The organism is Deltaproteobacteria bacterium (assembly GCA_019309045.1).
In the GTDB taxonomy this organism is placed as follows: Bacteria; Desulfobacterota; Syntrophobacteria; order BM002; family BM002; genus JAFDGZ01.
This window is the reverse complement of the sequence record JAFDGZ010000042.1, coordinates 1-44,008: the sequence shown is the minus strand read 5'-3', so window position 1 is coordinate 44,008 and position 44,008 is coordinate 1. Positions and strand designations below refer to the sequence as shown.

Here is a 44,008-nt window from a genome sequence, read left to right as displayed (position 1 = left end):
AAGCCGTGGCCGAAACCTGTGCGCCTGCGCCCGTCAATTCTCTATGTCTTTTTCGTCAGCTGGTCATTGATCTGTTGCACGATGTGGCTCAGATCTTTTCTCACCTCTTCGATATACTCCAGGTTGCCTGAGATGGCATAGGTGTACACCGGCTCGTACCACTGAAGCCTGGAGTGCTTCTTTATATACGGCTTCAGGGCTGTGAATTTGTCGCTCAGTTCCAGGTGGAGTTTGTTCCTCTCCTTGAGGGTGTCCAGGTTCTGATTGTCAGCGTGTTCTTTGTACAGGTGGTACAGCTGCCGCAGGCGGCTGACCACATCCGCATCGGTCATCTCCGTTTCTCCTTGCACATCTATATTTTGCCCATCAGGCACCGGTTCACGCTGATGTGTCCCAGTGCTTACTGCTCACTGCCTGGTGCCTAGTAGTTCAACGGGCCTCGTAACCCTACACGTCAGAGGGGCTACGGCTACGAAGCCCGTTTCCGCTACGGTTCTAGGCTACGTGTCCAAAAAATGAGTCCCACTGCTTACTGCCTGGTGCCCAGTAATTTACCGTGTCTCCTAACTCTGGCCCTGGCCGATAATCGTAGCAGCGGCATGTTGCCGCGAAACTGAACGGGGCACAGCAACGAAGGAAAAGCCGAAAGCCGTGGCCGAGAGCCGAAACGGGCCTCGTATCCCTGGCCCTGGCCAATCCCCTGTCACGCCTACTCCCTGTTGCCCGGTGATTCACCGCCCTCGCTGGTTAGAAACAGGACGGTCCCATGGTGGAGGCATCTTTCCGGCTCTGCCGCTCATCCGTGTCCTTGGGCGGCACGCCTCTGTGCTGCACAATAGTGATGGTGCTGCCCTGGATGGAGAGTTCGACCCACTTGTAGCGGCTGCTTATAACCGGCTGATTCATTGGCAGCCGCTTGCGGGTGAAGAACAGAGCCCTGGCTGGCGACCAGCGGCTCGGGTAGTATCTGGTCCAGTCGAATTCGAATTTGCCTGAAAAAATTATCTCCTGCACAATAAGGTGCCGCGGCGGCGAAGCAATGGCCCGCTTGAGTCTTCTTTCAATTTCCTTCTTCCGCGCCGGACTCAGGTCTTCAACGATCACCTGTGTGGGATACTCGTCCCCCGAGGGAGACTGACCGAAATTACGCTTCACATTGGCAAGGCCTTTGAGAATCTTGCGGGCGTCCCAGAAATCAAGGTCAGTGTAGATGTGGTAGAAGCCCTTGCTATATGACTCTAAATTATAGATAATTCGAGCCATAAGGTTTTCGCCCTCGTGCTTTCCAGGCAAGCAGTCCCAGCTGGCGCCTTCAGTTCTCTTCGTTTTTCTTCTTTTCTTCCTCTTCCCTGCCCTTGCCGAATTCTTTTGCCATCTCGGCCATCTCTCGCAGCTTGTCGTCGACTTTGCGAAAGACCGTACCTTCAGGATAGGTGCCGTCTTCCTGGCGGACTCCTGCCTCCACACCGGTGAGAATCTCGATGCCTTCCTCAATGGTTGAGATCGGGTAAATATGGAACTGACCCTTCTCCACCGCCTCCACAACTTCTTGCTTGAGCATAAGATTCTTGACGTTCTTTTCAGGGATCAGCACCCCCTGGGCACCGGTGAGTCCTTTGTGCTTGCAGATTTCGAAAAACCCTTCAATCTTCCTGGTAACTCCACCGATGGGCTGGATCTCACCCTTCTGGCTCACCGAGCCGGTAACGGCAATCCCCTGAAAAATGGGCACTCCAGATATGGCAGAGAGCAGCACGTAGAGTTCAGTGCTGGAAGCACTGTCGCCATCAATCATGCCGTAGCTCTGCTCGAAACAGAGACTCGCCGACAGGCTCAGCGGCTTGTCCTGGGCAAACTTCTCCCGAAGGAAAGAGGTGAGGATCATGACGCCTTTGGTGTGAATATTGCCGCTCAGTTTCGCCTCCCGGTCGATATCCACTATCCCTTCCTTGCCCAGGGCGATCGTGGCCGTAATGCGGCTCGGTTTGCCGAACACGTGGTCGCCTGTTTGCAGAATGGACAGGCCATTTACCTGGCCTACCTTGTAGCCGTCAGTCTCCACCCAGAAAATATCTTTCTTGACCAGCTCCTGCACCTTCTCTTCATACAGATTGGCCCGGTATATCTTGTTGTCGATGGCTGTCTGCACGTGGCTGCGGTTTATGAACTCGGCGCCATCGAGTCCAGCATAATAATTGGCCTCTTTGAGCAGGTCGCTGACATCGCCCAGTTTCAGAGTGAGCTTCTCCCTGTCACCGGTGAGTTCCATGCTGTGCTCGAGCACTCTGGCCACTCCATCGCTGGTGACATGGCGGAGCTTCTGCTCACCGCAGAACTTGGACATGACGCAGGCACACTGCTTCAACATATCAGCGGTGTGATCAACTTCAGTGTCCAGGTGGGCCTTCACCTTGAACATCTTCGGAAAACGATCGTCATAGGTGTAAAGCAGCTGGTATAGATAGGCGTCGCCGGTCAGCACCAGCTTTACTTTGAGCGGGATTGGCGTCGGCTTCAAGGTGCGGGTGCTGAATATGCCATACAGTTCACCGAGGTCTTCAATCTTTATTTCACCGTCTTTTACGGCTCTCTTGAGAGCTTCCCAGGAAATCCAGTACTTGAGCAGGTCCAGGGCTTTCATCACCAGGTAGCCGCCGTTGGCCTTGTGCAGCGCCCCGGGCTTTATCATGGTAAAATCGGTGAACAGAGCCCCAAAATAGGCCTGCCGCTCAATGCTGCCGAAAAGATTGGGATAGCTGGGATTGGACTCGATGATTACCGGCGCCCCCCTGGTTTCCGAGTTGTCGATCAATACATTGACATCGTACTTGCGCATGGTAACTTCCTTGGGGGGCTGTGGAAACGGAGCTGGCTGCTGCTGTTGCTGCTCGGGCTTTTTCTTGAAGTCGTCGATATTTTCAAGAATATCTTCCTGCACCTCCTTGAGATATTCGAGCACATCCTTTTCTTCTTTGAACTGTTCTTCCAGAGTCTCCATGAGATGGCCCACCACGTACATGGCGATTTCTGCATCCAGCTTGCTGTGCTTCTCGCGAAAGGCAGCCTCCGCCTTGCGAATCTCCTTGATGGCCTCGCTCATCTCCTTCTGTAGTTGATCGCTCTTTTCCCGCAGACTCTTTTTCTCCTCGTCGGGCAGCTGGCTGAGATCTTCCTGAGACATTGGCTGGCCGTCTTCCCTGGCTGGAACGATCACCATTCCCACCTGGGAAAACTGCAGAATGAAACCCTCTTCTTTCGCCTTGGCAGCCAGTTCGTCGATGAGTTCCCGCCGTTTCTTTTCAAATGCCTGGTGCACCTCGGCCTCTTTGGCCCGGTAATCATCGCTGTCGAACACTTCGGGAATTTTTGCCTGGAGAGTATGGACAAATTGCTCCATACTCTTCTTCAATTCCTTGCCCCGCCCAGCAGACAGACTGAGTGCTTTGGGACTGTCCGGTTCCTTGAAGTTGTACACATAACACCAGTCCGGAGGCGTGGGTTCGTCTTTGGCTGTCTTTTCCAGAAAGGTGCGGGCCAGATAGGTGAGGCCGGTCTTGGGCTCGCCAGCCACAAAAACATTGTAATCAATGTCTTTCATACCCATGCCGAACTTGATGGCCTGAATTGCTCTGTCTTGCGCCACCACACCTTCTTCAGGAGGACAGAGGCTATCTGTGGTTTCGAAACCGAGTTCCTTGGGGTCGATGCGGGCTGCAAGTTCAGCTACTGGCACTTCCCTGTACTTCTTCGCCATAATGCTCTCTCCTTACCACCTTTACAGAGGTTCTTCTCCGCACGATTTTTCGTAGCCGCAGACCAGGGCAGCTCGTGCTCGCGTCATTATCACTGTTTTTCCATAGACAGCAAAAACGGCTGGGCCTGACAAAATAATCTCTTTTCGGCTTCGCCAGGCTTCTGTACCATCCGTCTCCCAGCCACAGTCATCTACATTTTAACCCATTACTTCCAGCACAACCCTCTTTTTCTGGCTGGCGCCAGCGGCATTGACTATGGTGCGTATGGCATTGATTGTCCGGCCATCTTTGCCGATAACCTTGCCTATATCGTCTTTGGCCACCGCCAGTTCTATAATTATGGTGTTGCGTCCGCTTCTTTCGGCTATGAGGATCTGCTCTGGATGATCCACCAGCGCCTTGACAATGTATTCCACCAACGCTTTCATTCCTATCCCCCCGTCCACTTTCTGCAGCTCTCTCCATCACGATCCAGCGGCTGTGACATCTGTGGTCCAGATCTGCCCTGAACCCACTTCTGTTTTGTGGAACCTCAGGTCCCAGAGTCTCTATGCTGGACCTGTAAGCTCCCATGGCCAGAGTTCTCTCAGACTTTGCAGGCTGAGCCAGAGGTTCTCCTCTGCGTGTGGTTCCAGGGTTATGACCGGCCGCCTGTTGTTGTTGCCAAGGTACTGAAAAAGTTCATGGAAAGGTGCACTGCCGTCTCCTATGGCCTGGTGAGAATCACAGCGGCCATCATTGTCGTGAAGATGAACATGGCCGAGGTAGTCTCCCAGACAATCCAACCATTCCGCCAGGGGAGCTCTGGCAAAGACATGCTGGTGTCCAATATCGAAACAAAAACCAAAATAGTCTGAAGATATCTTTTCCAAAACCGCCAGAATCATCTCCGGAGTCTCCTCATAAGTGTTTTCCAGCTGAATGGGGACTCGAAGTTTTTCGGCTCTTGCCACCAGGGGCTCCCAGGTAGTGATGCTGTTTTCCAGCCAGCGGCTGCGGTGTTCGTGATATCGACGGTCATCGTAGCCGGCATGGAAGACGATCGCCTTTGGCTCGAAAATGGGAGCCAGGTCCAGGAGACGATGGAACCGGCGGCGGCTTACCTGCCTGACCTCTTCATCCAGGCCACCGGGCGCCAGATCCATGAAGGGGCCGTGCACCGTGGTTGTCAGCCCATGCCGGGCCAGCAGGTCCGCCACAAATTGCAAACGTTTGTGGTCCACCTCATCAAGGACTGCTGCGCTGAAGCCAATCTCTGGATTGACTCGGTGGTAGAGGAAGACATCCAGGTATTTTTCAACCAGGAGATCAAAAGGAGCATTCACCTGCACCAGCTGAAGTAAGCCGTTGTCTGAAGGATTCTGCTCACTCACCCACCACATCCCTGCTTGATCGTCGGCTCGCCTTTTCCCGGGAAAGCCATGACCTTGCGCAACTTTCCCTGAGAACACAGAGCAGACTGCTCCCTGCGTAATCCTGGCAGTGTCCGGCCTTGGGCTTCCAGCATTCTAGCGAATGGTTATTGCGAAATCCAGCAAAAACACTTCGGGTTTTCGGTTATTGGTTATGGTTATTTTTTTGGCGCAGGGCGCAGGGCGCAGGGCGCAGGGCACAGGGCAGGCGGCTGCGCCGCCTTATCAAGTTATTTATTTGGCGTTATTTTTTTGGCGCAGGGCGCAGGGCGCAGGGCGCAGGGCAGGCGGCTGCGCCGCCTTATCAAGTTATTTTTTTGGCGCAGGGCGCAGGGCGCAGGGCACAGGGCAGGCGGCTGCGCCGCCTTATCAAGTTATTTATTTGGCGCGGGGAGTTTAGGCTGGGAGGCTGTGAGGCTTTCGCCTTTGGCTGGGGCAATATTACTACTTGCTGGTAGATATCACGGCAACAGGTCCGTAGGCGCAGGCTTCAGACTGCGTTGGCCGGTCCGCCCATCGATTCATGGGGCATAATTGGCGGCAAGATGTAATGTATTGATCGCCACATACGCAACCTGAAGGTTGCGGCTACCGAATGTACAGTGACGGGAGTGCACCTTTATTTTGCCATTCACCCCTGCTGCTGACCGCCTTCTCATCAGTTGACAAAAGTAGCTAGGTCTTCAAATTGAGCTCATCGAAAAGGTCGTCTGCATAGTCCATAATGTGCTGCCGTTGCCTCTGGCTGGCGTACTGAATGCAGCTGCACCGCAGCCGCTGCCGCGTGCGCACCAGCAACTCAAAGCTGATAGAGTTTCTATGCAGATTGATGGCAAAATAGAATGGTTGGCAACTGCTGTGTTCCCGCTGAACCGCCTCGTAGAGCAGCTCAGGAATTGGCACCCAATAAATGCCCGGGAGATCTCCCTGCTCCGCATGATGGTCCAGGTGATTCTCGAGAGCATGAAAGTCACTTTCGCGCAACTGATCGATCACGTACTGTTTCATTGCAAATTACTCCAACAACGCAATGGTGCTGCCCTCACGGCTTACCGGTGAATCCTCAGCCATCTCAATGTCGGCGAGGGAAAAGGGGAAAGGCTGCACCAGCGGCCAGTACTACAATGACGCCATAGCGCAATTGCTTGCCGAAATAGATAACAACACAGGGCAACGCAGGCTAAAGCCTGCGGCTACCAATTCGTTGCCGTGTCTGCAATCCCCTGTCACGCCTGGTTGACGATATTGTTTATCAGGTGTACTTTCATTTTGCCATCAACCGATAACCGATAACTGCTTAGCCAAACACCTCGCGGGCCGTCGTGCCCAGCTGGCCGAGATTCCTCACCACGGTGATGCCTGCCGCTTCCATGGCATCGATCTTGGCCTGGGCTGTGCCGCTGGAGCCGCTGATGATGGCGCCCGCATGCCCCATGCGACGACCGGGCGGCGCTGTCAGACCTGCCACGAAGCCGACAACCGGCTTGCTCACCTCCCGGGTAATGAACTCTGCGGCATCCTCCTCTGCAGAACCGCCAATCTCGCCAACCATCACCATGCCGCTGGTATCGGGATCTGCTTCCATCAGTTTGAGGGCATCAATAAAAGAGGTGCCAATAATGGGATCGCCGCCAATACCCAGGCAAGTGCTCTGGCCCACATTGTTCTTGGTGAGCTGATCAACCACCTCGTAGGTGAGGGTGCCGCTGCGAGAAATCACGCCTATGGAGCCCTGCTTGTGGATCGGCCCGGGCATGATGCCCACCTTGCACTTGCCTGGGGAAATAATCCCGGGGCAGTTCGGCCCTATTAGACAAGAACCTGCTTCTTTGACAAAGTGATAGGCCTTCATCATGTCCAGAACAGGTATCCCTTCAGTAATGGCAACAATCAACGGTACGCCGGCAGCCGCCGCCTCCATAATGGCGTCGGCTGCAAAGGCAGGTGGTACAAAGATCATACTGGCATTGGCGCCCGTCTCCCGGCAAGCCTGCTCTACCGTATTGAACACGGGAATGTCATCCATGAGCTGGCCCCCCTTGCCTGGAGTAACCCCGGCCACCACTCTGGTGCCGTAGGCCACGCACTGGCGGGTGTGAAACTGCCCTTCCCTGCCGGTAATTCCCTGGACGAGCAAGCGCGTCTGTTCATCAACAAGTATACTCATAGTGAACCTCTCGATCTCTCCATATATCCTTGCCTGCGGGATGCAGTTGCCCGCGAGCCCAACTTGCAGTGGCGGCTGAACAACCGGGCCAGCCGCGAGTTGAACACTAGGCCCGGGCTATCTCGGCCACCTTGGCAGCTGCCTGCCAGACGTCCTCGGCAACATTCAAGTCCAGGCCGGACTCTTCGAGGATTTTCCGGCCTTCATCCACGTTTGTGCCCTCCATGCGGATCACCACTGGCACTGTGATACCCACCTTTTTCGCCGCTTCCACCACCCCGCTGGCCAGTACGTCACAGCGCAGTATGCCTCCAAATATGTTGATGAGCACTCCTTTGACATTCTTGTCGCTCAGGATGATGCGAAAGCCGTTTTCCACCATTTCTGCGCTGGCTCCGCCGCCCACATCGAGGAAGTTGGCCGGCTCGGCCCCGGCAAGCTTGATGATATCCATGGTGGCCATGGCCAGACCAGCGCCATTCACCATGTTGCCTATGTTGCCGTCCAGCCTGATGTAATTGAGATTGTACCTGGATGCCTCCACCTCCTGCGGATCCTCTTCATCCAGATCCCTGTAGGCGACAATATCCTGATGACGATACAGGCCGTTGTCATCGAAGTTCATTTTGGCATCGAGAGCAATGAGCTTGTCGTCACTGGTGATCACCAGCGGATTTATTTCCACCAGGGAACAGTCGTACTGCACAAATAGATCGAAAAGCCTGCTGACCATGGGTATGAATTGCTTCACCAGAGCCGGCTGCAGATTCAGGCCATAAGCGAGCGTCCTGGCCTGAAAGGACTGCAGACCACGGTCCGGCTTCACCTGCTGCTTGATGATCTTCTCCGGGGCTGCTGCCGCCACCTCTTCGATCTCCATACCGCCAGCCTCACTGGCCATGATCACCAGAGTAGCGCTGCTCCTGTCCGGCACAATGCCGAGGTAGAGCTCTTTGGCAATATCCAGCCCCTCCTCCACCAGCACCTTGCGCACCAGTTTGCCCTCAGGGCCGGTCTGATGGGTAACCAGGGTCATGCCCAGAATCTGGCCAGCTGCCTTCTCCACCTCGTCCAGGGAGTGAGCCAGCTGCACACCGCCGCCTTTACCCCTGCCGCCTGCATGAATCTGAGCCTTGATCACCACCGGCAGCGTACCGAGATCCTCGGCAATTGCTCTCGCTGCCGCCGCATCCGTGGCCAGGCGGCCCCTGGGTATGGGGATCTGGAACTTGTCGAACAATTCCTTAGCCTGATACTCGTGAATTTTCATCGTTGAGATCTCCTAATCGCCAGCGCCCAGTAAAAATTTCCTTTATGACTCTGAGGCAACCCTGGAGCCATTCTCTGAGTTTCGCCCGTCAAGTCAAGCCCTTTTATCACAAAATTCAGAAATGGCCAATGACTGCGGTTGTCGGTTATCAGTTATCAGTTATCAGTTGTCGGTTATCAGTTATCGGTTATCGGTTGCTGGTAAAATAAACCCTGGTCAAGAAAAGCGTTGACAGGTCATGGTTTAGAAAGGAGGAGGGTCTAGAGGTACTTCTGGACAAATCCCGGAGGACCCCCCATCTGTCCTGAGCCTGTCGGAGGACGCTCAACCTGCCCTGAGCTTGTCGAAGGGTGCCCCACCTGTCCTGAGCTTGTCGAAGGGTGCTCGACGTCTTTATAGTAATAGACATAATTTCTTCTTTTGTTATGATTAAAATAAAGAGCCTTGCTGAGCAGACGTGTCTTTCTGGAGGTCCACAATGGAGTTTGAAGCGTTTTTCGAAAGATGCCAGAGTGAACCCACTGTAAGTGATTTTGAATCTTACCTCTCATTCTGCATCTTCGAGAGAAGAGACACCGCTGCCCCCACCAGAGACGAATGCAGCCTGGAAATGTACAGCTACATCCGCGATCAGGCCTTCGAAGGTCGAGATGAGCAGGCCGCCCGGCTGCTCTATGAGCTCTCTGGTGCAAAGCACTGGCAAGAGGGCGAATGGGAAGGGGCCTTGCGCTGACCGTATCTCACCCTACGACGTGGGGGGTCTGGAGCTTCCAGCTGCTATGGTCAACCTGGACTACATGTACTGTGAACACTGCCGCACCGTGGTGAAAGTGAAAAGGAAAGCGCGCCAGTATGTACTCGAGGATGGCAGGACTTTTGAAAAAGTAGAACTCATTTGCTCCCGGTGTGATGCCAGGGTGCTGGTCTATATACCGCCCCGGTTGGCCAGGACAGCAAAGTGAAAAGACCCGGCCGCACATCCCTCCTGGCCGGGTCTTCCACTATTGTTTTTGTTTGCTCTGGCAACAGGCCCTCAAGTCAGGTTCCCAGAAAACTTCTGGTCAGGGTGTCCCAGGAAAGGTCGGGCACCCTGCCCACCACGTCTTCAATGGGACCGCCGTCAGCGTAGGTCACCCCCACTTCACTCACCAGTTCAATCAACTTGACGTGCTCCTCTTTGATCCATTCAGTGCTCTCACGACCGAAGAGAAGGTCTTTCAAATTTTTCTTCATTTCTGTGGGATCCAGAACTGCCAGCCAGCCGTCGTTGTAAGGCTCTTCCTTGACCACTTCAGGCTGCTTGGTGATCTGGTAGTTCACTGCCGTGACAACTCCGGAAAGAGGCGCCAGTACTGAGGCAATCTTGCCCTCTCTCTTGAAGCCCAGGCCCGCCTCGCTGAATTTCAATTCTTCACCGGTAAGAGGCAGATCCAGTGCATCCACGGGACCAAATACCTTCATGCTGAAATCATCGAGTCCGATGCGTATACGCCCGCCCTGCTCGATACGTGCCCAGGTATGACCCAGATGGAAAAAATGTCCTTCCGGCAGCCCATAGCCCTCCACCTGGGGAACCTGTTCCAGGTAATAGGGGATCTGCAGCTCCCAGCCGTCTTCCAGCATCTGGTCGAACTGGCACTGGTGGCATTCGTAGTCATAGGGGCAGAGTCGAAAAGGTGCCCGACCAGAGAGCGTGTGCCTGCATTTCCGATGCGTACCCGTGCGTTTTTTCATGGTTTCCTGCCAGGGTATGATGTGAGCCTTCTTGCCCCGAGGCTCCAGCCCCTGCAGGCGAGCGGCCACGTTTTTGTTGGCAGTCTCGCGCATGGCCCTGTCGAAGGCACAGGTATGACAGTTGAAATGATTGTTGCAAAGTTTGAAGTCTATGACCCCCGCCTCCATCCAGATGCACTTGCCGTCGCCGTTGGGCACTGCCTTGAATCTGGCAGCCTTTCCTTTTTCTTTCATGATCTCCTGCTCCTTTCACTCTATTCTGATGTCTGTGGCAAAACATGGATAATTGTGTTCACTCAGTGTGCCCATAAGCAAAGCAATGGCCATGCCACATGGAGGAGGCAACTATAACTAGCTGATATTATTTAATTTGTTTTGCCACGACTGCAAGAAGGGTGCAGCAGGAATGTGGTAATACGCCACACGTCAGAGATCTGTGTCATGATAACTAGCGGGAATATATGATATTTTTATATTGTCGAAATATACCACATAGTGTGGTATATTTCGACATATCCTGCCGGCCCCGCTAGGCGCCCAGAAAAATGTCGGTGGCCAGGTGCCACAGCAGGAGATCGCGGCAAGAAGGGCAGAAATAGGGAAACTTTCTGTCGGCACAATCTACGCCCACAGAATAGCTCATAACGCAGTCCGGGTCCGGGCAGTGTCGCAGACCAAAGGTGTGGCCGAGTTCATGGATGGCTTCTTTTTCCAGCCGATCCAGCAGCGGAGGACAGCCTGGCCGGGGATTGCTCTCGGGGTTGGGGTGCAGCCGAAAGGTGGAAACCACCGCACACCTGCCGTGGAACTGCGCCTCACCAAAGACATATGAGAAGATGGGGCTGAAGAGGTCAATATCGGTTACCCCGAGAATCTTCAGGGCATACGCTGGAGCTATCTGAGGCAGCTTGCGTATTATGAGCTGAGAATTATACTGTTTTCGCTTGGCGTCAAGGGCATACACTGGCCTGCCCTGATTGGCAGTCAGTTCCACTGGCAGGCCGAATTGTTCTCTCATGGCCTCGGCAAGGCTCCGCAGGTAATCAGCACGCACCGCTCCCATGGGTACCAAAGAGATGATTCTCCCTCTCGTGCTGTTTCGCTTCATTGCGGTTTGCTGGACTGACGCTGCAGGCCGAACTTCTTGATCTTCTTGTGCAGAGTAGTCCTGTCTATATTGAGAAGGCGTGCTGTCTGAGATATGTTCCAGTTCTGGCGCTCCAGCATTTTCTGAATGTGGGCCTTTTCCACCTCTTCTAGAGTTTGCGGTCCATCGGGCAGGGGCTGCTCCATGACGCAAAAGGGAAGGTGCTCCACTTTCACCTCGGGCCCCTCGTCAATGACAACCGCACGTTCTATGACGTTTTCCAGCTCCCTCACATTGCCGGGCCAGTCGTAGTCCATCATCAACTCCAGGGCTCTGGGCTCGATGCGGTCGAATCTCTTGCCCACCTCCACGTTGTATTTGTTCATGAAGTGGGCGGCCAGCAGGGCGATGTCCTCTTTGCGCTCCCGCAGCGGCGGCAGGTGGATGCTGACCACGTTCAAACGGTAGTAGAGGTCGCTGCGAAAGGTGCCTTTTTTTACCTCGGCAGCGAGATCACTGTTGGTGGCGGCAATGAGGCGCACGTCCACTTCTACCAGGTCGGTTCCTCCGAGCCGCCGAAAGCTCTTCTCTTGCAGCACGCGGAGGAGTTTTACCTGCGTTTTTATTGAAATATCCCCAATCTCATCCAGAAACAGAGTCCCTGAAGAGGCCAGTTCGAAGCGCCCCTTTTTGGTGCGCTCCGCCCCTGTGAAGGCCCCCTTCTCGTAGCCAAAAAGCTCGCTTTCCAGAAGAGTGTCCGGCAGAGCACTGCAGCTGACCGCCACAAAGGGACTGTAGCGCCGCGAACTGTGTGTATGGATGGCCCGGGCCACCAGCTCCTTGCCCGTGCCCGTCTCCCCGGTGATCAGCACATTGGCGTTGGTGTCGGCCACACTGCTGATGGTCTCGAAAACTCGTTGCATGGCAGCGCTCTTGCCGATGATGTCGCCGAATTCATACTGCTCACTCAAACGCTTTCTCAGGAGGATGTTCTCTGTGACCACCTGTTGATGGGCCACGATCTTGTCGAGCATCAACGACAGTTCTTCCACGTCCAGAGGTTTGACGATGTAGTCGTAGGCTCCATCCTTCATGGCCTGCACTGAAGTGCTCACAGAGGCATAGGCGGTCATCATGATGACCAGGGTCTGCGGCGAAATTTTCTTGATTTCCCGCAGCACCTCCACACCGTCCATGCCCGGCATCTTGAGATCCAGGAGAACCACGTCCCAGTTCTCTTGTTTTACAGCCTCGAGAGCGGCTGGCCCGTCCTCCACAGCCCTGGCTTCATAATTCTCCTCCCGGAGCCAGTTGCTCAGTGACAGGCAGACCATCGGCTCATCGTCCACTATCAACACTCGAGCTTTCTCCTTCATATTCTCTCCCGCAAAACCAAGAGTCCCACCACCTTGCCTGCATGCTTCTTTTCCATAAATTGACTATTCTCCTTCATTATGCAGGTTCCCGGCTGGCTGCCGCGGCAGCTGAATGCGAAAATGAGTCCCCTTGCCCAGCTGGCTGTCCACCGAGATCCGCCCACCGTGCTGCTGGATGATGCCATAGGCCACTGACAGCCCGAGACCCACGCCGCTGGTCTCATTCTTGGTGGTGTGAAATGGTTCAAAAATTCGCTGCAGATCTTCCTTGGAGATGCCCACACCCGTGTCGCTTATGTCCACCACCAGCAAACCCTCGCCCTTGTCGTAGCTGGCAGCAACGCTGAGAAGACCCCCATCGGGCATTGCCTCGATGGCATTCCAGACAATGTTGAGCAGGGCCTGCTGCAGTCGAGCTCCGTCGCAGACGATTGGCCGCAGATTGGCTGCAAATGAAGTAGTTATTTCGATTCCGGTGAGCTCGCTCCGGTGGCGGATAATCTCCAGGGTCTTCTTGAGGATCACCCCGAGGTCGTTTTCTCTGATCTCGATCCTTCCCTGACGGGCAAAATCGAGCAGACCCTTGGCTATATCAGCACAGCGGCTGGTCTCTGCATCCAGGTGGGAAATGTACTGGCGCAGCTCAGCCAGCCGTTCACTTGGAAAGGGCTCCTGCTCCATTATCTTGCGAATCAATTTACTGAAAGTAAGCGCACTGGTGAGCGGGTTGTTGATCTCGTGGGCAATCTCTGCTGCCAGCCTGCCAATGGAAGCAAGACGCTGCGACTGCAGCAGCATCTGCTGCACAGTGCGTCTTTCGGTAATATCCCGCATAAAACCTATGGTCGCCATGCGGCCCTCACACAAGGACAGGGCTGCGCTGTAGATGACAGGGACAACAGAGCCGTCCTTACGCCGGAGTTCGAACTCGTACACCTGGTTCAGGGTCTCCCCGGCCTGCCGGCGGCGATAGCGCTCCAGGGCCTCGTGCCGCATCTTCCCCTGGAACAGCTCCGCAAACCCCATGTTCAGCAGCTCTTCAGGACTGTAGCCGGTAATGTTGCAGAATGCCTCATTCACGAAACGAAAGCGGGCCTCCACCCCCAGGTGGTCCTGCAGCAGGCAGATGCCCAGCTCAGCCTTGTTGGCCGCATCCTCCAGGGCCTGCTGCCGCACGGCAAACTCTTTGACCTCGTTCTGCAGCCTTCTCGTATGCGTCACTTCTTTCATGCGGCCCACTTTGCCTATGGTGCCGTCGCGCATCCTTATAGGAAAGCTTCTCACCTGAAAAATCCGCTCCACCCCAGGCAAATGGTACTCCTGCACGCCGCACTGCTCCTCCTGAATGGTTGACATCACCGTCCAGGGGCATGGCGTCTGGCGCCCGAACAGTGCCTGGTGGCAGACTTCGCCCACATGGTCCCCCACCAGCTCGATGAGCGCCTCGTTCATGAACAGAATGCGGTAGTCCTCTCTGACGATGTAAATGCCGTCCTCGAGAACATTGGCTACCCGGGTGAAGAGCTCGGTCTCGGACTCCAGGGCCCGCTCCGTCTGCTTTTCCCTGGTGATGTCATTCAAGACTCCCTGAACCGCCAGGAAGTCACCCTGGTCGTCACAGACAATGTAGCCGCGAATGGCCACCCATCTGGTCTGGCCGCTGCGAGTGACAATTGGATACCTTGCTTCGTAATACTTGTCTGATTTGAGCGCTCTTTTCACGGCATCCTGCGCCTGCTCCCGGTATTCTGGCTGGACAATATGCAGCCACTTCACCTTCCTGTCGAGAAAATCTTCCAGGGGCCAGCCGGTGAGCTCTTCTATCTTGCGGTCGAAGAACTCCACGGACCAGTCCCGGTAGCCGCGGAAGTAGATGAGATCTCTGGTGGCGAACTGGAAATCTCGCCTGGCAGCGGTTTCGGCGAGAATCCGCTCCAGCTCCTCCACCCTGCGTTCCAGTTCAGCATAAGTGGGTTTGCCCATGAACCGCCCTCACATTGCTTGCAGATCATACCGTCAGGAGCAAGTTAACAAAGAATAGTACGTCTTTGCTATATCCTTTTATGTCAAGTATGCGTATCTCTGCTATTTTCAATTGACTTTAATATGTTCGTCAACTAAATTAGATTTTTTGTTCAGCGGTACTACGTTAATATTTTCACATTTTTCTTGACATTTCAGTGGGTACGGTCTACAAATGGCACGTTTACTATAGCACGTCATCCCCTCTTGTACTACTGCTCTGGCAAGGGGGGAACATGATGGTCAAGATCTGTGGCATGGCCGCACGAAGCTCGAGTACCTCTCACAACCAATCCATCAAGTTCAATGCAGGAGAAACCATGAAATCCGAAAAAGCAGACCAGACTGGCGTTGGCTCGGTTCTGGTTGTCGGGGGCGGCATTGCCGGCATGCAGGCCGCCTTGGATCTGGCCAACTCAGGCTTTTTCGTCCACCTGGTAGAGAAGAGTCCGGCAATTGGCGGGGGCATGGCTCAGCTCGACAAGACCTTCCCGACCAATGAATGCGCCATGTGAATTATCTCGCCTAAACTGGTCGAGGTCGGCCGGCATCTCAACATCAACCTGCTAACCTGTGCCGAACTTGAAAGTGTCACTGGCGAACAGGGGCACTTTCAGGTGACCCTCAACAAGAAACCCCGCTTCATCGACCTGGACAAATGCACGGCCTGCGGCGATTGTCTCGAGGTCTGTCCGGTGACCCTGCCCAGCGAGTTCGAAGAGGGACTGGGCGTTCGCAAGGCCACCTACAAGCCCTATGCCCAGGCAATCCCCAGCGGCTATGTCATCGACAAGAGGGACCGTTCCCCTTGCACCAATGCCTGTCCCAACAGTGTAAATGCCCACGGCTACACAGCACTCATTGCCCAGGGCAAATACCGCGAGGCCATGGAGGTCATCCTCCGCACCCTGCCCTTTCCAGGGGTGCTGGGACGCATTTGCCCCCATCCCTGCGAGACCGCCTGCCGGCGGGGACAGGTGGACGAACCCATAGCCATCTGCGCCCTGAAGCGGTTCGTGGCTGATCAGGTAGACATTGAGAGCCTGCCGCTGCCGGAGATAGAAAAACGGCATGAGCAGGTGGCCATCATAGGCTCTGGTCCTGCTGGCCTGACAGCCGCCTACTTCCTGGCCCTGGAGGGCTACCAGGTCACCGTGTTCGAGGCCCTCTCTGTTGCCGGCGGCATGCTGCGGGTGGGCATTCCTGACTACAGACTGCCTCCAGAGGTCCTGGACAGGGAGATCAGGGCCATCACCCGCCTGGGGGTGGAGATCAAATATAACAGCGCCCTCGGCCGCGACTTCACCATCGAGGAGCTGTTCCAACAGGGCTACAGGGCAGTGTATGTCGCCATCGGAGCGCACCGCAGCCTGCGGCTCAACATCCCCGGGGAAGACGCCGAGGGCGTGGTCCCGGGCGTCGACTTCCTCAGAGAAGCCAATCTTGCAGAACGACAGAAGGTCGAGGGAAGAGTGGTGGTCATAGGCGGCGGCGATGTGGCCATCGATGCAGCCCGCTCAGCGCTCAGACTCGGAGCCGACAGGGTGACAATTCTCTACCGCCGCACCCGGGCGGAAATGCCAGCCAGAGAAAACGAACTCCAGGATGCCCTGGAAGAGGGCGTGGAGATTCAGTACCTGGCGGCGCCCCAGCAAATCCTGACCAAAGACGACAGGGTAGTGGGCATCCAGTGCATCAAGATGGAGCTCGGCGCTCCGGACACCTCCGGCCGCAGGAGGCCGGTGCCCGTGCCGGGCAGCGAATTCGTGGTGGAAGCCGAAATGGTGGTGCCAGCCATCGGCCAGACACCCGCCTCTGAGACCCTCGCCAGGGCAGGCATCAAAGTGAGCCGCTGGGGGACCATCGAGGCCGACGAGGTCACCTTTGCCACCAACATGGAGGGGGTCTTTGCCGGCGGCGACGCCCAGAGCGGCCCCTGGGTGGCCATTGGCGCGGTTGCAGCCGGCAAAGAGGCCGCCATATCCATCGGCCGCTACCTCAGGGGCGAAGACATGCGCGCCGGCCGGGAACCCCTGGAGCTTCCCCAGGAGGATTTTCTCCCCATCCCCGAGGACCTGGAAAAGTGTTCGCGCCCTGCCATGCAGACCATACCGCTCGCCGAAAGAAAAGAAGGCTTTCGGGAAGTGGAACTGGGCCTCACCGAGGAACAGGCGCAGGCCGAAGCAGCTCGCTGTCTCAACTGCATGGCCTGCTGCGAGTGTCTCGAGTGCGTCAAGGCATGCAAGGCCGGCGCTGTAGACCACAGCATGCTGCCGGAGACCATCACCCTCGAGGTGGGCTCCATCATTGCGGCCCCCGGCTTCAAGGCCTTCGACCCCACCCTTTATGAAGACTACTCCTATGCCAACCACCCCAATGTGGTGACCAGCATGGAGTTCGAGAGAATATTGAGCGCCGGTGGTCCATTCGGCGGTCATCTCATAAGGCCCTCCGACCACAGAGAGCCCAAAAAAATAGCCTGGCTCCAGTGTGTGGGCTCCCGCGACATCAACCACTGCGACAACAGCTACTGCTCCGGAGTCTGCTGCATGTACGCCATTAAGGAGGCGGTAATTGCCAGGGAGCATGCCAGAGAGGAATTGGACACCGCCATCTTTTTCATGGACATGCGCACCTACGGCAAAGAATTCGAGCAGTACTACACCAGGGCCGAGGAAAGCGGCGTTCGCTTCGTGCGCTCGCGCATCCACTCCATTGAGCCGATTGCTGCCACAGGCAACCTGCAGCTCAGCTACGTGAGCGACGCCGGGGAGATCGTCACCGAAGAGTTCGACATGGTAGTTCTCTCGGTAGGGTTGGAGACGCCGCCCGATGTCCAGCAGCTTGGCGAAAAACTTGGCATCGATCTCAACCAGCACCGTTTTGCCACCACTTCGAGCTTCGAACCGGTGGCCACTTCCCGGCCTGGAGTATATGCCTGCGGCGTGTTCCAGGGACCCAAGGATATTCCCCAGTCGGTCATGGAAGCCTCGGCAGCGGCCGGCGCCGCCGCCTGCAAGCTGGCTGCCGCCCGGCATACTCTGGTGAGGGAAAAGTCTTTTCCCGAGGAACGGGATGTGGCGGCAGAACCGCCGCGCATCGGGGTGTTCGTCTGCAATTGCGGCGTGAATATCGGCGGGGTGGTGCGCGTTCCCGAGGTAGCCGAATACGCCAGGACGCTGCCGCACGTGGTCTATGTGCAGGAAAATCTCTTCTCCTGTTCCCAGGATGCCCAGGAACAGCTGGTGCGGGTAATCGCCGAGCAGAATCTCAACCGGGTAGTGGTGGCTGCCTGCTCGCCCCGCACTCATGAGCCGCTTTTCCAGGAAACTCTGAGAAACAGCGGCCTCAACAAGTATCTTTTTGAACAGGCCAACATTCGCGATCAATGCTCCTGGGTGCATTCGGATGAACCGGATGCGGCCACCCTCAAGGCCAAGGACCTGGTGCGCATGGCAGTGGCCCGGGCAGCTCTTATCGAGCCGCTGCCCATGCCGTCGGTGCCGGTAATTCCTGCGGCTCTGGTGGTGGGCGGCGGAGTGGCAGGCATGGTCGCGGCCATTACCCTGGCGCAGCAGGGCTTCAAGGCCTATCTGGTGGAGAAGGAAGCCCGCCTGGGCGGCCACGCCCTCCAGGTGAAGAAGACCTGGCGCAATGAAGACGTGGCCGCCTATGTGGCTGCTCTCACCGAGGAAGTGCAGGGGAACCCCAACGTCGAGGTTCTCCTCGACACTGAAGTCAAAGAAGCTACCGGCTTTGTGGGCAATTTCAGCACCAGGGTGATCTCCTCCACGGACGGCGAGCGGCAGCTGGAGCACGGCGCTGTCATTCTGGCAACCGGGGCTCACTCCTTCAAGCCGCAGGAGTACCTTTACGGCAAAAACGAGCGGGTGTTCAGCTGGCACGAACTTGACGAGGCCTGGGACAGCGATCTGGTCACCGGGGCCAGCAGCGCCGTCTTCATCCAGTGCGTCGGCTCCAGAGAACCAGAGCGCCCTCACTGCAGCAGAATCTGCTGCACCTTTTCTGTGCAGAAGGCCGTTGATCTCAAAAAGCGCAACCCGGAGATGGACGTCTTCATCCTCTACCGCGACATCCGCACCTACGGCGAGCGGGAGGACCTCTACAGCGAAGCCAGAGCACTGGGCGTCCTGTTCGTGCGCTACGATCTGGAGCACAAGCCGGTAGTGGAAGAGGAAACCGACGGCAGCCTGAAAGTCACCGTGGTCGATCACGTGCTGCAGCGGCCCGTCACTTTGAAGCCTGATTTCATCACCCTGGCCACAGCCATAGAAAGCCGCGGCCTGGAAGAGCTGGCCCAACTGTTCAAGGTGCCGCTCAGCCAGGACAACTTCTTCCAGGAAGTTCACATGAAGCTCCGGCCCGTAGATTTTGCCAGCGACGGCGTGTTTGTCTGCGGCCTGGCCCACTATCCCAAACCACTCGACGAGAGCATCGCCCAGGCCCAGGCGGCCGCGGCCCGGGCAGCCACAGTCCTCTCCCAGAAGGGCATTGAAGTGGAGGGAGTGGTCTCTGCTGTGGACCAGAGCCTCTGCCGCGGCTGCGGCAAATGTGTGGAGGCATGCCCCTACGGCGCGCCGCAGCTGGTGGAGGTGGCGGAGGGAGTCCTGGTATCGCAGATTCAGGAGGCGCTCTGCAAGGGGTGCGGCGCCTGTGCTGTTGCCTGCCCCACTGGCGCGGCCAACATCAGGCATTTCACCGACATGGAAGTGCTGACCATGGTGGAAGCGGCTCTCTGCGACTGAGAGGCAATCTATGGCACCTGGATGCCCTGGCCAGAACCGCGGACCCGAGGAAATAAAGGACAGATGAGCATGAGCACTGAATTCGAACCAAAAATCATTGCCTTCTGCTGCAACTGGTGCGCCTATGCCGGCGCAGACCTGGCAGGCGTCAGCCGGCTGCAGTACCCGCCCAATATTCGCCTGATCAGGGTGATGTGCTCCGGCCGGGTATCGCCGGACTTCATCCTCAAGGCCTTTCAACTGGGGGCGGACGGCGTGCTGGTGAGCGGCTGACACATCGGCGACTGCCATTACCAGGATGGTAATGAAAAAGCGCAGCGCATGGTGGAAATGACCCGCAGCCTGTTGCAGCTCATGGGAATCGACAACGAGCGGCTGGCGCTCGAATGGGTCTCTTCAGCCGAGGGAGGCCGCTTTGCTGAAATAGTCACCTCTTTTACCAGGAAAATCAAAGAGCTGGGGAAATCACCCCTTGGAGTCGCCGCATGAAGATAGAAGATGCAGCCCAGCTGACTCAGAGCTACTTTTGCCTCGACTGTGGAGTGTGCACCGGCAGCTGTCCGGTTTCCAGAGTACTGCCTTCCTTTTCACCTCGGCTTATTGTGGAAAAAGCCTTGCTGGGGCTCGGAGAAGAACTGCTCAGGGACCGGGATCTCTGGTCGTGTCTGACCTGCAGCCGCTGCTTCGAACGGTGCCCATCCAGCATCAACTTTCCGGAATTCATGCGCTTGCTGCGTGAAGAGGCCCTGCAGCGGGGCACCACCCCCATGCTTTCCCATCACGGCATGCTGCAGACCATCATGGAACTGCAGACCCAGGGGATCAAGGAAAACAAGACCCAGTGGGCCAGCGAGGCCGGCCAGATTGCCGACCGCGGCGACACCTTCTTTTTTGTGGGCTGCATGCCATACTTCCAGGTCATCTTCGCCGATATCGGCGTGGACAGTCTCAGTGTGAGCAGCAGCATCATCAAGATCCTCAATGCCGGCGGCATCACCCCGGTAGTGAGCAACGACGAACATTGCTGCGGCCACGACATGCTCTGGAACGGCAACGTTGACGTCTTCAAGAAGCTGGCGGCCCACAACCTGGAGGTCATTCGGGCCTCGGGAGCCAGGCGGGTGGTGTTCAACTGTCCGGAGGGCTACTACACCTTCAAGCATCACTATCAGGAGTTTTTCGGGGATCTTGGCTTCGAAGTGGTGCACTTCTACGAGCTGGTCTCCCAGATGCTTGCCGAGGAGCGCTTGCAACTGCGGGAGAACGGTGCTGCCAGCATCACCTTCCACGATCCCTGCAGGCTGGGCCGCATGGCCAAAATTTATGATGCTCCCCGGGAAATCCTCAGCAAACTCCCCGGCTGCCACTTTGTGGAAATGGAAAGAAACAGGGAAAATGCCGTATGCTGCGGCACCAGCGGCTGGGCCAATTGCGGCACCGGCTCCAAGAGAATCCAGGCTGAACGGCTCCAGGAAGCTGCAGCCACCGGCGCCCGCACCCTGGTGACTGCCTGCCCCAAGTGCCAGATTCACCTGAACTGCGCCCTGGGCAACCTGGATATGGATCTGGAAATCAAGGACCTCACCATCTTGCTGGCTGAGGCGGTTGGCTAGGTCTAAGTTGTGAAGTTGTGAAATTACAAAATAAAAAATGTAACTCCATGGGAGCGGCACCATGTGGCCGTGCCGTCGTCGGGGTAAGCCGCTCCCCCAAACAGTTTCACTGAGATCGTCTTTATCACCTGGTAATTTGTTTATTTTATAATTTTAAAACTTTACAACTTCAAGATTTTGTAACTCTGAAATTTTGGAATTTTACCACTCCTACAAACTGTGAGGTGAAGCGTGAGCAAGGACGTCATGGTCATTGGCGGCGGCATTGCCGGCATTCAGGCCTCCCTGGACCTGGCAGACATGGGAATACAGGTCCACCTGGTAGAGCGGCTGCCCTGCATCGGCGGCAAGATGGCCCAGCTGGACAAGACCTTCCCCACCAACGACTGCGCCATCTGAATTCTGTCGCCCAAGTTGCTCGATGCCGGTCGGCATCAAAAGATCAATCTTCTCGCCTACAGCGAAGTGGAGCAGGTGGCTGGCGAAGCTGGCGATTTTCAGGTGAAGGTGCGCAAGAAAGCGCGCTATGTCAATGAAGACCTCTGCACTGGCTGCGGCGCCTGCGCCGAAAAGTGCCCCACTTCCGTCACGGACGACTACAACGCCGGGCTCGGTGAACGCAAGGCTATTTACAAGTACTTTCCCCAGGGAATCCCCTCCACCTTTTGCATCGACGCTGAAAATTGTCGTCAGCTCGGCCAGGGAAAGAAGTGTGGCATCTGCGCCAAGACCTGCCAGGCCGAGGCCATAGACTTCGAGCAGAAAGATCAGCTCCTGGATATTGAAGTGGGGGCCATCGTGCTGGCCAGCGGCTATGAGGTCTTTGATCCCTCGGTCATTCCAGAGTACGGCTACCAGCATATCGCCAACGTGGTAACTGCCATGGAATTCGAGCGTCTCCTCAGTGCCAGCGGTCCTACGGCGGGCCACCTGGATAGGCCCTCTGAGCTGGCTCTGCGGGCTGAGATTGCCGCCCTGGAAAAAAGCCTCAAGAAGCTCAGCCGGCAGGTGCAGAGACTGGAAGAAAAGCACGGCAAGTCCACGGCCGAGTTTCTGGAAACCTGGAAGGAGGAAGCCGCTGCAGAAGAGCCCGAGCTGAAGCGCTGGGCCGAACTGGCCCGCAAGGTTAACGCCAGCCAGCAGCAGCTGGACTCCCTGAAGAAGATCGACGCAGCAAGCACCACTGCCAAGAAGCTCGCCTTCATCCAGTGTGTGGGCTCCCGAGATTTCAGGTTCAACCGCTTCTGCTCCTCTTACTGCTGCATGCACTCGGTCAAGGAGGCCATGATCGCCTACGAGCACGACAACGAGGTGAGCTCCTCTATTTTCTGCATGGACCTCCGCGCCGTGGGCAGGGGCTTCGAGGAGTACAAACTGCGCGGCGGTCAATCAGCGAACATCCAGTACATCCGCGGCCGGGTAGCCGAGATCACCGAGGACAAAGATCACAATCCCATAGTGTGGTACGAGTCTACCACCAGCAGACAGGTACAGCAGGAAACCTTTGACATGGTGATCCTGGCCACCGCCTGTATACCTGCTGCCGGCACCCAGAAATTGGCGGAAATGATGGGTCTTGAGCTCAACGAACACGGCTTCTTCAAGACCGACCCCCTCATACCCCTGGACACCAGCAGGCCGGGAATCTTTGTCTGCGGCTGCGCCCAGGGGCCCATGGACATTCCAGAATCGGTGGCTCAGGCTAGCAGCGCTGCTGCCCGGGCCGCAGAAATTGTGGCTGCTGTGCCAAGAGCAGCTGCCGGCGGAGCAAAATAAGGAAAATAGAAGCTGAGAAGCCTTCGGCTTCCGGCTACGTTAAAACTTCGCCGTGACAAGACGCCGGGGTTATCGGTTATTGGTTAATGGTTGATGGAAAGCAGGGAGCAGGGGAAATGGGTGGAAGGCTTATGGCGCGAAGCGCTGTCGTCTTTTAGCTTTCTAGCCTCCTAGCCTTCCAGCTTCCTAGCAGTATAGGGTTATCAGGGTGGAAGGCACAAGGAGTAGTTACGGGTTGAAGGTTAAGTTTTTTGAATTTTAAAACTTTTGAATTTGTTAATTAGAACTCCACAATGAGGTGTGAAATTGACGGAAGAGATTCGCATCGGCGTCTTTGTCTGCGACTGCGGCAGCAACATAGCCGGCTATCTCGATTGCCCGAGTCTTGCCGAGTATGCCAAGACGCTGCCCCACGTGGTCTTTGTCAAGGAAAATCTCTATACCTGCTCTGAAGCAGGCATCAACGAGATCAAAGAGGCCATCAAGAAAGAAAACCTCAATCGGGTGGTGGTGGCCTCCTGCACTCCCAGAACTCATGAACCACTGTTCCGCGAGTCCTGCGCCGAAGCCGGCTTGAATCCCTATCTCTTTGAAATGGTGAACATCCGCGACCAGTGCTCCTGGGTGCACATGCGGGAGCGCGACACAGGCACAGCCAAGGCCCGTGATCTCATCCGCATGGGAGTTGCCAAGGCTGTCCTTCTGGAGCCGCAGGAGCCCATTCAATCTGAAATGGATCCCAGGGCCATGGTCATAGGAGGGGGCGTCAGCGGCATGACTGCCGCCCTGACTCTGGCCAACAGGGGCTACGAGGTAATTCTGGTAGAGAAGCAGGCCCAGCTGGGAGGCCTCCTGCTGGAGCTCCACGAACTCGCTCCTTCCGGGGCAGACGCCCAGACCCTGGCCGCATCTCTGGCCGACAAAGTCAAGGCGCACCACAACATCCGGTTGTTCACCTCGGCCACCCTCACTGAGGTGGCCGGCTACATTGGCCACTACCAGGTGACTGTTGCTGTCAATGGTGTCCAGGAGGAATTCAGCGCCGGGGTGATCATTGTGGCCACCGGGGCCCAGGTTTTCAAGCCTGAGGGCATGTACGGCTACGATGGCAAGACCGTCATCACCCAGCTGGAGCTGGAGAAACTTCTGCGGCGCCAGCAGCTGGACTTCAACGATGTGGTGATGATCCAGTGCGTCGGCGCCCGCTCCGAAGAGCGCCGCTACTGTTCCCGCATCTGCTGCATGACCGCCATCAAGAACAGCATCGCCATCAAGGAGCGCAATCCCGAAGCGCGGGTGCACGTGCTCTACCGGGACATTCAGGCGTACGGCACAGAGAACGAGGTCCTCTTTCAACGCTCCAGGGAGCTGGGCGTACGCTATATAAAATACGATCCTGAAAAGCCGCCGCAGGTAGAAGACGGCAAGGTCCGGGTCTACCACCACCTTCTGGGTCGTGAGCTCGAGCTGCCGCAACAGCTGGTGGTGCTCTCCACGCCGTTGATAGCCGGAGAGGACAACGAGGCCATCTCCAAGCTGCTGCGCGTCACCCTTGATGAAAACCAGTTTTTCCTCGAGGGGCACGTGAAGCTCAAGCCCCTGGATTTTGCCACAGACGGCGTCTATCTCTGCGGCAACGCCCACTATCCAGCCACCGTTCGCGAGGCCGTGTCCCAGGCCCTCGGAGCAGCCTCGCGGGCCTCCATCCCTCTGGCCAAGGGAGTGATGACCGTGGAGCCCATAGTGTCGGTGCTGGCAGATGAAGACGCCTGCCGCGGCTGCGGCCTCTGCGTTGCTCTCTGTCCGTACGGCGCCCTGGAGATCGTCCACACGGAAAAGGGCCGCAAGGTGCAGCCCATTCCCGTGGCCTGCAAGGGATGTGGTGTGTGCGCCGCAACATGCTATCAGCATGCGCTGTCCATCAATTCTTTTACCGACCAGCAGGTGGAGGAACAGATAAAGGCATTTTTAACCGGCTAGAGAGATCTGCCTGATGTGGGAAGAGCATCAGGCAAGCAGATGATCATCCAGGACACATCTACATTGTCCAGAGTGAGGAGGTGACCTCTTGGCGGATTTTACACCCAGAATACTGGTGTTCTGTTGCACCTGGTGAGGCTACTCCGCGGCTGATCTCGCTGGAGTTTCCAGGATACAATACACCACGGACATACGCATCATTCGGCTCATGTGCACCGGCCGCGTGGACCCCACCATGATCGCCAAGGCCTTTGTCTACGGGGCAGATGGGGTCATGGTCGTCGGCTGTTATTTTGGCGACTGCCATTACATCATCGGCAACGTCCAGGGAAAGATCAAGGTGGGCCTTGCCGCCAGGGTGCTCGACTACGTGGGGCTCAACCCTGGACGGGTGGCTTTCGAGCAATGTTCTTCTGCAGAAAGCGAACGCTTTGTGGAGCTCGTCAGCACTTTTGACCAGGGCATCCGTGAGCTCGGGCCCCTGGGAAGCGGCGATAGACTTGCAGCCGGTGCTCTCCAGGAGAAGCTGGAAGCGGCACGGGCTGCCCTGGCCGGAGAGAAGCTCCGCTGGGTGGTGGGCAAGTTTGTGGAGTTCACCACCACCGGCAACAAGTATGGCGAGCTTTTTACCGAACACGAAATGTGGCGTACTCTGGACACCATCATTATGGATGAGGTAGCCACTCATCAGATACTGGCCCAATTGGGCCAGAGAGCTGCCTCGGTAAAGCAGCTCGCCTCCTGGCTGCAATTGCCCGCTCATCGTGTACTCAGGTATGTGCTTGCCCTGCAGCGTCGGGGATTCGTGCAGCTGGCCGGGGTGGAAGGCAGCTCCCCTCTGTACGAGCTGGCAGAACAGGCAGCCGACGCAGCCTGAGGCCGGCCAGAACCTGCCAGGAGCGGGGCCACAATGGCCCGGCCGCAGGAGTCTGCAGCCCGAGGGGAGCCGGGGCGCCTGCCGACAACATTTCTCTGGATGAATGCCAGGGCATTGTCCCGGCTCAGGCCGCAGGAAGGTGCCAGCGGATGCCATCAGCAATAAGTTTTGAAGTCTGCCCACATTCTGGACTCGTCACCATCTGGTGGAGGAAGAAGTCGTGTCTAAGAAACGAGTGATAATTTTCGGAGGTGATCCAGCCGGCGTGGCCGCCGCCCTGTCGCAAGCGGAAGCCGGCAACCAGGTAATCCTGGTGGAAGCAGCGCCAAGCTTCGGCGGCAGGAGACTGCCGCAAACGCGCATCATCAACGGTGAGTCGGGGTTTTCTGCCGTGGACTGGGAAGCTGTCAGGAAGCACCCCAACATCCGGCTGCTCACCAATGCAGAACTTCTCAAGGCCAAGGCTGCCGACGGCAGCTTCCACTTCCGCCTCAGGCAGCGCACGCCCAGGGTGGACCCTGAGAAGTGCAACGACTGCAAGGCCTGCATTCGGGTGTGCCCCATACACATGTACGATGACTTCAATGAGGGGCTGGGTTTTCGCACTGCCATCGATTTTTTCAATCCCAGTGTGGGAGTCTACAATATTTTCAAGGAGGACATGCCCATCTGCCAGGCCACCTGTCCTGCCAATCTGGACATCCGCTCCTATGTAGGTTTGATTGCCGACGGTAAATACGCAGAATCTCTTGCTAAAATAAGGGAAAGACTGCCCTTCGCTCTCTCCATTGGCCGGGTATGCCCGCATCCCTGTGAAGGAGCCTGCAACCGTGGTCACGTGGATGAGCCCATAGCCATCTGCGCTCTGAAGCGCTTTGTGGCCGACTGGGAAATGCACCACGACATCGACCCCCCCGTGGAAGTCCCCGAGCAGTTTCACGATGAAAAGGTGGCCATAATAGGCGCCGGTCCAGCAGGCCTCACCTGCGGCTATTTCCTGGCCAAGGCCGGCTATCGCTCGGTCTGCTTCGAAGCCATGCCCGAGCCCGGCGGCATGTTCCGCTATGGCATTCCAGAGTATCGACTGCCCACGCCAACCCTGATGCGGGAGATCAACTGGATTCTCGAGCACGGCGTGGAGCTGCGCTGCAATACCCGCATTGGCAAGGATGTCACCTTCGAGGAGCTCCAGAGAGACTATGCCGCCATATTCATTGGCGTGGGCGCCTGGAGCGGCATGAAACTCCGCATTCCCGGTGAGGATCTCGAGGGAGTGGTAGACGGCGTCAAGTTTCTCAAGGACGCCAACATGGGCAAGAAGATCGATGCCCGCGGCAAGGTCATCATCATCGGCGGCGGCAACGTGGCCATGGATGCTGCCAGAGTGAGCTGGCGCGAGGGCTTCGACGAGGTCCACGTCCTCTATCGCCGCACCAAGAAGGAAATGCCGGCCAGCCCCTGGGAGATCGATGCTGCCGAGGAGGAGGGCATCAAGTTTCAATACCTGGTGGCGCCTGTGGAGGTGATTGGCGACAACGGCCGCATGAAGGCCCTCAAGTGTTTGCGCATGCAGCTGGGAGAACCAGATGCCAGCGGCAGACGCCGCCCTGTTCCCATAGAAGGCTCCGAATTCGTCATCGAGGCCGAAACTCTCATACCGGCAATCGGCCAGCGGCCTGACGTTGCCTTTGTGCCCGATGACAGCGGCCTGGAGATTACCCGCTGGAACACTCTGGATGCCGATCCCGAGACCTTCATGACCAATGTGCCGGGAGTTTTTACAGCCGGCGACGTTCAGACCGGCCCGGGCATTGCCATTGCCGCCTGCGCCGGCGGTCGCAAGGCAGCTGCGGGCATTGCCCGCTATATCGAAGCCAAGCGCAGGGCAGCCGCCTGACAGAGCACTCTGGCAAGTTGTCTTTCGCCCTGTGCTCTGCAGACGCTCTGTCTCATGAGAACTTTGCTGATTTGAAAAAGGTGCTGGTATGTACGAGAAAAAGGGCCGTTACATTGTAGAGTTTCCAGACATTCCCTCCGAGCGGCAGCACCAGATCGAAATCGATGTGGAAGAGCGGCGCCGCAATTACAACGAAGTGGAACTGGGATTCGACGAGGAAAGAGCGCTCAAAGAGGCCAGGAGGTGCCTGAGCTGCCGGCGCTGCCTGGGCTGCGCCCTCTGCTGGGCCGAATGCAAGCCCGAGGCCATCGATTTCGCCATGGAGGATGACATAGTCGAGGTGGAGGCAGACATGCTGATCGTCTCATCCGGAGTTGAGCGGGCTCAGGAGCGCATTGACGACAAGTTCCAACTTGGCAGCAATTTGAACGTGATCACCGATCTGCAAATGGAGCGCATGCTGGACGAAGACGGCCCCAGCAAAGGTCTTGTCATCCGACCGTACGACGGTGAGGTTCCAGCGCGCATTGGTTTTGTCCAGAGCTACGAGGCCGCAGCCTCAGGCGTGCACAGGGCTGCCCTGTGCCTGGCTGTCAACGAGGCAATTCTGCTGCGAGGCAAGCTGCCGGAAGCCGAGATCTCCATCATTGCCGGAGAGCTCACCGGCTTCCAGCAGGAGTATGCCGCCGACCTGGAAAAGCTTGCCGACATAACCTTCCAGGAAGCCGCGGTTGTCTCTGTGGATGCCGGCGAAAAAGCCGAGGTAGAGGTAACCCTGGCCACAGCACAGGGGGAAGAATGCCGCAGCTTCGATCTGCTCGTCCTGCTCACGCAGCCGCAGCTCTCGGCCGAGGTGAAAAAGCTCACCTCTGCTGTGGGGCTCGAAGTTGACTATGCCAATTTCTTTGCTGACGGCGACGGCGCCGCGCTGCTCGCTACGGAAAAAGACCAGGTGCAGCTGGCGGCGCAGAGATGAGGGCTCCTGGCTTCGCCTGTGGCTACGCCTGGGGTTGTCAGTTATCAGTTATCAGTTATCAGGCGGATTCGTAATCATGAATGCTTCCGCTTGATTCTGGCGATTAAATGGCGCACAACAAACACATTCGGACGTTTGAAGACCTAGAGTGCTGGAAATGTTGCAGAGAGGTGCGACTTTTCGTGGCAAAAGAGGTTGTGGCGATCCTGCCCAGAGAAGAACGGTTTCGATTGGGAGATCAGCTAATAAAGGCAGCTCGATCTTCCACTGCCAACATCGCCGAAGGTTATGGCAGATTTCATTACATGGATAATGCGAAATTCTGTAGTAACGCTAGAGGGTCCTGTTGGGAAGTCCTGGACCATCTGATTACTGCCTATGATGAAGGTTTGATCTCAGCTGAAATCCTATCCAGGGGCCGTGATCTGGTTCATCAAGCAATCAAACATCTCAATGGGTATATGAAGTACCTGCAAAGAGCAGCAAATAAACATCCGTCTGTCCAAGAAGAACTATCCAAATACTTGACATCAACTCAAGATCCTGACAACCGATAACCAATAACTGATAACCCGATAACTGATAACCGACAACTGATAACTGATAACTGATAACTGATAACCGATAACCGATAACTGATAACCGACAACCGCTTCACATATTTTCTAACAGCACCCGATCTTCTTCGCCGGTTTCCTCCAGGTAGACATTTACCACCTGCTCCAGGGTTGTTGGCACTGTGACTCCCACGAAGTCAGCGCATATGGGCAGTTCCCGGTGGCCGCGGTCTACCAGCACCGCCAGGATGATGCGCTGCGGCCGGCCGAAATCAATAAGGGCAGCCATGGCAGAGCGCACGGTCCTGCCGGTAAAGAGCACATCATCCACCAGCACCACGATTCTGTCGTCTATAGAGAAGGGCAGTTCAGTGGTGCGAACTATGGGCTGGGTGCTTATCCTGGTCCAGTCGTCTCGATAGAGGCCAATGTCCAGAATACCCACGGGAATTTGCCGAGCAAATTTCTGCTCGATCTTTTCCTGAATCCTTCTGGCCAGATGAACCCCGCCAGTCCGAATACCCACAAGCACCAGATTATCCTTGTCGTCAATCGCCTGGTAAATGTCTGCCGCCATCTTTTCCAGGGTGCTGTCCATTTCTTCTGCGGAAAGGATCTGCCGCCCCTTCTGTTCTGCTGCCATCGGGATGAAGCCTCCTCACCATGGCCGGCGCCTGTCCAGGGCAAACTTCAGCAGGGGCCGCATCCCCCCCTCGTCTGTTTCCCCAAACCACCGTGCTCGCTGCTGCTAGGACCTCTGCTTCAGAAAAGAGAAACTGCCAGTCTCCCGGCAGTTCCAGCTTCAATTGTTTTGCCTGCCAATATAACGAAAGAATTTTTCGCTGTCAATGTAATAGAGGGCGTTGGGCATTGGGCATTGGGCGTTGGGCATTGGGCGTTGGGCATCCTTCGACGGGCTCAGGACTGGTGGGGTAGGGAACGGCGCTGCGCGCTTGCATCTTGCCTGATAACCGATAACCGATAACTGATAACTGATAACTAACTCCCCTTCTTGACTTTAGCCACTGGATTCACCAATAATGGAGAATAAAAAGTAGTGAAATTTTGCTCACAGATGCTGGTCAAGTAGCTGAAACATGGACATCAACACTGACCCTATGCTTCAGGAACTGGAAGAAAGGCTGGGCTATCGCTTCAATAATAGACAGCTGCTCTTCAACGCCCTGCTCCATCGCTCGTATGTCAATGAAAACCCTCATTTGAAGCTGCAAGACAACGAACGGTTGGAATTTCTCGGCGACGCTGCTCTGGATCTGGCTTTGAGTCATCTGCTGCTGGAAAGATTTCCTGACTATGACGAGGGAGAGCTTTCCCGGCTGCGGGCCGGGCTGGTGAACGAGAAGCACCTGGCCAGCATAGCCAGGGAGCTCGGCATGGGCGAGGCTTTGCATCTTGGCAAGGGAGAAGATCGAAGCGGCGGCCGGACAAAACCCTCGCTATTGTCCGACAGCCTCGAGGCTGTTCTGGCAGCTATCTATCTGGACGGCGGCCTGGAGGCCGTCATGAAGGTGGTGGAGCAGTTGTTCGCTCCATTTCTCACCGACAAAGAGGATCTGCCGATTGTTCTCGATAGAGACTACAAGACCCGTTTGCAGGAGATCGTCCAGGCTCGCGACAAGACCGTGCCCCGGTACAGACTCGAAGCAGAGGAAGGCCCGGAACACAACAAGTGGTTTCGCATGAGCGTCTGGGTGCGCGACCGTCTGCTGGCCTTCGGCTCCGGTCCCACCAAGAAAGCCGCCCAACAAAAGGCCGCTGGCAGAGCCCTGCGTGTCCTGGAAGAACAGGAAGATTCTGAAAAGACGGGCTAGCCTGAGGCGGGTTATCAGTTGTCAGTTGCCAGTTATCAGTTATCAGTTATCAGTTATCAGTTACCAGTTGTCAGTTGTCAGTTATCAGTTATCAGTTGTCAGTTGTCAGGAACAAGGCGGCAGGAGTTGTTCTCCCCTGCGATGGGACAGGCTAGCCGCGATCCGATAAAATGGCCCAGGGCCGCTGGTTGCGGGGCGCGCGAGTTGCGAGATGCGGGAACTTCGGGTTGCGAGGAATCAAGGGCTTGACAGAGTTTGGCGCCACCTTCGCCGAATGCCCTGCGCCGTGCGCCTTGCGCCTGCTTTTTCCTGATAACCGAGTATCCCAACATGAAACCTCTGATCATCCCCATCTTCATCCCCCACCAGGGGTGCCCGCATCGTTGCATTTACTGCGATCAAACTGCGGTGAGTGGTACTGCTCGGCAGTCGTGGACTGCCACGAGCCTGCAGCAGCACGTGGAGCAGCATCTCCAGTACAGCCGCCGCTCCCCGGTGCAGATAGCCTTCTACGGCGGCTCTTTTACAGTGCTCTCCGAGAAGAAGCAGCGCTTTTACCTGGAGGCGGTGCAAGGATTCATTGCCAGAGGCCGGGTGCAGTCTCTGCGGCTTTCCACCAGGCCGGATGCTGTCAGCAGCCACAACCTGAATTTCCTGCAAGAGATGAATGTCAGCACCATAGAACTGGGAGCCCAGTCATTCAGCGACAGTGTGCTGGCTCGCTGTGAGCGCGGCCACTCCAGCTCGCAGACCAGGGAAGCTGCAAACCGCATCCGCGGCCGCGGCTTTTACCTCGGGCTCCAGCTGATGCCCGGGCTTCCTGGAGACAGTGAGCGACAATTTCTCCGCACTGTTGACGCGGCTATTTCCCTGGAGCCGGATTTTGTCCGGCTGTATCCCACCGTGGTGCTTGCCGGCACCAGATTGGCGCACCTCTACCGCTCGGGCCATTACCGCCCTCTCACTGTGAACGAGGCGGTGCACTGGTGCAAGCAGGCCCTGCTCCGCTTCACCAGGGCCTCCATCCCGGTGATCAGGACCGGACTCCAGGCAGTGCTTTCCCTGGAGCAGCAGGGAAGGATTGTGGCCGGCCCCTACCACCCTGCCTTCGGCCAGCTGGTAAAGAGCGCTCTCTGGTACGACCGTCTGGAGCAGCCCCTGGAAGAAGCGCGTCGCCTGGGATCCCGGCTGGTCATTCACGCTGCTGCCCACCAGGTTTCAGACATTCGTGGGCACAGAAACACCAACACCAACCGCTGGCAGGCAAAACTGGGCCTAGACTCCCTGAGAGTCGTGGGATCCACAGACCTGCAGGAGGGGGAATGGAGGATTACCGCAGAGGTGTGAGGATTAGTTGGTTATCGGTTATCAGTTATCAGTTATCAGTTATCCGGTCTCAAAAAACACTCGGTAGGAGTAGGAGTGGCTCTGTAGCCACGACCAGATAGATCAGAGCTTTTCCCCTTTGATGGCTTGCAAGCCATGAAGCAAAAACATGACAGCGCTTCGCGCTATCTTTTACCCTGCGCCCAATGCCCAACGCCGTGCGCCCTGTCCGCTGCGCCCAATGCCCTTCCTTCATTCGCTTTTCTTCGCCCGGGCGCGAATCTCGTCCAATTTTTGTCCAAGAAGGCGCAGGTGATCTCCCATCTGTCTGGCGCTTTGGTAACGTTTGTCCAATTTCTTCTCGAGGGCCTTGTCCAGAATAGTTACTGCAGCCTTGAAAATCTTGGGATTATAGGTAGTTGGTGGTTCGTGTGGCACGGTGGTAATCTGGTACATGATGGCGGCCAGGTTCTCGCCGCCAAAGGGCAGCTCTCCAGTGAGCAATTGATAGAACACCACGCCCAGAGAGAAGATGTCGGAGCGGCCATCCACCTTCATTCCAGAAATCTGCTCGGGGGACATGTAATAGGGCGTCCCCTTGATCACGCCAGTGCGGGTCTTGGAAGTGGCGGTCGCCCGGGCAATGCCGAAGTCCGTAACTTTCACCAGGCCGTCATTGAGGATCATGATATTGGCCGGCTTCACATCCCGGTGGACTATGCCCCGCCCATGGGCGTATTCCAGGGCGTCACACACCTGGCTCACCACGTCGATCGCCCTCCTTATGGGCAACAGATTGTCCTTGTGGGCATATCTCTCGAGGCTGACGCCTTCCAGGTACTCCATGGCCAGATAGGAGAGGTCCAGGTCCTCGCCCACGTCGTAAATGGTGACGATGTTGGGATGCGACAGTTTGGCAACCACCTCCGCCTCCCGGTAGAACTGCTCCTTGATTTTCTCAACCTGGTCCTCGTCAAAATCATCGGTAAACCGAATGGTCTTGATGGCTGTCAGCCGGTCCAGCTTCGGATCGTGCCCCTTGTAGACGATGCCCATGGCACCCCTGCCCAGTTCCTCGATGATTTCATAGCGCCCCAGGGAAGGCTTCGTCTGCGTTGCCTCCTGCATCACCACTGTCTCGTCAGCACCAAAGTCAGGAACCGGCGGATAGGAGCTCTCCTCTGCCAGGCTTACTTCCCCGGCAGGCTCCTCGATTGCCGGTTCAGGCTGCACATCGTTGCCGCTGTCCATTGCGGTGGGCTGCGGCATGGACACAGGTTCAACCATGCCGCTGCTGGTCGGCTTGCTGACGAAGAAGCGCAGACCCCCAAAGGCGAGCACGCTGATTGCCACCAGCCTGAATAGAATCTTGAAGCTGAACTTGACGTCTGGACTGAGGGGCAGCAGGTTGCTCAGGAAGTAGTCCACATAGTCAGAGAGGAACAGAAAGGCGACAAAGACCATTATGAGCTTTATTGCCGCACCAATCTTGCCGCCGACATACTCTTTTTTCGCCCTGTTGTAAATGATCAGGGTAATCACGTAGAGTATCAGGATAAATGCCTGTGCGATCCAGTAGCTCTTGTTAGCTTCCATGGCATCTCCATCCCAGCAAATAATTTTTGTTTGCCATCCTGGACATCCTCCCCTCTTCGCCCCTCTCCATTCTGTAAGACTGCATCAGAGGCCTGCCTCTGATGCCGCATCACCTTCTCCTATCTACCCTCCGAATTGTCCGGCGCTCCCGGAGAGAAAGGCGGCAAAATGTTCATGCAGCTGGCTGCGCTGGCTGCCTGCAGCTTCCACTGCCTGCCGCATGCGGGAGATAGTGAGCCTCGATGCCTTTGCTCCCAGAAGCTGCTTTTCCTGCTTGAGCAGTCCCAGGAGGAGCTGCTGCAAACCGCCAACAAGCTCCGCAGTAGTCAGCTTCAATCTGCCCGCCTTCAAGAGCTCTTGCAGACGCGCCAGTGAGGTCTCCCAGCCGTCATCACTGTGGATGGCCGCAAAAACATTGCTCCCTGACCTGAGCTGGCCGGCCATGCCGTAGAAAAGATCACGAGCCTTGGAACCAAGTTCCTGTTCCAGGCTTGCCATTACCACCTGAAACATCTGCGCATAAAAGGGAATGACCGCCTTGAGATCAACCTTGTCCAATCCTGCGGACGTCCCTGCTCCCGGGGCTGCGGCAACCGGTCTGGGCCCCCCGGCAGCGGTGAACTTCCTCTCTCCCTGGACTCGAGATTCACTCTCGTAGGCGTCCAGAAAACGCCTCACAGGATCGGCCAGCACCTGCAAATTAGCTGGGACTGTATCCAGAAAACTGCGAAGTTTCTGGCCTGTGATGCCGGCGGCCTTGGAGCCGAGCAGCCGGTGCTCTTCTTTGAACAGCGAGGCCACCAGTTGATTGAAAAGCTTGATCAGGTCCGTCTTGCTGAGTGTATCCATCTTTTCATGGAAGCAGGAGCGGATCTCCTCTATGGCTTCTGCAAAACCCTGCTCTGGACGCACCGAAGAGAAATGAGAATAATAGCTGCAGCTTTCCAGGCTCTTCTTGAATGAAGCCGCCGCCGCCCTGGTGCCGAGCACTTCAGTGAGGTCATCCATGATAGTCTGCAGCACCCTGGCATAGAGAGAAAAAATTGCACTGTCCGCCAAGGGCACGGAACTCTCTCTTTCACCAGCTGCACCCTTGCGCACAATTGCTCCCAGCATGAACAGGTTGGCAATAGCCCGGTACACTGCCAGCTTGGAGTGGCCAGTTTCCTTGATGATCTGCGACACGGTCCTCTTGCCGTCAATGAGAAGCAAGACGCGCAGCGCCCCGCCAGAGTAAATGGACTTGGAGCTCAGGGCCCCCGGCCTTATCTGGAAGACCACGCTGTCATTGGGTATGATTTTACGGTAGTGCTCCCATTTCTCCGCCTCTGCCACCAGTCGACTGGGGTCGAGTTCTAAACGCAGATCTTCTTCCAGTCCATTGAGGCCGTCAGTGTAGGTGAACTCTGCCTCGTCCCAGTTGAGGATCTTGTTGACCATATCCTTGAACTGCTCTAGAAGAAGCTGCACCAGGTTCTCGCGGGAAATGTAGCCGCGCTCTACCAGTACCGTACCCATGCGCTTGTCCATAGTTCTGGAAACAGCCAGGGCATTGTCGAGCTGCTCATCTGTTATGAGGTTGTGTGTCTTGAGAAGTTCGCCGAGGCGGATCTTCTCGGCCCGCTTGCCAGTATAGTAAACAAAGACGATCTTGCCGTCTCGGAAATAGATCTGCGAACGGTTGCTGTCCTTGACGACCGTGAGCACGCCATTTTTCTTCTCCCCGTGGATCAATCTTATGATCGCACCTAGAGAGAATGTTTTTGCGTCACCGTGCAGAGCCATTTACAATCTTTCAATCTCCCTCGTAATAGAACTGCAGCCGCGCAGAACCAACTTCAATAACGTCGAATTCCTTGAGCCGGTAGCTCCCTTCCAGCTGAGCCCCGTTGACTCTTACTTTGGCCCGTCCCCCCATGGGCGTCAGGTGATAGCCGGATGGGCGCTTGCTGATGGTCGCTGCCACTCGGGGGGTAAAGAGTCCGCCCACCTGAATATCTGCCTCCCTGCCCTTGCCCAGCTTCACCAGCTTTTTCTTGAGGGCAATCTCATCCGCCCCGCCTGCCAGATAACTCAGAAGTCCCAACTTTTCACCAGGAGCCCCCACATAGGTCACTTCTGTGTGCTCCTCTTCCTCTGCCGGCTCCTGCTTCTGCTGAGGCTGCGCTTTTGCCTGGTCCGGGGGCACCTCCATGAACATGGTCGCTTCCACCAGGTTATCCCCCTGGCCGTCATCGGTGGGTTCCAGGTTGAACACCAGGGTGTGTTTGCCGATCAGTATGCGGTCGCCGTCCTTCAACTTCACACTGGTAATCCGCTCCCCGTTGACATAAGTGCCATTCTTGCTCTGCAGGTCCGTTATTATTATGTCGCTTCCTGCCTGGTCGATGCGAGCATGGTGGGCTGAAACGAGCAGGTTTTCCAAGACTATGTCATTGCTCGGTTCGCGACCAATAGTCTTGCTCCCACCCTCCAGGGGAAATTCTTTCAGCACCAGGTCCTTGAATTTCAGGGTTACATGAGCCATGGTTCTCCCCTCGATTACCAATGTGTCTTCATACTCGTGTCAGCTCCGCTACCGAGACCGGAGCAATTTCTTGAGAAATCCCTTTTCTTCTTCCTGCAGCAAAATCACCACAGCTGTGATGTTGTCCACGCCGCCGCGGTCGTTGGCCTCCGCTATCAATTTCTCACACAACTCGTCGAGCTCCCCGCCGTTCTGCAGAATCTCCAGCATCTCTTCATCGGACAGCATGTCTGTGAGGCCGTCGCTGCACATGAGAATGAGATCGCCAGGCAGGGGCTGCACTTCGTAAACCTCGGGCTCCACTGTCTCCTGGATGCCAACAGCGCGAACCAGAATGTGTTTCATGGGAATGGAGGACATACTCGGATCCCATTTTGGATTTTTGCGCAATTGTTCGGCAAGCAGGGTGTGGTCATGAGTGAGCTGTTCAATGCTGTTCTTGCGGACGAGGTAAATGCGGCTGTCGCCCACATTGGCCGTCACCAGGGTGCCTCCGTCCAGGTAGACCACCGCAGCGGTCGAGCCCATGCCCTTGTAGGCCCCCTGGTCCTGCGACAGCTGAAACACCACGCGGTTTGCCAGTTCGATGCTGTGATTGACTGCGGCTGCAGCCGGGGACATTTCCACAGTCTTTACCTCGTGCGCCTCCGGTGAGCTGTGAAAAGCCTCCATGTAATCTTTGATGCTGCTGACCACGGTCTCGCTGGCGACCTCCCCGGCGCGGTGTCCACCCATGCCGTCGGCCACAATGTAAAGACCCAGCTTGTCATTCAGGTAGAAAGAGTCCTCGTTGTTCTTTCTCTTTCTTCCCACATCGGAAAATCCTGCAGAGACTGGTTTCATAGGTAACTCGGGTCTCAAAAAATCGTTCTTGTTGAGGCGTGGCCATGTTTGCCAGATTCTACTTTATCTTTTCCACTGCTTGAAAATTCAAGTAGAGGCCGTAGGCATCGTCCACCACCTTGTCCAACATATCCATTGTGAACGGCAAGTATGGAGTAATCGCCTCCCGGATGCACTCCATCAGCAGATCGTAGTCCTGGGTGTTCGGCACCAGGCGGCGCGTGTCCAGATAGATATGCTGCAGCCGGTCACGTATTTCATTTATCAACTCTCTGGTAATTACCGGATATTCTTCCAACTCTTTCATTGCCAGTTCATCCCCTGATCCACCGCCCTCACATGGGGCATGCTCATTGGGGAGATTGTATACAAATCGGCCTAAAACTCAAGGTCTATGCAAACCTGGATATTTGCGCAGCATTGCTCCAGGGATAATTGCCAGAATATCCTGGCTCGGCTGCTCCCAATGCAGCACTGTGCAACCAATTCACACATCCGTTGCAGAGTCATCTGCTTCGATAGCCTCGGTCACCCAGGGCTTGAGATTCCCTCGCGAGTCGTAGAAATCGGTGAACCGTTGCACCACCTTCCTGGCCTTCTCCAGGGCCTGGTGTCGCAGACCTGTGTTGATGCCTATTCTGAGGTATTCTCTGGGGGTGATGAACGGTGCCAGCACATTATAGCCATAGCGGTCGCACCCCATGTGGACGCACTTGGCATGGAAAGTATGGTTAGTGCCGTACTCGGTTCCCGTCAAGCTGGTATAGGACTTGAACACCTCACAATTATTGCAGCCTCTGGTCTTGATAAAATAGGGAATCTCTTTTCCACTCAAAGCTTGCCCTTTTTCTTTTTCATTCCCACAGGAGGTCCTACCCCCATTGCTAACCCAGTTATCGGTTATCAGGGCAAGGCACAGCGTTCCGCACTATCTTTGCCGGACGCCTTGCGCCCTCCCTTCCGTATTGCTAGAATCGAGCCTTGCAGAAGAAGAGACCACATCTGGAGCCAATTATGCCGGAAACATCCTTCAAATCAGGGTTCATAGCCATTATCGGCGCTCCCAATGTGGGGAAGTCTACTCTGCTGAACCTCCTTGTGGGCGAAAAAATCGCCATTATTTCCCCAAAGCCGCAAACTACCCGCACCAGGATCCTTGGTGTGAGAACTACGGACCACTACCAGATGGTCTTCCTTGACACTCCGGGCATTCATCAAGCCAGGGGGCAACTGAACCTGGCCATGGTGCGCACTGCAGTGGCAACTCTCGAGACTGTAGACCTGATCCTCTTTCTGGTAGAGGCACACAAGCCGCGCGACAGGGAAAACAACACCGTGCTCGAGGTGCTGCAGCGGGTAAAGACCCCCGTGTTTCTCGCCGTCAACAAGATTGACTTGACAGGAGAGGCTTCCCTGCCAGAGATAGTTGAAAACTGGAGCAGCCGCTATCCATTTGCTCAGAAAGCGTGCATCTCGGCTCTCTATCAGAGCGGCATCCAGGAGCTGCTCGACAAAATCGCTGCCATGCTGCCTCCTGGTCCGCCTTACTATGATGAAGACACCCTCACGGACATTCCAGAACGGGCCATCTGTGCTGAAATTATCAGGGAAAAAATCATCCACCTCACCTCCGAAGAAATTCCCTATGCCACTGCGGTCACTATCAGCTCCTTTAAGGAAGACCCGGAAAGGAACCTCATCCGCATCCATGCCGAAGTGCATGTGGAACGGCCCTCACAGAAAGGAATCATCATAGGCAAGAAGGGCTCCATGCTGCGGCAGATCGGCCAGCAGGCCAGACTGGACATGGAGCACTTGCTCGGGGCCAGGGTATACCTGGAATTATGGGTAAAGGTGCGCAAGAAATGGCGCAAAGACCCACGCGCCCTGCGGGAGTTTGGATATATGTAAAGGGAGGGCGCAAGGCGCTGCGCATCGGGCGCATGGCGTTAGGCGTTGGGCGCAGGGTAAAGATTTATGGAATGTCCTTTTTATTCGACCTTGTGCGTGATTGAATGAGTCGCGTCAGCATGGCAGAGATCCTGCGACATTCTTCCTCGATATAATCGAAGGCCTCTTGCCCCAAGTACCCAATCTCAAGAGCAATAATAGCCTGTGTAAAAACTTCTGCAGCGGAAGCCCTAGCAATGTAAAAATGCCTGATGGCCTGTTTGTCAGTCCTCAAGTCGTTGCCCTCGGCAATGTTGCTCGGTATAGAAACAGTGGCCCTGCGAATCTGGTCCCTGAGCCCATAGTCCTTTGTGAAAGGATGCTTGCTGGTAATCCGGTAAACAAATACGGCCAGATTCTTCCCTCTCTGCCAGACTTTAAGATCCTGGAATTTTCCCATTGATGCCCCCTCTCGATTAAGTGCAATCAAACTGTCTTTTTGAGATATTGTTGCGCTGTGCGCCTTCTGCCGTGCGCCCTGCGCCCAACGCCTTGCGCCCTCTCTCCTGCGCCCAACGCCTTGCGCCCTGCGCCCCCCTAAAATATCTGCACCCTCGGCCTTTTCAGCGTACCACGGAGATGGAAGGGGATGGATTTGCCTCTCTGGAAAAGGGCTCGGGCCGCATTGCCCGTGGTTGTGGCAAGATTTATCAGGGCGGCATCGACCTGGGCCTGGCCGCGCAGATCCATTCTGCTCCGGCGAAGATCCTGCCGCAGTTTTACGGTGCCCTGCAGTGATCCCCTGAGGCCATCGGCTCGGAATACACACCTGCTGATCTGCAGCTTCCTGTCATGGACCGTGGCCTCGGCCCTGATCTCCAGGCCGCGCAGAGTGTCCGTCACCAGGTAAGGAAAAACCACGCTGCAGGTTCCTTCCTGCAAAGCAACTTCGGTGCTTCCCCTGGAGTTCAGCCAGTCTCCGGGTGCACCCTCGAGGTGCAGCTGCCCGGTCAGCTTACCACTGAGTTGCCGGCCAAACAGTGAGGTCAATGCCTGGTTCGGCTCCAGCATGATGTCTGTCCACGCCAGAGAGAGGCGATAATTGTCAGGGGCATAGACGGGCCCCACATTCAGTCTGCCCTCCAGGGTGCCCTCATAGGCCCTGCCACGGAATCCCACCTCGAGCCTTCCCCTGAATAGAGGCAGCAGGTGTGGCCGCAGCGACACTCCTGTTGTTTCCCACAGGAGCTGCGGCCGGGAGCCCTCCTGCCAGACCGTGCACCTGCCTGCTTTGAGGACCAGGGGAAAACCGAGGGATATGTCATGCAGGTCAACGGCCACCCCCAGGTGTCTGCTCAGCAGCTGTTCAATTCCAGGCTCCAACCTGGCGTAAGGAAATTTCCACAGCACCAGCACCGCGGCGAGAACCACGATATAGAGCAGATAAACTAGCGGTCTCCGTGTCATCGGGAAAAACTACTCACACCACTCGAGTAAGAAACATGGGGGGACTGTCAGCCGGCTGTTCCCCGGTAGCCCCGGGCAACAATCACCAGGTTTACGTCAAGCAGCGCCCGCTGACGCTGCTCGGGGCGAATCGACAGCCGTTCGATGCGAACCTGCTCCGGAGCGGTTTCGATGTGGTAGAGGTAGGGTATCAGGCCCTTCAGAGAAATGCCCTTCAAACGCATCTCCACCTGCTCCTGCTGATGCTCTTCGTCGAGCGGCTTCACCGAGGGCCTCATGTACTCGATTTTTTCTTTGAGACCATCGCGGCCAGCCAGATTCTCCAGGAAGGCAAAAAGAGTGAAGCCAGGCGGCCGATTGCGTACATTTTTCTCCGAGGCCTGATATTCCGCCCTGGCCTTTCTATAGGCCTTCTCCAACCGCAGCAGTTCGTGGAGGCGCTGCTCAGTTCTGACCACATTTCTGGCCAGGCGCTCCCGGTAGTTCATCACCGGCCTCACCACCCACTGTACGGTGGCAAGCGTCAGCACAACAGCTGCGGCCGCTATCAACAACTGCCTCTGGTTAAGCCTGGCCATTTCCTCTTCCTTCGCTGTAAATCAACAGTTCTCCAGCATGGTTAGCGCTGCAGCTCGATGCTGAAGTCCACTCCTTTGCCATCCTTGGCCGCCTTGGCCCCGCTGATGTTCACCTTGCTGAATTCCGGCGATTCCATCAGGCGGTTCTTCACTTTGTCCACAGTGCCAAAGGAATCAGCCCTGCCGTTGAGGCGCACCTGTTTTTGATCCATCGAGAGCATTTGCAGAGATACCTGCAGATCGGGCGGTATGGCCTCGCTGATGGCCCGCAGGACCTCCACCGTGGAATACTGCTCCACACTGCTGCCGAAAAGGGCGGCTGTTTGCTTCAATTCGTCCACTTTGCCCTTGAGTACACTCACATACTGGCTCGGCTTCAGCGAGCCGCTCAACTCCGGCAGCTCTCGTTTGATCACCGTCTCAATGGCTCTATCGAGCTGCTGCAGCTGCTTGTTCTTGGCATAGATGTCTGCACCTACGGATCCCAGCCAGCTCAGTGCCACCAGGGCCGCGGCCATGAGTCCGTAGATGATCTGCGGCCGCCAGCGCACCAGTGGGTCGAGGCTCGGCGCTGCCGTTGCCTGCAGGTTAAAGCTGCCTTTGCGCCTTGCCGCTCTCAGGGCTGCTGCCGTTGCCACCGCGTAAATGGGCGCCTCATTGCTGAGATCCTGAAATTGTCCGAGCACTCCCAGGTCCGTCAGCTCGGTGACCCGGCGCACTGGCAGCTGCAGCTCTTCACCGAGCAGTGCGGCAAAGCCCTTTATCAGCGAGCCGCCGCCGAGCAGCAGCACCAGTTCCGGCGGTGCCGCGGTCTCCTGCTCCTGGGCGGCAAGCAGGGTCATCTCCACTTCGCGAGCAAAGGCCTGCACCACCTGGCGCACCTCGCCTTCGGAGCCATCCTTGCCGGTGCCGGCGGGCTGGCCGTTGAAGCCGTGGGCAAAGAGCTGCTTGAAGGCATCCTCCAGAGATATGTTGGCAGATCTGGCAAAGGTGTCAGCCAGGCGGCTGCAGCCGAAAGCCAGGGCGCGCAGGTAAGAAGTACGCCCTCCCTTCCGCAGAAGAAAGTTGGTTTTCCGGTGGCCGATATCCAGAAGAAGCGTCCGTTCAGGAATCTGCTCCGCCAGTTCACCGGCAATGACTCCGAGCACGCCCCCGTCCAGATCTACCAGTTCTGGCACAATGCCTATCTCCCGGAAGGCCTCCAGGTAGGGAGTGAGAACCCGTCTGGGGAAAGCGACCGCCAGCACGCTGTGGCTGCCGTCTGCGCGGTCGTCACTGAGTACGGAGTCAACCACCACCTCTTCCAGGGCCACGGGCAAGGTGGCTTCGATCTCGAAACCCAGGACCTGAGCAATCTTGCGTTCAGAAGTAAACGGCAGGGCAACCCGCCGCAAAAAAGCGTCCTGGCAGCCCACTGTCAGAAAAAATCGGTCGCCTTCCAGGCCGTGCTGGGCCAGCAGCTCCCGGAGAGTCTCAGCAATCTGCGGCGGCGAGGCCTCGGGCGGCAGCGCTTTGCTGGCATACCCCTCGATTCGCGCTGTTCGCAGGGTGCGACTCAGCTGCACCACCTTGAGCACCTTGCTGCCGATATCTATACCGAGAATCTTCTCTGCCATTGTCATCAACCAGAGGTCAATATACCTGCCAGAAACGTGCCACTACCTTTGCTTCTCCCTGGCGGCCGGCACCCGGCTCCCGCTCCAGATAAGCAAAGATAGACTTTCTCCCCGCACCCACCCTGGCAGTCATCTCTACAGAAAAGTAGTCGCTGGTGGTGGTTACCAGAGCAGCAGGCAGGACAATATCATTGAATCCAGGCATTCTGTTCCTGTACCAGTCCTTCTCCTTGAGAAAATCGTAGTGAAAGGGCTCACTGCGGTAGGCTACCACATTCTGAGCCCATTCACTCGCAGTTTCCGGAGCCACCGTGGCGGGCACCAGGGCCTGGAGAACCTGGACTCCTGCGGTGTTGATATTGATCCTGCCACTGCTGCGCACCGTGACGAAATCCTTCAGTCCCGGCTTGCCATCCTTGCCGTAGTACAGCTCCGGGGTAATGCCCCGCACCAGCAGAAGCTCGTCAAGGGCGACAATGGGACCATTCCTGCAGCCGTGCGGCTTTTCCAGAGTTTGATAATAATCGGCTTCAGCCCCGGTGGTCTCCGTGGTCTCCTCGTCTTTATCCAGCCAATCCTTGAGGGCAGTGGCCACTGCATGCGCCTTTTCAGCATCCAGGGACATAGGGCTCATGGTGAGCAGCCGTTCGAAGACCTGCTGATAGTCGGGGCGAAGCGCACCCTTGTCGTCCACCAGAAAATTTACGGGAAACTTGCCGTTCTCGTCTACAACTTTTCCCTCCAGAGTTCCCGCCTCCGCAAGGGAACGCGGCAGCATGCCAGGCTGCAGCACTTCGGCCCATGGCTCCCCCAGATGGTCGACCTCGTTGTCTGCGCCGTCAATAGCCAGCATTTGCATGGCCAGATGGACGCCAGATTTTGCCAGGGCCTCGGCACGAAAACCATCCTGAAAGTAGCGCGCACCAGTGGCCTCCACCTGCACTCCCCTGAGACTTTCAATAACCACCGTCACCAGAACGGTAATCATGAGCAGAGCAAGTATAAGTGCTGCCCCACCCTGGGGATCCCGCCACCACCTGCGCAACACTCTTGCCATCATTTCAAAAC

Annotated in this window: 40 protein-coding genes; 16 read left to right on the top strand and 24 right to left on the bottom strand. The window is 56.5% G+C overall.

Annotated features, from left to right (window positions below; genetic code table 11):
- Positions 1-41: 41 nt before the first annotated feature.
- The 5 genes from JRI89_10585 to JRI89_10565 form a co-directional block, all read right to left on the bottom strand.
- Positions 42-332, bottom strand: coding sequence for a hypothetical protein (locus JRI89_10585; protein ID MBW2071689.1), 291 nt, complete (start codon positions 330-332; stop codon positions 42-44).
- A gap of 415 nt (positions 333-747) precedes the next feature.
- Positions 748-1,263: a hypothetical protein gene (locus tag JRI89_10580; protein MBW2071688.1), complete on the bottom strand. Its 516-nt coding sequence runs from the start codon at positions 1,261-1,263 to the stop codon at positions 748-750.
- 49 nt (positions 1,264-1,312) lie between these two features.
- Entirely contained in the window at positions 1,313-3,754 is a 2,442-nt protein-coding gene (locus JRI89_10575) for an AAA family ATPase (GenBank protein ID MBW2071687.1), read from the bottom strand.
- Between the two features lie 198 nt (positions 3,755-3,952).
- Complete coding sequence (locus tag JRI89_10570) at positions 3,953-4,183, bottom strand: KH domain-containing protein (protein ID MBW2071686.1); 231 nt, start codon at positions 4,181-4,183, stop codon at positions 3,953-3,955.
- 120 nt (positions 4,184-4,303) lie between these two features.
- Positions 4,304-5,128, bottom strand: a complete 825-nt coding sequence (locus JRI89_10565; GenBank protein ID MBW2071685.1) for a sugar phosphate isomerase/epimerase — start codon at positions 5,126-5,128, stop codon at positions 4,304-4,306.
- 142 nt (positions 5,129-5,270) lie between these two features.
- Here JRI89_10565 and JRI89_10560 point away from each other — a divergent pair, with 142 nt between their 5' ends.
- A complete protein-coding gene (locus JRI89_10560; GenBank protein MBW2071684.1) occupies positions 5,271-5,567 on the top strand; it encodes a hypothetical protein in 297 nt (98 codons plus the stop codon).
- Positions 5,568-5,842: 275 nt separating this feature from the next.
- Here the strand turns inward: JRI89_10560 and JRI89_10555 are convergent, their stop codons facing one another.
- The 3 genes from JRI89_10555 to sucC form a co-directional block, all read right to left on the bottom strand.
- Positions 5,843-6,175 (bottom strand): hypothetical protein, encoded by a 333-nt coding sequence (locus tag JRI89_10555; protein MBW2071683.1) that lies wholly within the window; start codon positions 6,173-6,175, stop codon positions 5,843-5,845.
- A 289-nt stretch (positions 6,176-6,464) separates the two neighbouring features.
- Entirely contained in the window at positions 6,465-7,334 is an 870-nt protein-coding gene (gene sucD, locus JRI89_10550) for a succinate--CoA ligase subunit alpha (protein ID MBW2071682.1), read from the bottom strand.
- A 106-nt stretch (positions 7,335-7,440) separates the two neighbouring features.
- Entirely contained in the window at positions 7,441-8,604 is a 1,164-nt protein-coding gene (sucC, locus tag JRI89_10545; GenBank protein ID MBW2071681.1) for an ADP-forming succinate--CoA ligase subunit beta, read from the bottom strand.
- A gap of 478 nt (positions 8,605-9,082) precedes the next feature.
- On the opposite strand from sucC, the gene JRI89_10540 reads away from it, so the two are divergent.
- Entirely contained in the window at positions 9,083-9,337 is a 255-nt protein-coding gene (locus JRI89_10540) for a hypothetical protein (GenBank protein MBW2071680.1), read from the top strand.
- A 46-nt stretch (positions 9,338-9,383) separates the two neighbouring features.
- Entirely contained in the window at positions 9,384-9,566 is a 183-nt protein-coding gene (locus JRI89_10535) for a hypothetical protein (GenBank protein ID MBW2071679.1), read from the top strand.
- A 76-nt stretch (positions 9,567-9,642) separates the two neighbouring features.
- Here JRI89_10535 and JRI89_10530 read toward each other — a convergent pair whose 3' ends face one another.
- The 4 genes from JRI89_10530 to JRI89_10515 all read right to left on the bottom strand — a co-directional run bounded on the left by JRI89_10530 (position 9,643) and on the right by JRI89_10515 (position 14,784).
- A complete protein-coding gene (locus tag JRI89_10530) occupies positions 9,643-10,572 on the bottom strand; it encodes a hypothetical protein (protein ID MBW2071678.1) in 930 nt (309 codons plus the stop codon).
- A gap of 295 nt (positions 10,573-10,867) precedes the next feature.
- Positions 10,868-11,446 carry an archaemetzincin family Zn-dependent metalloprotease gene (locus JRI89_10525; GenBank protein MBW2071677.1) on the bottom strand — a complete coding sequence of 193 codons (579 nt, stop codon included), beginning with the start codon at positions 11,444-11,446 and terminating at the stop codon, positions 10,868-10,870.
- A complete protein-coding gene (locus JRI89_10520) occupies positions 11,443-12,801 on the bottom strand; it encodes a sigma-54-dependent Fis family transcriptional regulator (GenBank protein MBW2071676.1) in 1,359 nt (452 codons plus the stop codon). Before JRI89_10520 ends, JRI89_10525 begins: the two co-directional genes overlap by 4 nt.
- 63 nt (positions 12,802-12,864) lie before the next feature.
- On the bottom strand, positions 12,865-14,784 hold the full coding sequence (locus tag JRI89_10515) for a PAS domain S-box protein (GenBank protein MBW2071675.1): 1,920 nt from the start codon (positions 14,782-14,784) through the stop codon (positions 12,865-12,867).
- Between the two features lie 359 nt (positions 14,785-15,143).
- Here JRI89_10515 and JRI89_10510 point away from each other — a divergent pair, with 359 nt between their 5' ends.
- The 10 genes from JRI89_10510 to JRI89_10465 all read left to right on the top strand — a co-directional run bounded on the left by JRI89_10510 (position 15,144) and on the right by JRI89_10465 (position 29,265).
- Positions 15,144-19,589 (top strand): FAD-dependent oxidoreductase, encoded by a 4,446-nt coding sequence (locus JRI89_10510; protein ID MBW2071674.1) that lies wholly within the window; start codon positions 15,144-15,146, stop codon positions 19,587-19,589.
- Between the two features lie 69 nt (positions 19,590-19,658).
- A complete protein-coding gene (locus JRI89_10505) occupies positions 19,659-20,078 on the top strand; it encodes a hydrogenase iron-sulfur subunit (GenBank protein ID MBW2071673.1) in 420 nt (139 codons plus the stop codon).
- A complete protein-coding gene (locus JRI89_10500; GenBank protein ID MBW2071672.1) occupies positions 20,075-21,202 on the top strand; it encodes a (Fe-S)-binding protein in 1,128 nt (375 codons plus the stop codon). The genes JRI89_10505 and JRI89_10500 overlap by 4 nt, the downstream gene beginning before the upstream one ends.
- Before the next feature lie 231 nt (positions 21,203-21,433).
- Positions 21,434-21,601 carry an FAD-dependent oxidoreductase gene (locus tag JRI89_10495; protein MBW2071671.1) on the top strand — a complete coding sequence of 56 codons (168 nt, stop codon included), beginning with the start codon at positions 21,434-21,436 and terminating at the stop codon, positions 21,599-21,601.
- Between the two features lie 75 nt (positions 21,602-21,676).
- Positions 21,677-22,978 carry an FAD-dependent oxidoreductase gene (locus tag JRI89_10490; GenBank protein ID MBW2071670.1) on the top strand — a complete coding sequence of 434 codons (1,302 nt, stop codon included), beginning with the start codon at positions 21,677-21,679 and terminating at the stop codon, positions 22,976-22,978.
- Between the two features lie 300 nt (positions 22,979-23,278).
- A complete protein-coding gene (locus JRI89_10485; protein ID MBW2071669.1) occupies positions 23,279-24,958 on the top strand; it encodes a CoB--CoM heterodisulfide reductase iron-sulfur subunit A family protein in 1,680 nt (559 codons plus the stop codon).
- 172 nt (positions 24,959-25,130) lie between these two features.
- Positions 25,131-25,835: a hydrogenase iron-sulfur subunit gene (locus tag JRI89_10480; GenBank protein MBW2071668.1), complete on the top strand. Its 705-nt coding sequence runs from the start codon at positions 25,131-25,133 to the stop codon at positions 25,833-25,835.
- Positions 25,836-26,055: 220 nt separating this feature from the next.
- Positions 26,056-27,732 carry an FAD-dependent oxidoreductase gene (locus JRI89_10475; GenBank protein ID MBW2071667.1) on the top strand — a complete coding sequence of 559 codons (1,677 nt, stop codon included), beginning with the start codon at positions 26,056-26,058 and terminating at the stop codon, positions 27,730-27,732.
- Positions 27,733-27,820: 88 nt separating this feature from the next.
- Positions 27,821-28,708 (top strand): hypothetical protein, encoded by an 888-nt coding sequence (locus tag JRI89_10470; GenBank protein ID MBW2071666.1) that lies wholly within the window; start codon positions 27,821-27,823, stop codon positions 28,706-28,708.
- Between the two features lie 107 nt (positions 28,709-28,815).
- Entirely contained in the window at positions 28,816-29,265 is a 450-nt protein-coding gene (locus JRI89_10465; protein ID MBW2071665.1) for a four helix bundle protein, read from the top strand.
- A gap of 97 nt (positions 29,266-29,362) precedes the next feature.
- On the opposite strand, the gene pyrR is transcribed toward JRI89_10465, so the two are convergent.
- Positions 29,363-29,908: a bifunctional pyr operon transcriptional regulator/uracil phosphoribosyltransferase PyrR gene (gene pyrR / locus JRI89_10460; protein MBW2071664.1), complete on the bottom strand. Its 546-nt coding sequence runs from the start codon at positions 29,906-29,908 to the stop codon at positions 29,363-29,365.
- 454 nt (positions 29,909-30,362) lie between these two features.
- Here pyrR and rnc point away from each other — a divergent pair, with 454 nt between their 5' ends.
- Complete coding sequence (gene rnc / locus JRI89_10455) at positions 30,363-31,097, top strand: ribonuclease III (GenBank protein ID MBW2071663.1); 735 nt, start codon at positions 30,363-30,365, stop codon at positions 31,095-31,097.
- A 330-nt stretch (positions 31,098-31,427) separates the two neighbouring features.
- Positions 31,428-32,444: a radical SAM protein gene (locus JRI89_10450; GenBank protein ID MBW2071662.1), complete on the top strand. Its 1,017-nt coding sequence runs from the start codon at positions 31,428-31,430 to the stop codon at positions 32,442-32,444.
- Between the two features lie 231 nt (positions 32,445-32,675).
- Here the strand turns inward: JRI89_10450 and JRI89_10445 are convergent, their stop codons facing one another.
- The 6 genes from JRI89_10445 to JRI89_10420 form a co-directional block, all read right to left on the bottom strand.
- Positions 32,676-34,019, bottom strand: coding sequence for a serine/threonine protein kinase (locus JRI89_10445; GenBank protein ID MBW2071661.1), 1,344 nt, complete (start codon positions 34,017-34,019; stop codon positions 32,676-32,678).
- Between the two features lie 123 nt (positions 34,020-34,142).
- Complete coding sequence (locus JRI89_10440; GenBank protein MBW2071660.1) at positions 34,143-35,804, bottom strand: DUF4388 domain-containing protein; 1,662 nt, start codon at positions 35,802-35,804, stop codon at positions 34,143-34,145.
- A gap of 10 nt (positions 35,805-35,814) precedes the next feature.
- Positions 35,815-36,546, bottom strand: coding sequence for an FHA domain-containing protein (locus JRI89_10435; protein ID MBW2071659.1), 732 nt, complete (start codon positions 36,544-36,546; stop codon positions 35,815-35,817).
- Positions 36,547-36,594: 48 nt separating this feature from the next.
- Positions 36,595-37,359 (bottom strand): Stp1/IreP family PP2C-type Ser/Thr phosphatase, encoded by a 765-nt coding sequence (locus JRI89_10430; protein MBW2071658.1) that lies wholly within the window; start codon positions 37,357-37,359, stop codon positions 36,595-36,597.
- Positions 37,360-37,447: 88 nt separating this feature from the next.
- Positions 37,448-37,696 (bottom strand): hypothetical protein, encoded by a 249-nt coding sequence (locus JRI89_10425; GenBank protein ID MBW2071657.1) that lies wholly within the window; start codon positions 37,694-37,696, stop codon positions 37,448-37,450.
- A 180-nt stretch (positions 37,697-37,876) separates the two neighbouring features.
- A complete protein-coding gene (locus JRI89_10420) occupies positions 37,877-38,224 on the bottom strand; it encodes a hypothetical protein (protein MBW2071656.1) in 348 nt (115 codons plus the stop codon).
- 179 nt (positions 38,225-38,403) lie between these two features.
- Between JRI89_10420 and era the strand changes: the two genes are divergently transcribed.
- Positions 38,404-39,300 (top strand): GTPase Era, encoded by an 897-nt coding sequence (gene era, locus JRI89_10415; GenBank protein ID MBW2071655.1) that lies wholly within the window; start codon positions 38,404-38,406, stop codon positions 39,298-39,300.
- Positions 39,301-39,364: 64 nt separating this feature from the next.
- Here era and JRI89_10410 read toward each other — a convergent pair whose 3' ends face one another.
- The 5 genes from JRI89_10410 to gspK form a co-directional block, all read right to left on the bottom strand.
- Entirely contained in the window at positions 39,365-39,739 is a 375-nt protein-coding gene (locus JRI89_10410; GenBank protein ID MBW2071654.1) for a four helix bundle protein, read from the bottom strand.
- A 137-nt stretch (positions 39,740-39,876) separates the two neighbouring features.
- Positions 39,877-40,746: a type II secretion system protein GspN gene (gspN, locus tag JRI89_10405; protein MBW2071653.1), complete on the bottom strand. Its 870-nt coding sequence runs from the start codon at positions 40,744-40,746 to the stop codon at positions 39,877-39,879.
- Positions 40,747-40,793: 47 nt separating this feature from the next.
- On the bottom strand, positions 40,794-41,324 hold the full coding sequence (locus tag JRI89_10400; protein ID MBW2071652.1) for a type II secretion system protein M: 531 nt from the start codon (positions 41,322-41,324) through the stop codon (positions 40,794-40,796).
- Positions 41,325-41,365: 41 nt separating this feature from the next.
- Positions 41,366-42,940 carry a pilus assembly protein PilM gene (gene pilM, locus JRI89_10395; protein MBW2071651.1) on the bottom strand — a complete coding sequence of 525 codons (1,575 nt, stop codon included), beginning with the start codon at positions 42,938-42,940 and terminating at the stop codon, positions 41,366-41,368.
- 16 nt (positions 42,941-42,956) lie between these two features.
- The coding region (gene gspK / locus JRI89_10390) for a type II secretion system minor pseudopilin GspK (GenBank protein MBW2071650.1) at positions 42,957-44,008 on the bottom strand (1,052 nt) is incomplete at its 5' end.

Coding starts and splice junctions, on each gene's coding strand:
- JRI89_10585 (MBW2071689.1), bottom strand. CDS start 332: ATGACCGATGCGGATGTGGTCAGCCGCCTGCGGCAGCTGTACCACCTG.
- JRI89_10580 (MBW2071688.1), bottom strand. CDS start 1,263: ATGGCTCGAATTATCTATAATTTAGAGTCATATAGCAAGGGCTTCTAC.
- JRI89_10575 (MBW2071687.1), bottom strand. CDS start 3,754: ATGGCGAAGAAGTACAGGGAAGTGCCAGTAGCTGAACTTGCAGCCCGC.
- JRI89_10570 (MBW2071686.1), bottom strand. CDS start 4,183: ATGAAAGCGTTGGTGGAATACATTGTCAAGGCGCTGGTGGATCATCCA.
- JRI89_10560 (MBW2071684.1), top strand. CDS start 5,271: ATGGTTATTGCGAAATCCAGCAAAAACACTTCGGGTTTTCGGTTATTG.
- JRI89_10555 (MBW2071683.1), bottom strand. CDS start 6,175: ATGAAACAGTACGTGATCGATCAGTTGCGCGAAAGTGACTTTCATGCT.
- sucD (MBW2071682.1), bottom strand. CDS start 7,334: ATGAGTATACTTGTTGATGAACAGACGCGCTTGCTCGTCCAGGGAATT.
- sucC (MBW2071681.1), bottom strand. CDS start 8,604: ATGAAAATTCACGAGTATCAGGCTAAGGAATTGTTCGACAAGTTCCAG.
- JRI89_10540 (MBW2071680.1), top strand. CDS start 9,083: ATGGAGTTTGAAGCGTTTTTCGAAAGATGCCAGAGTGAACCCACTGTA.
- JRI89_10535 (MBW2071679.1), top strand. CDS start 9,384: ATGGTCAACCTGGACTACATGTACTGTGAACACTGCCGCACCGTGGTG.
- JRI89_10530 (MBW2071678.1), bottom strand. CDS start 10,572: ATGAAAGAAAAAGGAAAGGCTGCCAGATTCAAGGCAGTGCCCAACGGC.
- JRI89_10525 (MBW2071677.1), bottom strand. CDS start 11,446: ATGAAGCGAAACAGCACGAGAGGGAGAATCATCTCTTTGGTACCCATG.
- JRI89_10520 (MBW2071676.1), bottom strand. CDS start 12,801: ATGAAGGAGAAAGCTCGAGTGTTGATAGTGGACGATGAGCCGATGGTC.
- JRI89_10515 (MBW2071675.1), bottom strand. CDS start 14,784: ATGGGCAAACCCACTTATGCTGAACTGGAACGCAGGGTGGAGGAGCTG.
- JRI89_10500 (MBW2071672.1), top strand. CDS start 20,075: ATGAAGATAGAAGATGCAGCCCAGCTGACTCAGAGCTACTTTTGCCTC.
- JRI89_10470 (MBW2071666.1), top strand. CDS start 27,821: ATGTACGAGAAAAAGGGCCGTTACATTGTAGAGTTTCCAGACATTCCC.
- JRI89_10465 (MBW2071665.1), top strand. CDS start 28,816: ATGGCGCACAACAAACACATTCGGACGTTTGAAGACCTAGAGTGCTGG.
- pyrR (MBW2071664.1), bottom strand. CDS start 29,908: ATGGCAGCAGAACAGAAGGGGCGGCAGATCCTTTCCGCAGAAGAAATG.
- rnc (MBW2071663.1), top strand. CDS start 30,363: ATGGACATCAACACTGACCCTATGCTTCAGGAACTGGAAGAAAGGCTG.
- JRI89_10450 (MBW2071662.1), top strand. CDS start 31,428: ATGAAACCTCTGATCATCCCCATCTTCATCCCCCACCAGGGGTGCCCG.
- JRI89_10445 (MBW2071661.1), bottom strand. CDS start 34,019: ATGGAAGCTAACAAGAGCTACTGGATCGCACAGGCATTTATCCTGATA.
- JRI89_10440 (MBW2071660.1), bottom strand. CDS start 35,804: ATGGCTCTGCACGGTGACGCAAAAACATTCTCTCTAGGTGCGATCATA.
- JRI89_10435 (MBW2071659.1), bottom strand. CDS start 36,546: ATGGCTCATGTAACCCTGAAATTCAAGGACCTGGTGCTGAAAGAATTT.
- JRI89_10425 (MBW2071657.1), bottom strand. CDS start 37,696: ATGAAAGAGTTGGAAGAATATCCGGTAATTACCAGAGAGTTGATAAAT.
- era (MBW2071655.1), top strand. CDS start 38,404: ATGCCGGAAACATCCTTCAAATCAGGGTTCATAGCCATTATCGGCGCT.
- JRI89_10410 (MBW2071654.1), bottom strand. CDS start 39,739: ATGGGAAAATTCCAGGATCTTAAAGTCTGGCAGAGAGGGAAGAATCTG.
- gspN (MBW2071653.1), bottom strand. CDS start 40,746: ATGACACGGAGACCGCTAGTTTATCTGCTCTATATCGTGGTTCTCGCC.
- JRI89_10400 (MBW2071652.1), bottom strand. CDS start 41,324: ATGGCCAGGCTTAACCAGAGGCAGTTGTTGATAGCGGCCGCAGCTGTT.
- pilM (MBW2071651.1), bottom strand. CDS start 42,940: ATGGCAGAGAAGATTCTCGGTATAGATATCGGCAGCAAGGTGCTCAAG.